General features: G+C 58.0%; 54 protein-coding genes and 1 other annotated feature (2 of these 55 running past the window's edge). Of the genes, 35 read left to right on the top strand and 19 right to left on the bottom strand.

The features are described from left to right. The 3 genes in view from ENTCL_RS18585 to ENTCL_RS18575 are tightly spaced (each overlapping or abutting the next) and all read left to right on the top strand, a layout consistent with a single transcriptional unit that may run on beyond the window. Positions 1-163, top strand: the 3' end of a protein-coding gene (locus tag ENTCL_RS18585; RefSeq protein ID WP_013367686.1) for an ABC transporter permease. It extends 668 nt beyond the left edge of the window; 163 of the gene's 831 nt are visible here — the last part of the coding sequence; its start codon lies beyond the left edge, outside the window; its stop codon occupies positions 161-163. Beyond that, positions 160-1782, top strand: coding sequence for an ABC transporter ATP-binding protein (locus ENTCL_RS18580; RefSeq protein WP_013367685.1), 1623 nt, complete (start codon positions 160-162; stop codon positions 1780-1782). The genes ENTCL_RS18585 and ENTCL_RS18580 overlap by 4 nt, the downstream gene beginning before the upstream one ends. Further along, positions 1779-3800, top strand: a complete 2022-nt coding sequence (locus tag ENTCL_RS18575; protein WP_013367684.1) for a CocE/NonD family hydrolase — start codon at positions 1779-1781, stop codon at positions 3798-3800. The genes ENTCL_RS18580 and ENTCL_RS18575 overlap by 4 nt, the downstream gene beginning before the upstream one ends. A gap of 62 nt (positions 3801-3862) precedes the next feature. Here the strand turns inward: ENTCL_RS18575 and arcA are convergent, their stop codons facing one another. Continuing rightward, complete coding sequence (gene arcA / locus ENTCL_RS18570; RefSeq protein WP_013367683.1) at positions 3863-4579, bottom strand: two-component system response regulator ArcA; 717 nt, start codon at positions 4577-4579, stop codon at positions 3863-3865. A 95-nt stretch (positions 4580-4674) separates the two neighbouring features. Between arcA and yjjY the strand changes: the two genes are divergently transcribed. The 7 genes from yjjY (at position 4675) to ENTCL_RS18545 (ending at position 11442) form a co-directional block, all read left to right on the top strand. Continuing rightward, complete coding sequence (gene yjjY / locus ENTCL_RS23805; RefSeq protein ID WP_001541509.1) at positions 4675-4815, top strand: YjjY family protein; 141 nt, start codon at positions 4675-4677, stop codon at positions 4813-4815. A 399-nt stretch (positions 4816-5214) separates the two neighbouring features. Continuing rightward, positions 5215-5901 carry a tRNA/rRNA methyltransferase gene (locus ENTCL_RS18565; protein ID WP_013367682.1) on the top strand — a complete coding sequence of 229 codons (687 nt, stop codon included), beginning with the start codon at positions 5215-5217 and terminating at the stop codon, positions 5899-5901. Positions 5902-6110: 209 nt separating this feature from the next. After that, positions 6111-6179 (top strand): thr operon leader peptide, encoded by a 69-nt coding sequence (gene thrL / locus ENTCL_RS23800; RefSeq protein ID WP_157865609.1) that lies wholly within the window; start codon positions 6111-6113, stop codon positions 6177-6179. Next, positions 6118-6235: a sequence feature (Thr leader region), on the top strand. (Overlaps the previous gene by 62 nt.) A 25-nt stretch (positions 6236-6260) precedes the next feature. Next, complete coding sequence (gene thrA, locus ENTCL_RS18560; protein ID WP_013367681.1) at positions 6261-8723, top strand: bifunctional aspartate kinase/homoserine dehydrogenase I; 2463 nt, start codon at positions 6261-6263, stop codon at positions 8721-8723. A gap of 1 nt (position 8724) precedes the next feature. Continuing rightward, positions 8725-9654, top strand: a complete 930-nt coding sequence (gene thrB, locus ENTCL_RS18555; protein WP_013367680.1) for a homoserine kinase — start codon at positions 8725-8727, stop codon at positions 9652-9654. Positions 9655-9657: 3 nt separating this feature from the next. After that, positions 9658-10944, top strand: a complete 1287-nt coding sequence (thrC, locus tag ENTCL_RS18550; protein ID WP_013367679.1) for a threonine synthase — start codon at positions 9658-9660, stop codon at positions 10942-10944. Between the two features lie 195 nt (positions 10945-11139). Then, on the top strand, positions 11140-11442 hold the full coding sequence (locus ENTCL_RS18545; RefSeq protein WP_013367678.1) for a DUF2502 domain-containing protein: 303 nt from the start codon (positions 11140-11142) through the stop codon (positions 11440-11442). A 41-nt stretch (positions 11443-11483) separates the two neighbouring features. Here ENTCL_RS18545 and yaaA read toward each other — a convergent pair whose 3' ends face one another. Continuing rightward, on the bottom strand, positions 11484-12257 hold the full coding sequence (gene yaaA / locus ENTCL_RS18540; RefSeq protein ID WP_013367677.1) for a peroxide stress protein YaaA: 774 nt from the start codon (positions 12255-12257) through the stop codon (positions 11484-11486). A 66-nt stretch (positions 12258-12323) separates the two neighbouring features. Next, positions 12324-13751: an alanine/glycine:cation symporter family protein gene (locus ENTCL_RS18535; protein ID WP_013367676.1), complete on the bottom strand. Its 1428-nt coding sequence runs from the start codon at positions 13749-13751 to the stop codon at positions 12324-12326. 202 nt (positions 13752-13953) lie between these two features. On the opposite strand from ENTCL_RS18535, the gene tal reads away from it, so the two are divergent. From tal to ENTCL_RS18520, 3 genes are all read left to right on the top strand, one after another. Then, positions 13954-14907: a transaldolase gene (gene tal / locus ENTCL_RS18530; RefSeq protein ID WP_013367675.1), complete on the top strand. Its 954-nt coding sequence runs from the start codon at positions 13954-13956 to the stop codon at positions 14905-14907. 109 nt (positions 14908-15016) lie between these two features. Further along, positions 15017-15604: a molybdopterin adenylyltransferase gene (gene mog, locus ENTCL_RS18525; RefSeq protein WP_013367674.1), complete on the top strand. Its 588-nt coding sequence runs from the start codon at positions 15017-15019 to the stop codon at positions 15602-15604. A gap of 112 nt (positions 15605-15716) precedes the next feature. After that, positions 15717-17015, top strand: coding sequence for an MFS transporter (locus ENTCL_RS18520; protein WP_013367673.1), 1299 nt, complete (start codon positions 15717-15719; stop codon positions 17013-17015). 71 nt (positions 17016-17086) lie between these two features. On the opposite strand, the gene satP is transcribed toward ENTCL_RS18520, so the two are convergent. Beyond that, positions 17087-17653, bottom strand: a complete 567-nt coding sequence (satP, locus tag ENTCL_RS18515) for an acetate uptake transporter (RefSeq protein ID WP_013367672.1) — start codon at positions 17651-17653, stop codon at positions 17087-17089. 355 nt (positions 17654-18008) lie between these two features. Between satP and dnaK the strand changes: the two genes are divergently transcribed. From dnaK to nhaR, 4 genes are all read left to right on the top strand, one after another. Further along, positions 18009-19925, top strand: a complete 1917-nt coding sequence (gene dnaK / locus ENTCL_RS18510; protein ID WP_013367670.1) for a molecular chaperone DnaK — start codon at positions 18009-18011, stop codon at positions 19923-19925. Positions 19926-20014: 89 nt separating this feature from the next. Then, the gene (gene dnaJ / locus ENTCL_RS18505; protein ID WP_013367669.1) at positions 20015-21157 is read left to right on the top strand and encodes a molecular chaperone DnaJ; all 1143 of its coding nucleotides are present in this window, start codon (positions 20015-20017) and stop codon (positions 21155-21157) included. Positions 21158-21330: 173 nt separating this feature from the next. Further along, positions 21331-22506: a Na+/H+ antiporter NhaA gene (nhaA, locus tag ENTCL_RS18500; protein WP_013367668.1), complete on the top strand. Its 1176-nt coding sequence runs from the start codon at positions 21331-21333 to the stop codon at positions 22504-22506. Positions 22507-22566: 60 nt separating this feature from the next. Then, entirely contained in the window at positions 22567-23466 is a 900-nt protein-coding gene (nhaR, locus tag ENTCL_RS18495; protein WP_013367667.1) for a transcriptional activator NhaR, read from the top strand. 68 nt (positions 23467-23534) lie between these two features. On the opposite strand, the gene rpsT is transcribed toward nhaR, so the two are convergent. After that, the gene (rpsT, locus tag ENTCL_RS18490) at positions 23535-23798 is read right to left on the bottom strand and encodes a 30S ribosomal protein S20 (protein ID WP_044612007.1); all 264 of its coding nucleotides are present in this window, start codon (positions 23796-23798) and stop codon (positions 23535-23537) included. 328 nt (positions 23799-24126) lie between these two features. Here rpsT and ribF point away from each other — a divergent pair, with 328 nt between their 5' ends. The 8 genes from ribF (at position 24127) to ENTCL_RS18445 (ending at position 32366) form a co-directional block, all read left to right on the top strand. Beyond that, positions 24127-25065 (top strand): bifunctional riboflavin kinase/FAD synthetase, encoded by a 939-nt coding sequence (gene ribF, locus ENTCL_RS18480; RefSeq protein ID WP_013367665.1) that lies wholly within the window; start codon positions 24127-24129, stop codon positions 25063-25065. A gap of 43 nt (positions 25066-25108) precedes the next feature. Beyond that, positions 25109-27925 carry an isoleucine--tRNA ligase gene (gene ileS / locus ENTCL_RS18475; protein WP_013367664.1) on the top strand — a complete coding sequence of 939 codons (2817 nt, stop codon included), beginning with the start codon at positions 25109-25111 and terminating at the stop codon, positions 27923-27925. Next, on the top strand, positions 27925-28425 hold the full coding sequence (gene lspA, locus ENTCL_RS18470; protein WP_013367663.1) for a signal peptidase II: 501 nt from the start codon (positions 27925-27927) through the stop codon (positions 28423-28425). The genes ileS and lspA overlap by 1 nt, the downstream gene beginning before the upstream one ends. A gap of 117 nt (positions 28426-28542) precedes the next feature. Then, entirely contained in the window at positions 28543-28992 is a 450-nt protein-coding gene (gene fkpB / locus ENTCL_RS18465) for an FKBP-type peptidyl-prolyl cis-trans isomerase (protein ID WP_013367662.1), read from the top strand. A gap of 1 nt (position 28993) precedes the next feature. Next, positions 28994-29944 (top strand): 4-hydroxy-3-methylbut-2-enyl diphosphate reductase, encoded by a 951-nt coding sequence (gene ispH, locus ENTCL_RS18460; RefSeq protein WP_013367661.1) that lies wholly within the window; start codon positions 28994-28996, stop codon positions 29942-29944. A 66-nt stretch (positions 29945-30010) separates the two neighbouring features. Beyond that, positions 30011-30925, top strand: coding sequence for a ribonucleoside hydrolase RihC (gene rihC / locus ENTCL_RS18455; protein ID WP_013367660.1), 915 nt, complete (start codon positions 30011-30013; stop codon positions 30923-30925). A 102-nt stretch (positions 30926-31027) separates the two neighbouring features. After that, entirely contained in the window at positions 31028-31591 is a 564-nt protein-coding gene (locus ENTCL_RS18450; RefSeq protein ID WP_013367659.1) for a glucose-6-phosphate isomerase family protein, read from the top strand. Further along, on the top strand, positions 31584-32366 hold the full coding sequence (locus ENTCL_RS18445) for a glucose-6-phosphate isomerase family protein (RefSeq protein WP_013367658.1): 783 nt from the start codon (positions 31584-31586) through the stop codon (positions 32364-32366). Before ENTCL_RS18450 ends, ENTCL_RS18445 begins: the two co-directional genes overlap by 8 nt. A gap of 42 nt (positions 32367-32408) precedes the next feature. Here ENTCL_RS18445 and ENTCL_RS18440 read toward each other — a convergent pair whose 3' ends face one another. Genes ENTCL_RS18440 through ENTCL_RS18420 form a run of 5 tightly spaced genes read right to left on the bottom strand, consistent with a single transcriptional unit; the run spans position 32409 to position 36719 of the window. Next, a complete protein-coding gene (locus ENTCL_RS18440; protein WP_013367657.1) occupies positions 32409-33227 on the bottom strand; it encodes a PTS system mannose/fructose/sorbose family transporter subunit IID in 819 nt (272 codons plus the stop codon). Continuing rightward, positions 33227-34024: a PTS mannose/fructose/sorbose/N-acetylgalactosamine transporter subunit IIC gene (locus tag ENTCL_RS18435; RefSeq protein ID WP_013367656.1), complete on the bottom strand. Its 798-nt coding sequence runs from the start codon at positions 34022-34024 to the stop codon at positions 33227-33229. Before ENTCL_RS18435 ends, ENTCL_RS18440 begins: the two co-directional genes overlap by 1 nt. A gap of 10 nt (positions 34025-34034) precedes the next feature. Next, complete coding sequence (locus ENTCL_RS18430) at positions 34035-34529, bottom strand: PTS sugar transporter subunit IIB (RefSeq protein ID WP_013367655.1); 495 nt, start codon at positions 34527-34529, stop codon at positions 34035-34037. A 10-nt stretch (positions 34530-34539) separates the two neighbouring features. Further along, positions 34540-34968, bottom strand: coding sequence for a PTS sugar transporter subunit IIA (locus tag ENTCL_RS18425; RefSeq protein ID WP_013367654.1), 429 nt, complete (start codon positions 34966-34968; stop codon positions 34540-34542). Positions 34969-34970: 2 nt separating this feature from the next. Further along, a complete protein-coding gene (locus ENTCL_RS18420; protein ID WP_013367653.1) occupies positions 34971-36719 on the bottom strand; it encodes a class I mannose-6-phosphate isomerase in 1749 nt (582 codons plus the stop codon). Positions 36720-36908: 189 nt separating this feature from the next. On the opposite strand from ENTCL_RS18420, the gene ENTCL_RS18415 reads away from it, so the two are divergent. The 4 genes from ENTCL_RS18415 to carB all read left to right on the top strand — a co-directional run bounded on the left by ENTCL_RS18415 (position 36909) and on the right by carB (position 43718). Next, positions 36909-37916, top strand: a complete 1008-nt coding sequence (locus ENTCL_RS18415; protein WP_013367652.1) for a LacI family DNA-binding transcriptional regulator — start codon at positions 36909-36911, stop codon at positions 37914-37916. Between the two features lie 133 nt (positions 37917-38049). Further along, on the top strand, positions 38050-38871 hold the full coding sequence (gene dapB, locus ENTCL_RS18410) for a 4-hydroxy-tetrahydrodipicolinate reductase (protein WP_013367651.1): 822 nt from the start codon (positions 38050-38052) through the stop codon (positions 38869-38871). A gap of 455 nt (positions 38872-39326) precedes the next feature. After that, the gene (carA, locus tag ENTCL_RS18405; RefSeq protein ID WP_013367650.1) at positions 39327-40475 is read left to right on the top strand and encodes a glutamine-hydrolyzing carbamoyl-phosphate synthase small subunit; all 1149 of its coding nucleotides are present in this window, start codon (positions 39327-39329) and stop codon (positions 40473-40475) included. Between the two features lie 18 nt (positions 40476-40493). Then, entirely contained in the window at positions 40494-43718 is a 3225-nt protein-coding gene (gene carB / locus ENTCL_RS18400; protein WP_013367649.1) for a carbamoyl-phosphate synthase large subunit, read from the top strand. Positions 43719-43758: 40 nt separating this feature from the next. Here the strand turns inward: carB and ENTCL_RS18395 are convergent, their stop codons facing one another. The 3 genes from ENTCL_RS18395 to idnO are packed head-to-tail and all read right to left on the bottom strand — an operon-like array spanning position 43759 to position 45531. Beyond that, a complete protein-coding gene (locus tag ENTCL_RS18395; RefSeq protein ID WP_013367648.1) occupies positions 43759-44226 on the bottom strand; it encodes a NanQ anomerase/TabA/YiaL family protein in 468 nt (155 codons plus the stop codon). After that, entirely contained in the window at positions 44223-44753 is a 531-nt protein-coding gene (locus ENTCL_RS18390) for a gluconokinase (RefSeq protein ID WP_013367647.1), read from the bottom strand. The genes ENTCL_RS18395 and ENTCL_RS18390 overlap by 4 nt, the downstream gene beginning before the upstream one ends. A gap of 13 nt (positions 44754-44766) precedes the next feature. After that, complete coding sequence (gene idnO / locus ENTCL_RS18385; RefSeq protein WP_013367646.1) at positions 44767-45531, bottom strand: gluconate 5-dehydrogenase; 765 nt, start codon at positions 45529-45531, stop codon at positions 44767-44769. A gap of 244 nt (positions 45532-45775) precedes the next feature. Between idnO and ENTCL_RS18380 the strand changes: the two genes are divergently transcribed. From ENTCL_RS18380 to folA, 6 genes are all read left to right on the top strand, one after another. Continuing rightward, positions 45776-46768, top strand: coding sequence for a LacI family DNA-binding transcriptional regulator (locus ENTCL_RS18380; RefSeq protein ID WP_013367645.1), 993 nt, complete (start codon positions 45776-45778; stop codon positions 46766-46768). 133 nt (positions 46769-46901) lie between these two features. After that, the gene (locus ENTCL_RS18375; RefSeq protein WP_013367644.1) at positions 46902-47849 is read left to right on the top strand and encodes a 2-hydroxyacid dehydrogenase; all 948 of its coding nucleotides are present in this window, start codon (positions 46902-46904) and stop codon (positions 47847-47849) included. Positions 47850-47922: 73 nt separating this feature from the next. Continuing rightward, complete coding sequence (locus ENTCL_RS18370; RefSeq protein WP_013367643.1) at positions 47923-49227, top strand: MFS transporter; 1305 nt, start codon at positions 47923-47925, stop codon at positions 49225-49227. Between the two features lie 95 nt (positions 49228-49322). Continuing rightward, positions 49323-49853, top strand: coding sequence for a glutathione-regulated potassium-efflux system oxidoreductase KefF (kefF, locus tag ENTCL_RS18365; RefSeq protein ID WP_013367642.1), 531 nt, complete (start codon positions 49323-49325; stop codon positions 49851-49853). After that, the gene (gene kefC / locus ENTCL_RS18360) at positions 49846-51711 is read left to right on the top strand and encodes a glutathione-regulated potassium-efflux system protein KefC (protein WP_013367641.1); all 1866 of its coding nucleotides are present in this window, start codon (positions 49846-49848) and stop codon (positions 51709-51711) included. The genes kefF and kefC overlap by 8 nt, the downstream gene beginning before the upstream one ends. Before the next feature lie 114 nt (positions 51712-51825). Beyond that, on the top strand, positions 51826-52305 hold the full coding sequence (gene folA / locus ENTCL_RS18355) for a type 3 dihydrofolate reductase (RefSeq protein ID WP_013367640.1): 480 nt from the start codon (positions 51826-51828) through the stop codon (positions 52303-52305). Positions 52306-52362: 57 nt separating this feature from the next. Here the strand turns inward: folA and apaH are convergent, their stop codons facing one another. The 6 genes in view from apaH to lptD are tightly spaced (at most 54 nt apart) and all read right to left on the bottom strand, a layout consistent with a single transcriptional unit that may run on beyond the window. Further along, a complete protein-coding gene (gene apaH / locus ENTCL_RS18350) occupies positions 52363-53211 on the bottom strand; it encodes a bis(5'-nucleosyl)-tetraphosphatase (symmetrical) ApaH (protein ID WP_013367639.1) in 849 nt (282 codons plus the stop codon). A gap of 4 nt (positions 53212-53215) precedes the next feature. Continuing rightward, positions 53216-53593, bottom strand: a complete 378-nt coding sequence (gene apaG, locus ENTCL_RS18345) for a Co2+/Mg2+ efflux protein ApaG (RefSeq protein WP_013367638.1) — start codon at positions 53591-53593, stop codon at positions 53216-53218. A 3-nt stretch (positions 53594-53596) separates the two neighbouring features. Then, entirely contained in the window at positions 53597-54418 is an 822-nt protein-coding gene (gene rsmA, locus ENTCL_RS18340; protein WP_013367637.1) for a 16S rRNA (adenine(1518)-N(6)/adenine(1519)-N(6))-dimethyltransferase RsmA, read from the bottom strand. Next, positions 54415-55404 carry a 4-hydroxythreonine-4-phosphate dehydrogenase PdxA gene (gene pdxA, locus ENTCL_RS18335; RefSeq protein ID WP_013367636.1) on the bottom strand — a complete coding sequence of 330 codons (990 nt, stop codon included), beginning with the start codon at positions 55402-55404 and terminating at the stop codon, positions 54415-54417. The genes rsmA and pdxA overlap by 4 nt, the downstream gene beginning before the upstream one ends. Continuing rightward, a complete protein-coding gene (surA, locus tag ENTCL_RS18330; protein ID WP_013367635.1) occupies positions 55404-56690 on the bottom strand; it encodes a peptidylprolyl isomerase SurA in 1287 nt (428 codons plus the stop codon). Before surA ends, pdxA begins: the two co-directional genes overlap by 1 nt. Before the next feature lie 54 nt (positions 56691-56744). Then, positions 56745-57007, bottom strand: the end of a protein-coding gene (gene lptD / locus ENTCL_RS18325) for an LPS assembly protein LptD (protein WP_013367634.1). 2140 nt of this gene lie beyond the right edge of the window; 263 of the gene's 2403 nt are visible here — the last part of the coding sequence; its start codon lies off the right edge, out of view; it ends in the stop codon at positions 56745-56747.

Raw genomic sequence — 57007 nt, 5'->3', positions numbered from 1 at the left:
GGACTGGGGCAGCATGGTGCGCGACAACGCGCAGGCCATCAACTTCGGCCAGTTGGCGCCGCTCTATCCCGCCGCCGCCATCGCGCTGCTGACGATAGGCGTCAATCTGGTGGTCGACTGGCTGCTGGCGCGTAATAACCTTTCGCTGGGGGAAGAGGGATGACACAACCGATTCTGCAGATGCGTGATTTACGTATCGACACTGAACAAGGGCTGCCGCTGGTCAAGGGGATCTCCTTTGACCTGATGCCCGGCGAAGTGCTGGGGCTTATCGGCGAATCAGGGGCGGGGAAATCCACCATCGGTCTTGCCGCGCTGGGTTATGCGCGGCCAGGCTGCCGCATTGCGGGCGGCGAGGTGCGTATTGCCGGTCAGGACATCGTGCCGCTTTCCAGCAAGGCAAAGCGCGAGTTTCGCGGCAAACGGGTGGCCTACGTCGCCCAGAGCGCGGCGGCGGCGTTTAATCCGGCGCTGACCATCGGCGCGCAGGTCTGCGAAGGGCCGCTGCGCCACGGACTGATGAAGGAAAGCGAAGCGCGGGCGTGGGCGGTGACGCTGTTCCGGGCGCTGGATCTCCCGCAGCCGGAGACGATTGGCCAGCGTTACCCGCACCAGCTCTCCGGCGGCCAGCTGCAGCGCGCGATGGCGGCGATGGCGATGTCCTGCAAACCCGATGTTCTGGTCCTGGACGAGCCGACCACCGCGCTGGACGTGACGACGCAAATCGAAGTGCTGGTGATGCTGCGCAAACTGGTCAGGGAATTTAATACTGCCGCGCTGTATATCACCCATGACCTGGCCGTTGTGGCGCAAATCGCCGATCGCATCATGGTGCTGCGCCAGGGGATCGAGGTTGAAAGCGGCCTGACCGCCGATATCCTGCAGCACCCGCAGGAGAGCTACACGCAGCGGCTGGTGTCGGAACGGGAGCATGCGCTGACGGCGGTGCATGCGGAAAACAGGCCGGAAGGCCAATTACTGGCTATCGACCGCCTGTCCACCGGCTACAGCGGTAAAACCGTGGTCCACGACGTGTCGTTGCGGATCGCTAAAGGAGAGACGCTGGCGATTATCGGCGAGTCCGGTAGCGGAAAGAGCACCCTGGCTCGCGCCCTGTGCGGCCTGCTGGCGGACACCCGGGGTACGGTGACCTTCGCCTCGCAGACGCTGGCGAACCGCTACCAGCAGCGTGATAAAGAGACCCTGCGGCGCATTCAGATGATCTACCAGCTGCCGGACGTCGCGCTTAATCCCCGGCAGACCGTGCTTGAGGCCATCGGGCGTCCCCTGGCGTTCTACTTTGGCCTCAATAAGCAGCAGGTGCGCGAACGCGTGGTGGAGCTGCTGAAGCTGACCGAGCTGCCGGACTACCTGATTGACCGCTATCCTGGCTCGCTGTCCGGCGGGCAGAAGCAGCGCATCTGCATCGCCCGGGCGCTGGCGGCGCAACCGGACCTGATCATTTGCGATGAGGCGACGTCGGCGCTCGATCCGCTGGTGGCGGAAGAGGTGCTGAAACTGCTGCGTCGCCTGCAGGAGCAGCTCGGGCTTTCCTATCTGTTCATTACCCACGACCTTAGCACCGTGAAGCGCATCGCCCAGCAGGTGGCGGTGATGTATCAGGGCAACGTGGTGGCGCAGGGGCCGACCGGGCAGGTATTCAGCGCGCCTATGCACAGCTATACCGAAAAACTGCTGACATCCGTTCCGGAAATGCGCCCGTCCTGGCTGGACGAGGTGCTGGGTCAGCGCCAGCTAAATGCGATAGCAGGAGCCTCATGAAAACTCTCATAACGCAATTCCCCCACAGCGTCAGCGTGACCGAGCACCTGTGGATCACCCTGAGCGATGGCACCCGTTTAGCCGCGCGGATGTGGCTGCCGTTATCGGCGTCGCAGCAGCCGGTTCCGGCCATACTGGAGTACATTCCCTACCGTAAACGCGACGGCACGCGCACGCGCGATGAGCCGATGCACGGCTATTTTGCCGGTCATGGGTATGCCGTGCTGCGCGTGGATATGCGCGGCAGCGGCGATTCCGATGGCCTGCTGGCCGATGAGTACCTGCTGCAGGAGCAGGATGATGCGCTGGAGGTAATTGACTGGATCAGTCGTCAGGCGTGGTGCAGCGGCGCGGTCGGAATGATGGGCAAGTCCTGGGGCGGGTTTAACGGGCTGCAGGTCGCCGCGCGGCGTCCCCCGGCGCTGAAAGCGATTATCACCGTCTGTTCGACGGACGACCGCTACAACGACGATATTCACTATAAAGGCGGCTGCCTGCTCAACGACAACCTGTGGTGGGGCGGCATTATGCTGGCCTACCAGAGCCGTCCGCAGGACCCGCAGCTGGTGGGCGAAGGCTGGTATAAGGACTGGCTGGCGCGGCTGGAAAACATGCCCTTTTTCCCGGAGCTGTGGATGGAGCATCCGTTAAAAGACGCCTACTGGAAGCACGGTTCGGTAGGGGAGGAGTGGCAGGCCATTACCTGCCCGGTAATGGCGGTCGGCGGCTGGGCAGACTCCTACAGCAACGCCATCTTCCGGCTGATGGATAATCTTGAGGTACCTCGCCGGGCGATCGTCGGCCCCTGGGCGCATATCTACCCGCAGGACGGCACGCCGGAGCCGGCGATTGGCTTTTTGCAGGAGGCGGTCAGCTGGTGGGATCGCTGGCTTAAGCAGCAGGATAACGACGCAATGCGCGGCCCGCGGCTGCAGGTCTGGCTTAACGACAGCCAGCGGCCTGACTCCCGGCGGCCGCAGGCGGTGGGGGAGTGGATGGCTGTCGATGGCGATACGGACGACGTCACAACGCCCGGCCACTGGTATCTGCATCCCGGAAGGCTGGCGGCCGCGCCGTTATCCCATAACGCCCGGCAGTCCATCTGCAGCCCGCAAAACCACGGCCTGTTTGCCGGGGAATGGATGGGGGCGGGGGTTCTGGGGGAAAGCCCCGGCGATCAGCGTATGGACGACGGAATGGCCGAAAGCTTTGACAGCGCGCCGCTGGAGGAGAGCCTGAGCATTTACGGCTTCCCGCAGTTTCGCGTCACGCTCGCGAGCGATAAGCCGGCGGCGATGCTGTACGTACGCCTGTCCGATGTGGCGCCGGATGGCGCTTCTACGCGCGTCAGCCACGGCTGGGTGAACCTCAGCCATCTGCACGGGCAGGAGCAGCACGTGCCGCTGACGCCGGGGGAACCGGTCAGCGTCGCGGTGCAGCTTGACGGTATCGCCTGGCGCTTTGCCGCGGGGCACCGCCTGCGCGTCTCGCTGGCCACCACCTTCTGGCCGATGGTCTGGCCGATGGCAGAGGCCGCCACCCTCGATGTGGATCTGGCGAGCGCGACTTTGCAGCTGCCGGTGTGCCGCCAGGTGCAGCCCTCAGCCGGGCCGAACCCGCAGCCGGAAAGCGCCGCCAATACGCCGCTTACGGTGCTGTCGCCGGGGCGGGTCGATCGCGAGCTGCATTACGATGTGGTGAACGATAGCTGGCAGAGTATTACCAACGGCGTTGGCGGCGTGTTCGGCGAAGGCGTGTACCGCTTTGACGATATCGATACTACCGTCGACCACAGCCTGCGCCGCCAGCTGACCGTTCATAATCAGGACCCGCTGTCGGCCCACTATCTGCTGAGGCAAAGCATGAAAATAGGCCGCGAGGGCTGGTGGACGGAAACGGACATTGTGCTGGAGATGCGCAGCGACCTGACGCATTTTATCGTCAGCGGCGAGATGACGGTACAGCATAACGGCGAGACCGTATTCACCCGCGACTGGTCGCGCCGTATCGCTCGTTAGCACCAGGGCATAAAAAAAGGGCTGACGCATGTCAGCCCTTTTTCGTTAAGCGCGTTAAGCGATTATTCCTGCAGATCGCCGCAGAAACGGTAACCTTCGCCGTGGATCGTGGCGATGATTTCCGGGGTATCCGGCGTAGATTCGAAGTGCTTACGAATACGGCGGATAGTCACGTCAACGGTACGGTCATGCGGCTTCAGCTCGCGACCGGTCATTTTCTTCAGCAGTTCCGCGCGGGACTGGATCTTGCCCGGGTTTTCGCAGAAGTGCAGCATGGCGCGGAATTCACTACGCGGCAGCTTGTACTGCTCGCCGTTCGGGCTGATCAGAGAGCGGCTGTTGATGTCCAGCTCCCAGCCGTTGAACTTGTAGCTTTCAACGCTGCGGCGTTCTTCGCTCACGGTGCCCAGATTCATGGTGCGGGAGAGCAGGTTGCGCGCACGAATCGTCAGTTCACGTGGGTTGAACGGCTTGGTAATATAGTCATCTGCACCGATTTCCAGACCGAGGATTTTGTCTACCTCGTTGTCACGGCCGGTAAGGAACATCAGGGCGACGTTTGCCTGCTCGCGCAGTTCGCGCGCCAGCAGAAGGCCGTTTTTCCCTGGCAGATTGATATCCATAATCACCAGATTGATATCATTTTCTGAAAGGATCTGATGCATTTCCGCGCCATCGGTCGCTTCGAAAACATCGTAGCCTTCTGCTTCGAAAATACTTTTTAACGTGTTGCGTGTTACCAACTCGTCTTCAACGATAAGAATGTGCGGGGTCTGCATGTTTGCTACCTAAATTGCCAACTAAATCGAAACAGGAAGTACAAAAGTCCCTGACCTGCCTGATGCATGTCGTAAATTAACATCACCGGCGTAACATGACTAAAGTACGTAATTGCGTTCTTGATGCACTTTCCATCAACGTCAACAACATCATTAGCTTGGTCGTGGGTACTTTCCCTCTGGACCCGACAGTGTCAAAAACGGCTGTCATCCTAACCATTTTAACAGCAACATAACAGGCTAAGTGACGTCTGACACCCAATAAAACTACGCTTCGTTGACATATATCAAGTTCAATTGTAGCACGTTAACAGTCTTGTGAAATCATTGCATCTAAATGCTATCGATTGTCACAATTTTTCAACAACTCAACTAGTTGCGAAGATTAACTGATAAATGCGATGAATCCAATGGATGCGCATTGCTCTTTTTTGAAATACCATTTAAGAACATAAGGATATATCAGTTCTGTTAACATATCGCCTCGGTGGATTCTTAGGGAATAGTTTAATCCTTTTTATATGTTAAGAAATGCCATTTCACTGTTTTTTGTTGCAATTAAGTAAATTCGCGCCGCGCAATATGTTGAAGTGCATCACATTGTTGCCGTTTGAATGCTAAAAAGAGAAGATTACATGCGCTTATCAATCGTGCTGGTTTCGCCAGCAAGAGCCGAAAATATCGGCGCTGCCGCCCGGGCCATGAAGACCATGGGCTTTACCGAAATGCGAATTGTCGACAGCGTCGCGCACCGCGAACCCGGCGCGCAGCGGGTGGCCCACGGCGCCGGCGATATCCTCGAAAACATCACCACCTGGGCTACTCTGGCCGAGGCGCTGCACGATGTTGATTTTACGATAGCCACCACCGCCCGCAGCCGCGCGCGCTTTCACTACTACGCCACGCCGCAGGAGCTGGTGCCGCTGCTGGAGGAAAAATCGCAGTGGCTGCAGCACGCCGCGCTGGTGTTTGGCCGTGAAGATTCAGGCTTAACCAATGATGAACTGGCGCTGGCCGACGTGCTGACCGGCGTTCCGATGGTGGCCGACTACCCGTCGCTGAACCTCGGTCAGGCGGTGATGGTTTACTGCTACCAGCTCTCTTCCCTGACGCAAAACAGGGCGACCGCCGTCGCCGGGGGCGACGAAAACCAGCTGCAGGCGTTACGTCTGCGCACCCAGGCGCTGCTGGCGCGGTTACAGGTGGCCGATGACCATAAGCTGGCCGACTGGCTGCAGCAGCGGATCGGCCTTTTGGCGCAGCGGGATACCGCCATGCTGCATCGTTTGCTGCACGATATCGAAAAAAAACTCTCAGCGTAAAATGCTGCCATAAATTTTATTTATGGGGTGATACTCTGCATTAGCGGGCCTGAATTGGGGTATCTGGTCAAAAATGAGGACGGCGTTAGCCGGAATCGGGGTGGTTACGGAATGTGACCAATGTAAAAATTCGTTGACTTACCCCGGCAGATACTTTAACCAATATAGGGAACAGCACAGACAGATAAATAACAGAGCACACAACATCCATGATTCGCATCAGCATGATTACCACTATTACAACCATCACCATTACCACAGGTATCGGTGCGGGCTGACGCGTACAGGAAAAAAAGAAAAAAGCCCGCACCTGAACAGTGCGGGCTTTTTTTTCGACCAAAAATCAAGGGGTAAGAACCATGCGAGTCTTGAAGTTCGGCGGTACATCAGTGGCAAATGCAGAGCGCTTTCTGCGTGTTGCCGATATTCTGGAGAGCAACGCCAGGCAGGGGCAGGTCGCCACCGTGCTTTCTGCCCCGGCCAAAATCACCAACCACCTGGTCGCGATGATCGAAAAAACCATCGGCGGTCAGGAAGCTCTTGTGAATATTGCCGACGCCGAGCGTATTTTCGCTGAACTGCTTCAGGGGCTTGCCGATGCCCAGCCGGGTTTTCCTCTCGCGCAGCTGAAGGCGGTCGTCGCTCAGGAATTCGCGCAGATTAAGCATGTTCTGCACGGCATTAGCCTGTTAGGCCAGTGCCCGGATGCCGTCAACGCGGCGTTCATCTGCCGGGGTGAAAAGCTGTCTATCGCCATCATGGCCGGCCTGCTGGAGGCCCGCGGCCACAAAGTCACCGTCATCGACCCGGTCGAAAAGCTGCTGGCGGTGGGGCATTACCTGGAATCGACGGTCGATATCGCCGAATCAACCCGCCGTATCGTCGCCAGCCACATCCCGTCTGACCACATGGTGCTGATGGCCGGGTTTACCGCCGGTAACGACAAAGGCGAACTGGTGGTGCTGGGGCGCAATGGCTCCGACTATTCCGCCGCGGTGCTGGCCGCCTGCCTGCGCGCCGACTGCTGCGAGATCTGGACCGACGTTGACGGCGTGTATACCTGCGACCCGCGCCAGGTGCCCGATGCCCGACTGCTGAAGTCGATGTCCTATCAGGAGGCGATGGAGCTCTCTTACTTCGGCGCGAAGGTGCTGCACCCGCGGACTATCTCGCCGATTGCCCAGTTCCAGATCCCATGTCTTATCAAAAACACCGGCAACCCGCAGGCGCCGGGCACGCTGATCGGCGCCAGCCGCGATGAAGACGGCCTGCCGGTGAAAGGGATCTCCAATCTTAACAACATGGCGATGTTCAACGTCTCCGGCCCCGGTATGAAGGGCATGGTGGGGATGGCGGCGCGCGTGTTCGCCACCATGTCCCGCGCCGGGATTTCGGTGGTGCTGATTACCCAGTCCTCCTCCGAATACAGTATCAGCTTCTGCGTGCCGCAAAGCGACAGCCCGCGGGCGAAGAAGGTGATGGAAGATGAGTTTTACCTCGAACTGAAAGAGGGGCTGCTGGAGCCGCTGTCTATCATGGAGCGGCTGGCCATTATCTCCGTGGTCGGCGACGGTATGCGCACCCTGCGCGGCATCTCGGCCAAGTTCTTTGCCGCGCTGGCGCGCGCCAATATCAACATTGTGGCGATTGCCCAGGGCTCCTCTGAGCGCTCCATTTCCGTAGTGGTGAACAACGACGACGCGACCACCGGCGTACGCGTGGTGCATCAGATGTTGTTCAATACCGACCAGGTGATTGAGGTGTTTGTCATCGGCGTGGGCGGCGTGGGCGGCGCGCTGCTGGAACAGCTCAAGCGCCAGCAGGGCTGGCTTAAGAACAAGCATATCGACCTGCGGGTATGCGGCGTCGCGAACTCCCGGGCGCTGCTGACCAACGTACACGGTCTGAATCTGGAAAACTGGCGCGGCGAGCTCGAAGAGGCGAAAGAACCGTTCAACCTTGGCCGACTGATTCGTCTGGTGAAAGAGTATCATCTGCTGAACCCGGTGATCGTGGACTGCACCTCAAGCCAGGCCGTGGCCGATCAGTACGCGGATTTCCTGCGTGAAGGTTTCCACGTGGTGACGCCGAATAAAAAGGCGAACACCTCGTCGATGAATTACTATCACGAACTGCGTCAGGCGGCCGCAGGCTCCCGCCGCAAGTTTTTGTACGACACCAACGTCGGGGCGGGGCTGCCGGTTATCGAGAACCTGCAGAACCTGCTCAGCGCAGGGGATGAGCTGCAGCGCTTCTCCGGCATTCTCTCCGGTTCGCTGTCGTTTATTTTCGGCAAGCTGGATGAAGGGATGAGCCTGTCGGAAGCGACGACGCTGGCGCGGGAAATGGGCTACACCGAGCCCGATCCGCGCGATGACCTGTCCGGTATGGATGTGGCGCGCAAGCTGCTGATCCTGGTGCGTGAGACGGGCCGCCAGCTTGAGCTCAGCGACATTGTGGTGGAATCCGTACTGCCGGAGGACTTTGACGCCTCCGGCGACGCCGACAGCTTTATGGCGCGTTTGCCGCAGCTCAACGACGCCTTTGCCGCGCGGGTGGCGAAAGCCCGCGATGAGGGCAACGTGCTGCGCTACGTCGGTAATATCGAGGACGACGGCGTATGCCGGGTGAAGATAGCCGAAGTGGACAGCAACGATCCGCTGTATAAGGTGAAGAACGGCGAGAACGCGCTGGCTTTCTATAGTCATTATTATCAGCCGCTGCCGCTGGTGCTGCGCGGATACGGCGCAGGCAACGACGTAACGGCGGCCGGGGTGTTTGCCGATCTGCTGCGTACCCTGTCATGGAAGTTAGGAGTCTAAGATGGTTAAAGTGTATGCCCCGGCCTCCAGCGCCAACATGAGCGTTGGTTTTGATGTGCTGGGCGCGGCGGTAGCGCCGGTGGACGGGACGCTGCTTGGCGATAACGTCAGCGTTGAGGCGGCGGACGTTTTCAGCCTGAAAAACGTTGGCCGTTTTGCCAGTAAGCTGCCGTCCGATCCGCGAGAAAATATCGCCTGGCAGTGCTGGGAGCGCTATTGTCAGGAAATTGGCAAAACCGTGCCTGTCGCCATGACGCTGGAAAAGAACATGCCGATTGGCTCCGGCCTCGGCTCCAGCGCCTGTTCCGTTGTCGCCGCGCTGGTGGCGATGAACGAACACTGCGGCAAGCCGCTGAACGAACACCGGATGCTGGCGCTGATGGGCGAGCTGGAAGGGCGGATTTCCGGCAGCATTCATTACGATAACGTCGCGCCCTGCTATCTGGGCGGGATGCAGCTGATGATTGAAGAAAACGGCATTATCAGCCAGCAGGTGCCAGGCTTTGATGAGTGGCTGTGGGTGCTGGCCTATCCGGGGATCAAGGTGTCAACCGCCGAAGCGCGGGCTATTCTGCCGGCACAGTATCGTCGTCAGGACTGCATTGCGCACGGTCGTCATCTTGCCGGATTTATCCATGCCTGCTACAGCCGCCAGCCGGCGCTTGCCGCTACGCTGATGAAAGACGTTATCGCCGAACCTTACCGTACTAAACTGCTGCCGGGCTTTAGCGAAGCGCGCCAGGCGGTGGCGGAAATCGGCGCGGTGGCGAGCGGTATTTCCGGCTCCGGTCCGACGATGTTCGCCCTGTGCGACAACCCGGATACCGCCCGACGAGCCGCAGACTGGCTCAGTAAACACTATCTGCAAAATCAGGAAGGCTTTGTTCATATTTGCCGGCTGGATACGGCGGGCGCACGCGTAGTGGGATAATTGATGAAACTGTATAACTTAAAAGATCACAACGAGCAGGTCAGCTTCGCGCGGGCCGTCACCCAGGGCTTAGGCAAGCGTCAGGGGCTGTTTTTCCCGCACGATCTGCCGGAGTTCAGCCTGACCGAAGTCGACGAAATGCTGCAGCAGGATTTCGTCAGCCGCAGCGCGAAGATCCTTTCCGCATTTATCGGCGATGAGATCCCGGCGGCCGAGCTGGAGGCCCGCGTCCGGGCGGCGTTTGCTTTCCCGGCGCCGGTAAGCCAGGTGCAGGCCGATGTCGGCTGCCTTGAGCTGTTCCACGGGCCGACGCTGGCGTTTAAAGACTTCGGCGGCCGCTTCATGGCGCAGATGCTGACCCACATCAGCGGGGACAAGCCGGTCACAATCCTGACGGCGACGTCAGGGGATACCGGGGCGGCCGTCGCGCATGCTTTCTACGGCCTGAAGAATGTCCGCGTGGTTATCCTCTATCCGCGCGGCAAAATCAGTCCGCTGCAGGAGAAGCTGTTCTGTACCCTGGGCGGCAATATTGAGACCGTCGCGATCGACGGCGATTTCGACGCCTGCCAGGCGCTGGTGAAGCAGGCTTTCGACGATGAAGAGCTGAAGCAGACGCTGGGGCTGAACTCCGCGAACTCGATCAATATCAGCCGCCTGCTGGCGCAGATCTGCTACTACTTTGAAGCCGTGGCGCAGCTGCCGCGAGAGGCGCGCAATCAGCTGGTGATCTCGGTGCCCAGCGGCAACTTCGGCGATCTGACGGCGGGGCTGCTTGCCCGGTCGCTGGGGCTGCCGGTGAAGCGTTTTATCGCCGCGACGAACGTCAACGACACCGTACCGCGCTTCCTGCAGGAAGGCGAGTGGAAGCCGAAAGCCACGCAGGCCACGCTGTCAAACGCGATGGATGTCAGCCAGCCGAACAACTGGCCGCGGGTGGAGGAGCTGTTCCGCCGTAAAGTGTGGCGCCTGAAGGACCTCGGCTACGCGTCGGTGGACGATGAGACCACCAAAGCGACCATGCGCGAGCTGCAGGCGCTGGGCTACACCTCTGAACCGCATGCGGCGGTGGCGTATCGCGCGCTGCGCGACGCGCTGCAGCCCGGCGAGTACGGGCTGTTCCTCGGCACCGCGCATCCGGCGAAGTTCAAAGAGAGCGTGGAGGCTATTCTTGGCCAGACGCTGTCGCTGCCAAAAGAGCTGGCCGAACGCGCCGATCTGCCGCTGCTGTCGCACAACCTGCTGGCTGATTTCGCCGCGCTGCGTCAGTTTATGATGCGCAACGCGTAATTTCTCTGTTTCCTCCGGTCGACGGGCCGGGGGAAATGGGGAGAAATTATGTCGCGTTTCGACAGAAAAGATGCAGGAATAATCAATAAATGCGGTAGCCGCAAGATTAGGATTGCGGAGAATAACGGAGCGTGATTCTGGCGAGTAATCTTCTTATATCGACCCATATTGGGCAATGATGATAAGGAGTCTCCTATGTCTGCACTGAAACCCGTTCTCCTCGCACTTTCAATGATGCTGGTGGCGCCGGTAATGGTGCATGCTTCTGAAATTACCCTGATCCCGGCCGTGAAGCTGCAAATTGGCGATCAAGACCACGACGGCAACTACTGGGATGGGGACCACTGGCGCGATCGCGACTGGTGGGAGCATCACTATGAGTGGCGTGACAACCACTGGCATGAGCATGAGGATAAGCACTGGAAGCATCACCACGGCGATCATGACGATCGTGGCGAGTATCACGATCGCCACGGCGATGGCGACTCCCAGCACTGACAGTACTTCTCGCCCTCTCCCGCCCGGGGGAGGGCAACCGCCTACTGCGCGTGGCGTTTAAACACCAGTTCGTCTTTTACCGATGCCTCTTTATCAAAGAAATAGCCTTCGCTGTTAAACCCGGTTAGCTGCTCCGGCGTCGTCAGGCGATTTTCAATGATATAGCGGCTCATCAGCCCCCGCGCCTTTTTGGCGTAGAAGCTAATGACCTTGAATTTGCCGTTTTTCTCGTCGAGGAAGACCGGCTTGATGATGCGGCCCTGCAGCTTCTTCGGCTTCACCGATTTGAAGTATTCATCGGACGCCAGGTTGACGATGATATCGTCGCCCTGCGCCTTCAGCGCTTCGTTCAGCTTGTCGGTAATGACGTCGCCCCAGAAGTGGTACAGATCTTTGCCTTTGGCATTCTCCAGGCGAATGCCCATCTCAAGGCGGTAGGGCTGCATTAAGTCCAGCGGGCGCAGCACGCCGTACAACCCGGAAAGCATCCGCAGATGCGTCTGGGCGAAATCAAAATCCGCATCGCTGAACTCTTCGGCCTGCAGCCCGGTGTAGACGTCGCCTTTAAACGCGAGGATCGCCTGACGCGCGTTTTGCGGGGTGAAGTCCGGCTGCCATTCGTGGAAACGGGTGGCGTTCAGGCTCGCCAGCTTGTCGCTGATGCTCATCAGGGTGGCTATCTGCGGCGTCGACAGCTTACGCGCTTCGGTAATCAGCTGCTGGGAGTAGTCCAGCAGCTCCGGGTGCGTATAGCGGGTGGTGGCCAGCGGGCTTTGGTAGTCCAGCGTTTTTGCAGGTGAAATCAGAATCAGCATATCCAGTCCTTGCGGGAATTTTTCCCCGACTTTACCAAAAAACGACCGCGAAGGGAGCGATAGCTGCTATTGGCGAGCGTCATCATCCCAGCTTCCCGGCGCCAGCTGCTGCTCAATCTCCGGATAGCGCGCAGGATTGAACACCGGTTTCACCCCCAGCTTTCGCTGCCGCAGATAGTCGCCGGCGATGATCTTAACCACCGGCGAAAGCAGGAGGATTGCCGTCAGGTTGGTGATGGCCATCAGCGCCATAATAATGTCCGCCAGCTGCCAGACCACCGGCAGGCTCATCAGCGTGCCCGCCATCACCATCAGCAGCGTAACGACGCGCAGCAGCCAGACGTTGCGCGGCGTGTTGAGGCGCAGGTAAATCAGGTTATTCTCAGCATAGATATAGTTCGCCACAATAGAGGTGAAGGCGAACAGCAGGACGATACCGGCGACGAACGGCGAACCCCAGCTGCCGGCAAAATGCGTCATCGCCTGTTGCACCAGTTGAATGCCGTTGGCGGGGTGTTCAGTGCTGTATCCGGCAAGCAGCACCACCATGGCCGTCGCCGTACAGACGATCATGGTATCCGTGAGGACGCCTATCATCTGCACAATGCCCTGCGCCGCAGGATGCGGCGGTGAGGAGACCGCCGTTGCCGCCGCGTTGGGCGTGGAGCCCATCCCCGCTTCGTTAGAGAACATTCCGCGCTGAAAACCGCTGGTCAGCGCCTGGCTGACGGTATACCCCACGGCGCCCGCGGCGGCCTCCTGCCAGCCAAAGGCGCAGCGGACGATTTTGCTGATAACCGCGGGAATTTCGCCAATGTGCCAGACGCTGACGATCAGGCTGACAACTACCCACAGTAGCAGCATGACGGGCACCAGCCACTGCATCAGCCGCGCGACGCCGCGCAGTCCGCGCACGATGACGACCAGCGTGAGCAGCGCCAGCGCCGCGCCGGTGATAGCCTCCGGCAGATGGAAGGCATAGCGCATGGCGTGCGAAATGGAGTTTGCCTGGACGGTGTTGAAGATAAGGCCGTAGGCCAGCAGCAGGAATATCGAAAACACCACCCCCATCCAGCGCATGCCGAGACCGCGGGACATGTACCAGGCCGGGCCGCCGCGAAACTGACCGCTGGCGTCGCGCTCTTTGTACAGCTGCGCCAGCGAGCACTCGGCAAATGAGGTGGCCATACCGATAATCGCCGACACCCACATCCAGAATACGGCGCCCGGACCGCCGACGGTGATCGCCAGCGCGACGCCGGCCAGGTTGCCGCTGCCGACCCGCGCCGCCAGGCTGGTGCACAGCGCCTGGAAGGCGCTCAGTCCGCTGGACTGCGGCGTAATGCTGCTTTTCAGACTTTTGCCAAACTGGCGAAGGTAGCGAAACTGAATGTACCCCGTCCGCCAGGTGAACCATACTCCGGCGCCGAGCAGCAGGTAAATCATTACCGAGCCCCAGAGTATGTCATTGATAAAGGATAAAAATTCAGGCATTAAACGTCTCCATCGGAATGCCATTAGCCCGTGTAAGCGTTACCACTTCCAGACAGTCCATTAACGGGCCCAGAAAATATCCTCTCAGTTTATCATACTCTGCGCTCTCTGGCCGTCTGCGGTTGCGCTGGCACCGGGGCGTGATATCATCGTGGCAGACCGGTTACATCCCCCTAACAGCTGTTTAAAGAGAAACACTATCATGACGGATAAATTGACCTCCCTGCGTCAGTACACAACCGTAGTGGCTGACACCGGAGACATCGCAGCAATGAAGCTGTATCAGCCTCAGGATGCGACAACCAACCCTTCACTGATCCTTGGTGCCGCCCAGATTCCTGAATACCGTAAGCTGATTGATGACGCTATCGTCTGGGCGCGTGGCCAGAGCAGCTCCCGCGCTCAGCAGGTGGTTGACGCTACCGATAAGCTGGCGGTGAACATTGGTCTGGAAATCCTCAAGCTGATCCCGGGCCGTATTTCTACCGAAGTTGACGCGCGTCTGTCCTACGACACCGAAGGCTCTATCGCCAAAGCGAAGCGCCTGATCAAGCTGTACAACGATGCAGGTATCGGCAACGATCGCATCCTTATCAAGCTGGCCTCCACCTGGCAGGGCATCCGCGCTGCCGAGCAGCTGGAAAAAGAAGGCATCAACTGTAACCTGACGCTGCTGTTCTCCTTCGCCCAGGCGCGCGCCTGTGCGGAAGCGGGCGTATTCCTGATTTCTCCGTTTGTTGGCCGTATCCTCGACTGGTACAAAACCAACACCGACAAGAAAGAATACGCGCCAGCGGAAGATCCGGGCGTGGTTTCCGTTTCTGAAATCTACAGCTATTACAAAGAGCACGGCTACGAGACCGTCGTCATGGGCGCAAGCTTCCGTAACGTCGGCGAAATTCTCGAGCTGGCAGGCTGCGATCGTCTGACTATCGCCCCGGCGCTGCTCAAAGAGCTATCTGAAGCGCAGGGCGCCATTGAGCGTAAGCTGGTTTACACCGGTGAAGTGAAAGCGCGCCCGGAACGCATCACCGAATCCCAGTTCCTGTGGCAGCACAACCAGGATCCGATGGCGGTAGACAAGCTGGCGGAAGGTATCCGCAAGTTTGCCATCGACCAGGAAAAACTGGAAAAAATGATCGGCGATCTGCTGTAATCATTTGGCGTGGCCGGGCTTCCGGTCACGCTACTCCCTTCGAAAACTGTCTGTCGCTCCTTTCGCAGTGTATCATTCTGTTTAAACGCATCTCTTAAACGGAATTCATATGAACACATTACGTATCGGCTTAGTGTCCATTTCTGACCGCGCATCCAGTGGTGTTTATCAGGATAAAGGGATCCCGGCGCTTGAGGCCTGGCTGACGCGCGCGCTGACGACGCCATTTGTCCTCGAGACCCGCCTGATCCCAGACGAGCAGCCGGTTATTGAGCAGACCCTGTGCGAGCTGGTGGATGAAATGAGCTGTCATCTGGTGCTGACGACCGGCGGCACCGGGCCCGCGCGTCGTGACGTGACGCCGGATGCGACGCTGGCCGTTGCCGATCGCGAGATGCCGGGGTTTGGCGAGCAGATGCGCCAGATAAGCCTGCATTTTGTGCCGACGGCGATTTTGTCCCGCCAGGTGGGCGTTATTCGTAAACAGGCGCTGATCCTTAACCTGCCCGGGCAGCCGAAATCTATCCAGGAAACGCTGGAGGGGGTTAAGGACGCGGAGGGGAACGTGGTGGTTCACGGCATCTTTGCAAGTGTACCTTATTGTGTACAGCTGCTGGACGGGCCATACCTTGAAACCGACCCGCAGGTGGTAGCAGCTTTTCGCCCGAAAAGCGCCCGTCGCGAAACAATCTCCTAAAGATGATAGATCTGTGACATAACCTGTTTTGCCGGTGGTTTGTGGCGTGATTTACGGTATGGTAATTTTTTCTTTACGATACGTGTAAACCAAACAAAACAAGCGACCCGTTATGTCACACTCTTCCCGACCTCTGAACCGACAGGATTATAAAACGCTGACGCTCGCGGCATTAGGCGGCGCGCTGGAGTTTTATGATTTCATCATCTTCGTCTTCTTCGCGGCGGTAGTCGGCGATCTTTTCTTCCCGGCGGATATTCCGGAATGGCTGCGCCAGGTGCAGACGTTCGGCATCTTCGCGGCAGGCTACCTGGCGCGCCCGCTTGGCGGCATCATCATGGCTCACTTTGGCGATCTCGTGGGCCGTAAGAAGATGTTTACCCTGAGCATCTTATTGATGGCGGTGCCGACGCTGGCGATGGGCCTGCTGCCGGTGTATGCCTCTGTCGGCCTCGCGGCGCCGCTGCTGCTGCTGATGATGCGTATCCTCCAGGGGGCGGCCATCGGCGGCGAAGTGCCGGGCGCCTGGGTTTTCGTGGCGGAGCATGTGCCTACGCGACGGACAGGCGTAGCCTGCGGCACGCTGACGGCGGGGCTGACGGTGGGCATTCTGCTCGGCTCGGTGGTGGCGACGCTTATCAATACCAGCCTGACGCCGCAGGCGATTCACGACGGCGGCTGGCGCATTCCGTTCCTGCTGGGCGGCGCGTTTGGCCTGCTGGCGATGTACCTGCGCCGCTGGCTGCAGGAAACGCCGGTTTTCCTCGAAATGCAGCAGCGCAAAGCGCTGGCGCAGGAGCTGCCGGTGAAAGCGGTAGTGCTTAAGCATCAGCGGGCGGTAGCGGTGTCGATGCTGCTGACCTGGCTGCTGTCCGCGGGCATTGTGGTGGTGATTCTGATGTCGCCGGTATGGCTGCAAAAACAGTACGGTTTAGCGCCGGCGCTGACGCTGCAGGCCAACAGCGTCGCGACCGTTATGCTGTGTTTGGGCTGTCTGATTGCCGGGGTGGCGGCGGACAAATACGGCGCCAGCCGGACGTTTATCGTCGGTAGCCTGCTGCTGGCGGCCTCAAGCTGGGCGTTCTACCATCTGGCCGGTTCGCACCCTGAATACCTGTTCCTCTTGTACGGCCTGGTCGGGCTGTGCGTCGGCGTCGTGGGCGCAGTGCCGTACGTGATGGTGCGGGCGTTTCCGGCGGCGGTTCGCTTTACCGGCATCTCCTTCTCTTATAACGTCTCCTATGCCATTTTCGGCGGCCTGACGCCGATTGCGGTGACGCTGCTGATGAACGTATCGCCGATGGCGCCCGCGTGGTACGTCGCGGCCCTGTCGCTGGTCGGGCTGTCGCTGGGGCTGTGGCTGCGTAAATCACAGGGGCTGTTGACGACGCAGGAGAAAATTACGGCGTGATGCCAGGGAGGCGGGCGGCAGGGAAGAGGCTGAAAATTCGTGCCCGCAGGCGGGCACGAAACAAAAAGCGCTTAGTGTTTTTCACCAATCGGCAGCACGGTGCGGCCAAACTGCTCGTTCAGCACTTCACCCATCGCCAGGTAAATAGCGCTGGCGCCGCAAACCAGACCGATCCAGCCTGCAACGTGGACGATGCCTTCGTTATCCGCCAGGTGGCCAATCGCCAGCAGGGCGAACAGAACGGTCAGGCTCAGGAAGACGAACTGCAGCGCGCGGTTGCCCTTCAGCGTGCCGAAGAACATAAACAGCGTGAATACGCCCCACAGGCCCAGGTAGACGCCCAGGAAGTGCGCGTTTGCCGCATCTGCCAGACCCATTTTCGGCATCAGCAGGATAGCGACCAGCGTCAGCCAGAAAGAACCGTAAGAGGTAAAGGCGGTTAAACCGAAGGTATTGCCTTTCTTGTATTCCAGCAGGCCTGCGAAGATCTGCGCGATACCGCCGTAGAAAATACCCATCGCCAGGATAATGCCATCAAGCGGGAACAGCCCGATGTTATGCAGGTTCAGCAGAATAGTTGTCATGCCGAAGCCCATTAAGCCCAGCGGAGCCGGATTAGCCAACGTAGTGTTGCCCATAATTCCTCAAAATCATCATTTAAAGGGTGAAATATGTTTCCCACAGCCGCTTAGAAATGGCGGGGCGCGGCATCATAATCGTGACAAATAAGGCTGTCTATGATCAAAGCAGGGGGAATAGACATTTTTTATGCATCAGCCTGGCTTGACGCGACGGGGGATTTAGATGCTTACCGTAAAAAGAGCAAAAAATTTTTTGCGTTGCCCCTTGATGGGCGGTATTGCGACCCCATCTTGTAACCAACCGCAGTGGTGAGCCTGGAAAAAAACGATTCAGGGAGCTTGAAACCGCACGTTTCGTCCTTATTACAGGTTCACAACCACATGATGACGAATTTTTAGTGGAGACGTTTAGATGGGTAAAATTATTGGTATCGACCTGGGTACTACCAACTCTTGTGTAGCGATTATGGATGGCACTACTGCACGTGTGCTGGAGAACGCCGAGGGCGATCGCACCACGCCTTCTATCATTGCTTATACCCAGGATGGTGAAACTCTGGTTGGTCAGCCGGCTAAACGTCAGGCAGTGACAAACCCGCAAAACACGCTGTTTGCGATCAAACGCCTGATTGGCCGCCGCTTCCAGGACGAAGAAGTTCAGCGCGATGTTTCCATCATGCCGTACAAAATCATCGGCGCCGACAACGGCGACGCATGGCTTGATGTGAAAGGTCAGAAAATGGCACCGCCGCAGATCTCTGCTGAAGTGCTGAAAAAAATGAAGAAAACCGCAGAAGATTACCTGGGTGAGCCGGTCACTGAAGCCGTTATCACCGTACCGGCATACTTCAACGATGCGCAGCGTCAGGCAACCAAAGACGCGGGTCGTATCGCGGGTCTGGAAGTCAAACGTATCATCAACGAACCGACCGCTGCTGCGCTGGCTTACGGCCTGGATAAAGAAGTCGGCAACCGTACTATCGCGGTTTACGACCTCGGCGGCGGTACTTTCGATATCTCTATTATCGAAATCGACGAAGTTGACGGCGAAAAAACCTTTGAAGTTCTGGCGACCAACGGTGATACCCACCTGGGCGGCGAAGACTTCGATACGCGCCTGATCAACTACCTCGTTGACGAATTCAAGAAAGATCAGGGCATCGACCTGCGCAACGATCCGCTGGCGATGCAGCGCCTGAAAGAAGCCGCTGAGAAAGCGAAGATCGAGCTGTCTTCCGCTCAGCAGACCGACGTGAACCTGCCGTACATCACCGCAGACGCCACCGGTCCGAAACACATGAACATTAAAGTGACTCGCGCGAAACTGGAAAGCCTGGTTGAAGACCTGGTGAACCGTTCTATCGAGCCGCTGAAGGTCGCGCTGCAGGATGCAGGCCTGTCCGTGTCTGATATCAACGACGTTATCCTCGTCGGCGGTCAGACCCGTATGCCGATGGTGCAGAAGAAAGTGGCTGAGTTCTTTGGCAAAGAGCCGCGTAAAGACGTTAACCCGGACGAAGCGGTCGCTATCGGCGCTGCGGTTCAGGGCGGCGTACTGACCGGTGACGTTAAAGACGTTCTGCTGCTCGACGTAACCCCGCTGTCGCTGGGTATCGAAACCATGGGCGGCGTAATGACGGCGCTGATCAACAAAAACACCACCATCCCGACCAAGCACAGCCAGGTGTTCTCTACCGCTGAAGACAATCAGTCTGCGGTAACCATCCACGTGCTGCAGGGTGAGCGTAAACGTGCGTCTGATAACAAATCTCTGGGTCAGTTCAACCTGGATGGTATCAACCCGGCGCCGCGCGGTATGCCGCAGATCGAAGTTACTTTTGACATCGATGCCGACGGTATCCTGCACGTCTCCGCGAAAGACAAAAACAGCGGTAAAGAGCAGAAGATCACCATCAAAGCTTCTTCAGGTCTGAACGAAGAAGAGATCCAGAAAATGGTGCGCGAAGCGGAAGCGAACGCTGAGTCTGACCGTAAGTTCGAAGAGCTGGTGCAGACCCGCAACCAGGGCGACCATCTGCTGCACAGCACTCGTAAGCAGGTTGAAGAAGCAGGCGACAAACTGCCGGCTGAAGACAAAACCGCTATCGAGTCTGCACTGACCGCGCTGGAAACTTCTCTGAAAGGCGAAGACAAAGCGGATATCGAAGCGAAAATGCAGGCGCTGGCGCAGGCTTCCCAGAAACTGCTGGAAATTGCTCAACAGCAGCACGCCCAGCAGCAGGCGGGTGGCGCTGATGCTTCCGCGAACAACGCGAAAGACGACGATGTTGTCGACGCGGAGTTCGAAGAAGTAAAAGATAAAAAATAATCGCCCTGATGCAGGGTAATTAGACTGGCACGGGCGTCGGGGTTTTTACCTCTACGCCCGTGCTCGCATGTTAAGGGCTATTAAAAGAAATGGCGAAGAAAGACTATTACGAGATTTTGGGCGTTTCCAAAACAGCGGAAGAGCGTGAAATCAAAAAGGCTTACAAGCGCCTGGCGATGAAGTTTCACCCGGACCGCAATCAGGGTGACAAAGAGGCTGAAGCCAAGTTTAAAGAGATCAAGGAAGCCTATGAGATCCTGACCGATGCGCAAAAGCGCGCGGCCTACGATCAGTACGGCCACGCCGCGTTTGAACAGGGCGGTATGGGCGGCGGCGGATTTGGCGGTGGCTTCAACGGCGGCGCGGACTTCAGCGATATCTTTGGCGACGTGTTCGGCGATATCTTCGGCGGTGGGCGCGGACGTCAGCGCGCGGCGCGCGGCGCCGATTTGCGCTATAACATGGATCTTACCCTGGAAGAGGCCGTTCGTGGCGTCACCAAAGAGATCCGCATTCCGACGCTGGAAGAGTGCGACGTTTGCCACGGCAGCGGCGCGAAATCCGGAACCCAGCCGCAGACCTGTCCGACCTGTCACGGTTCCGGTCAGGTGCAGATGCGCCAGGGCTTTTTTGCCGTGCAGCAGACCTGTCCGCACTGTCAGGGCCGCGGTACGCTGATTAAAGATCCGTGCAACAAGTGTCATGGCCACGGTCGCGTTGAGAAGACCAAAACGCTGTCGGTTAAAATCCCGGCGGGCGTGGATACCGGCGATCGCATTCGTCTGGCTGGCGAAGGCGAAGCGGGCGAGCACGGCGCGCCGGCAGGCGATCTGTACGTTCAGGTGCAGGTGAAGCAGCACGCTATCTTCGAGCGTGAAGGTAATAACCTGTACTGCGAAGTGCCGATCAACTTTGCGATGGCGGCGCTGGGCGGCGAAATCGAAGTGCCGACCCTCGACGGTCGCGTGAATCTGAAGGTGCCTGGCGAGACCCAGACCGGCAAGCTGTTCCGCATGCGCGGCAAAGGGGTGAAATCCGTCCGCGGCGGCGCGCAGGGCGACCTGCTGTGCCGCGTGGTGGTGGAAACGCCGGTCGGCCTCAACGACAAGCAGAAACATTTGCTGAAAGAGCTGCAGGAAAGTTTTGGCGGCCCGACGGGGGAGAAAAACAGCCCGCGTTCGAAAAGCTTTTTCGACGGTGTGAAAAAATTCTTTGATGATTTGACCCGTTAAAAGGGTGCTTATCCGCCGTAATCGCAAAAGCCCGGGCTCGTCCCGGGTTTTTTTTCGCGTTCGGAATGATTCGTTAAAATCGAGTGTTAATGGCTAAATAACCTTGTTTTAACGAGTCTTCATTAGGGTTAATATGAATTAATCGAATAATAAGACGAATAGAGAGAGTAAAAGTGAAACATCTGCAACGCTTCTTTAGCAGCGACGCTTCCGGAGGCATCGTCCTCATCATCGCCGCGGCGCTGGCGATGCTGCTGGCAAACTCAGGGCTGACCAGCCAGCTGTATCAGGCGTTCCTTTCTACGCCGGTGCAGCTCAAGGTCGGGCCGCTTGAGATCAACAAGAACATGCTGCTGTGGATTAACGATGCGCTGATGGCGGTGTTTTTCCTGCTGATTGGTCTTGAGGTCAAACGCGAGATGGTGCTGGGTTCGCTGGCGTCCCGTCAGCAGGCTGCCTTTCCGGTGATCGCCGCCATCGGCGGGATGGTCGTGCCGGCGCTTATTTATCTGGCGTTCAACTACCAGGATCCGGTGACGCGTCAGGGCTGGGCGATTCCGGCCGCGACCGATATCGCCTTCGCTCTCGGAGTGCTGGCGCTGTTGGGCAATCGCGTGCCGTTGACGCTGAAGATCTTCCTGATGGCGCTGGCTATTATCGACGATCTGGGCGCCATTATTATCATTGCGCTGTTTTACACCAGCGACCTGTCGGTCCTGTCGCTGGGCGTGGCGGGTGTGGCGATTGCCGCGCTGGCTCTGCTGAACCTGTGCAATGTGCGCCGGACTGGGGTGTATATCCTGGTGGGCGCCATACTGTGGACCGCAGTGCTGAAGTCGGGCGTCCACGCGACGCTGGCGGGCGTTATCGTCGGCTTCTTTATTCCGCTGAAAGAAAAAGAGGGGCGTTCCCCGGCCGGGGAGCTTGAGCACGTGCTGCATCCGTGGGTGGCGTTTTTGATTCTGCCGCTGTTCGCCTTCGCCAATGCGGGCGTGTCGCTGCAGGGCGTTACGCTGGAAAGCCTGACGTCGCTGCTGCCGCTGGGCATTATCGCCGGGCTGTTTATCGGAAAGCCGTTAGGTATTGGCCTGTTCTGCTGGCTGGCGGTACGGCTGAAGCTGGCGACGCTTCCCAGAGATACCACCGGTAAGCAGATTTTTGCCGTCAGCGTGCTCTGCGGCATCGGGTTCACCATGTCGATTTTTATCTCGACGCTGGCGTTTGGCAACCTGGATCCGCAGCTCATTACCTGGGCGAAACTGGGGATTTTGATAGGCTCGCTTCTGGCGGCGGTTACCGGGTATAGTTTACTCCGAACGCGGGGTAGCGGTTCCGCTCAGGCCGAATAACAGGATACGAATGGTCGCCGACGGGCGGCCATTTTTGCAAAGACTCAGGGAGAGAAGTGCATGTCGCATATTAATTACAATCACCTGTATTACTTCTGGCACGTCTATAAAGAAGGTTCGGTCGTGGGTGCCGCAGAAGCGCTGTACCTGACGCCGCAGACGATTACCGGGCAAATTAAGGCGCTGGAAGAGCGCCTGCAGGGGAAGCTCTTTAAGCGCAAAGGGCGAGGGCTTGAGCCGAGCGAGCTAGGCGAGCTGGTGTTCCGCTACGCCGATAAGATGTTCACCCTGAGCCAGGAAATGCTCGATATCATCAACTATCGCAAAGAGTCCAACCTGCTGTTTGACGTCGGGGTTGCGGATGCGCTGTCAAAACGCCTGGTGAGCGGTGTGCTCGATGCGGCCGTCGTTGAGGATGAGCAAATCCATCTGCGCTGCTTTGAGTCAACGCACGAGATGCTGCTTGAGCAGCTCAGCCAGCATAAGCTCGATATGATTATTTCCGACTGTCCGATCGACTCCACGCAGCAGGAAGGGCTGTTTTCGGTCAAAATCGGCGAGTGCAGCGTCAGTTTCTGGTGTATGGCGCCGCTGCCGCAAAAGCCGTTTCCCGCCTGTCTGGAGGAGCGCCGTCTGCTGATTCCCGGCCGCCGCTCAATGCTGGGTCGCAAGCTGCTTAACTGGATTAACTCGCAGGGGCTGCAGGTCGAAATTCTGGGGGAGTTTGACGATGCCGCGCTGATGAAAGCCTTCGGCGCCGCGCATAACGCGATTTTTGTCGCGCCGACGCTGTATGCGCACGACTTCTATGCGGATGACCACATCGTCGAGATTGGCCGGGTGGAAAACGTGATGGAAGAGTATCACGCGATTTTCGCCGAGCGGATGATTCAGCATCCGGCGGTGCAGCGCATCTGCAACCGCGACTACTCCGCGCTGTTTACCCTGCCGTTAGGCTAAAGGCAAACGGCAGGCATAAAAAAACCCGCAGAAGCGGGTTTTTTCACAAAGCGACAACAGGCGGGCGATTAGGCCAGTTTGTTGATCTGTGCAGTCAGGTTAGCTTTATGACGTGCAGCTTTGTTTTTGTGGATCAGACCTTTAGAAGCCTGACGGTCCACGATTGGTTGCATTTCGTTAAATGCTTTCAGTGCAGCAGCTTTGTCGCCAGCTTCGATAGCTGCGTATACTTTCTTGATGAAAGTACGCATCATAGAGCGACGGCTAGCGTTGTGCTTGCGAGCCTTTTCAGACTGAACGGCGCGCTTCTTAGCTGATTTGATATTAGCCAAGGTCCAACTCCCAAATATGTTCTATATGGACAATTCAAAGGCCGAGGAATATGCCCTTTTAGCCTTCTTTTGTCAATGGATTTGTGCAAATAAGCGCCGTTAATTTGACGACGCTACGTTACGTAGTGATGGCGCAAGATTCTATCAGCAAGCGCGCACCGAATACAGCTTTTCCGCTACAAAAATCGCAGCAAACGGCCAGTTTTCTTGCTCTGGCCGCCGAGGTGGATGAAATCCTTGCATCTTTCGTCTTAGAGGTGCAATCGCCGGTTAACGTCGCCCCCTGTACAAGGTATACTCTGACGATTTTCACTGTTTTGAGCCAGACATGAAGCTGATACGCGGCATACATAATCTTGGTCAGGCGCCGCACGGGTGCGTATTGACCATTGGTAATTTCGACGGCGTGCATCGTGGGCATCAGGCATTGCTGCAGCGTTTGCGTGCGGAAGGCCGCGAGCGAGGTTTACCGGTTGTGGTCATGATTTTTGAGCCGCAGCCGCTTGAGCTTTTTGCCGTGGATAAGGCGCCGGCCAGGCTGACGCGCCTGCGCGAAAAGCTGCGCTATCTGGCCGAGAGCGGCGTCGATTACGTCCTGTGCGTCCGCTTCGACCGTCGCTTCGCGGCATTAACGGCGCAGGCGTTTATCGGCGAGCTGTTGGTGAAGCGTCTCGGCGTGCGGTATCTGGCCGTCGGCGATGATTTCCGCTTTGGCGCTGGTCGCGAAGGGGATTTCTTGTTATTACAGAAAGCGGGCGCCGAGTTTAGCTTTGACGTCACCAGTACGCAAACCTTCTGCGAAGGCGGATTGCGCATTAGCAGCACCGCGGTTCGCCAGGCGCTGGCGAATGACGATCTCGGGCTTGCGCAAACGCTGCTGGGGCACCCGTTCACGATTTCAGGGCGCGTAGTTCACGGTGATGAACTCGGGCGCACCATAGGTTTCCCGACGGCGAATTTACCGCTGCGTCGTCAGGTTTCCCCGGTCAAAGGGGTCTACGCGGTAGAAGTAACAGGGCTGGGCGACACGCCTTTACCCGGCGTTGCCAACATCGGTACCCGTCCGACGGTGGCGGGCGTGCGCCAGCAGCTGGAAGTGCATTTACTGGATGTTGTAATGGACCTCTACGGTCGCCATATAGATGTGATACTGCGTAAAAAGATACGCAACGAGCAGCGATTTGCCTCGCTGGATGAACTGAAAGCGCAAATCGCGCGTGATGAGTTAACAGCCCGCGAATTTTTTGGGCTAGCAAAACCGGCCTGAGGCCGGTTATGTAATCAAACCGAAATACGGAACCGAGAATCTGATGAGTGACTATAAATCAACCCTGAATTTGCCGGAAACAGGGTTCCCGATGCGCGGCGATCTCGCCAAGCGCGAACCGGGAATGCTGGCGCGTTGGACCGATGATGACCTGTACGGCATCATTCGTGCAGCCAAAAAAGGCAAGAAAACGTTCATTCTGCATGATGGCCCTCCATATGCGAATGGCAGCATTCATATTGGTCACTCTGTAAACAAAATTCTCAAAGACATTATCGTGAAGTCCAAAGGACTCGCGGGATATGACTCGCCTTACGTTCCGGGCTGGGACTGCCACGGTCTGCCGATCGAGCTGAAAGTTGAGCAAGAGTTTGGCAAGCCGGGCGAGAAGTTCACCGCTGCGGAATTCCGCGCGAAATGCCGCGAATACGCCGCCACTCAGGTTGACGGTCAGCGCGCTGACTTCATCCGTCTGGGCGTGCTGGGCGACTGGTCGCACCCGTACCTGACCATGGACTTCAAAACCGAAGCCAACATCATCCGCGCGCTGGGTAAAATCATCGGCAACGGCCACCTGCATAAAGGCGCCAAACCGGTGCACTGGTGCGTGGACTGCCGTTCTGCGCTGGCGGAAGCGGAAGTTGAGTATTACGACAAAACGTCTCCGTCCATCGACGTGGCGTTCCATGCGGTAGATCAGGATGCGGTCAAAGCCAAATTTGGCGTCTCGTCCGTAAACGGCCCAGTATCACTGGTTATCTGGACCACCACCCCGTGGACCCTGCCTGCCAACCGCGCGATCTCCCTGTCCGGCGAGTTTGACTACGCGCTGGTGCAGGTGGAAGGTCAGGCGCTGATCCTGGCGAAAGACCTGGTTGAAAGCGTGCTGAAACGCGCGAATATCACCGACTACACCGTGCTGGGCACCGTGAAAGGCGACGCGCTGGAGCTGATGCGCTTCAAACATCCGTTCCTGGACTTCGACGTTCCGGCCATTCTGGGCGAACACGTTACCCTGGACGCCGGTACCGGCGCGGTGCATACCGCCGGCGGTCACGGCCCTGACGACTACAGCATCAGCCTGAAATACGGTCTGGAAATCGCCAACCCGGTCGGCCCGGACGGTTCCTACCTGCCAGGCACCTACCCGGCGCTGGACGGTATCAACGTCTTTAAAGCGAACGACATCATCGTCGACATGCTGCGCACCAGCGGCGCGCTGCTGCACGTCGAAAAAATGCAGCACAGCTATCCATGCTGCTGGCGTCACAAGTCGCCGATCATCTTCCGTGCGACCCCGCAGTGGTTCGTCAGCATGGATCAGAAAGGCCTGCGCGAGCAGTCCCTGAAAGAGATCAAAGGCGTGCAGTGGATCCCGGACTGGGGCCAGGCGCGTATCGAATCCATGGTGGCGAACCGTCCTGACTGGTGTATCTCCCGTCAGCGTACCTGGGGCGTGCCGATGTCTCTGTTCGTGCACAAAGAGACGCAGGAGCTGCACCCGAACACCCTGGAACTGATGGAAGAAGTGGCGAAGCGCGTTGAAGTTGACGGCATTCAGGCGTGGTGGGATCTCGATTCCCGCGACATCCTGGGCGCTGACGCGGACAGCTACGAGAAAGTGCCGGATACCCTGGACGTGTGGTTCGACTCCGGGTCTACCCACTCTTCCGTTGTTGATGTGCGTCCGGAGTTTGCCGGTCACGCCGCCGACATGTATCTGGAAGGGTCTGACCAACACCGCGGCTGGTTCATGTCATCTCTGATGATTTCCACCGCGATGAAGGGCAAAGCGCCGTATCGCCAGGTGCTGACCCACGGCTTCACCGTGGACGGTCAGGGCCGTAAGATGTCCAAATCTATCGGCAACACCGTTTCTCCGCAGGACGTGATGAACAAACTGGGCGCGGACATTCTGCGTCTGTGGGTGGCGTCTACCGACTACACCGGCGAAATGGCGGTGTCTGACGAGATCCTCAAACGTGCTGCCGACAGCTATCGTCGTATCCGCAACACCGCGCGCTTCCTGCTGGCGAACCTGAACGGTTTTGATCCAGTGAAAGACATGGTGAAACCGGAAGAGATGGTCGTTCTGGATCGCTGGGCGGTAGGCTGTGCGAAAGCGGCGCAGGAAGATATCCTGAAAGCCTATGAGTCTTACGACTTCCACGAAGTGGTGCAGCGCCTGATGCGCTTCTGCTCCATCGAAATGGGCTCGTTCTACCTCGACATCATCAAAGACCGCCAGTACACCGCAAAAGCGGAAAGCGTGGCACGTCGTAGCTGCCAGACTGCGCTGTTCCACATCGCAGAAGCGCTGGTGCGCTGGATGGCGCCGATCATGTCCTTCACCGCAGATGAAATCTGGGGCTACCTGCCGGGCGACCGTGAGCAGTATGTCTTCACTGGCGAGTGGTACGAAGGTTTGTTCGATCTCTCCGGCACCGAAGCGATGAACGATGCCTACTGGGACGAGCTGCTGAAAGTGCGCGGCGAAGTGAACAAAGTTATCGAGCAGGCGCGTGCAGACAAAAAAGTCGGCGGTTCTCTGGAAGCGGCGGTCACCCTGTACGCAGAACCCGAGCTGGCGGCGAAGCTGACGGCGCTGGGCGACGAATTGCGATTTGTCCTGTTGACCTCCGGGGCGACAGTTGCCGATTATGCAGCCGCAACGGCAGACGCTCAGCAGAGCGAGCTGCTGAAAGGGCTGAAGGTTGCGTTGAGTAAAGCCGAAGGCGAGAAGTGCCCGCGCTGCTGGCATTACACGACCGACGTCGGCCAGGTGGCGGAACACGCGGAAATCTGCGGACGCTGTGTCAGCAACATCGCCGGTGACGGCGAACAACGTAAATTTGCCTGATGAGTAAATCTGTGTGTTCAACAGGGCTGCGCTGGCTGTGGGTCGTCGTCGCCGTATTGATTATCGATCTGGGCAGCAAGTACCTGATCCTCCAGAATTTCATGCTGGGGGATACGGTAGGGCTGTTTCCGTCGCTTAATCTGCACTATGCGCGTAACTACGGCGCGGCGTTTAGCTTCCTCGCCGACAGCGGCGGCTGGCAGCGCTGGTTCTTTGCGGGCATTGCTATCGGTATCTGCGTCATCTTAACGGTGATGATGTATCGCGCGAAGGCGTCGCAGAAGCTCAATAACATCGCCTATGCTTTGATCATCGGCGGCGCGCTGGGCAACCTGTTCGATCGCCTGTGGCACGGCTTTGTGGTCGATATGATCGACTTCTACGTCGGCGACTGGCACTTTGCCACCTTCAACCTTGCCGATACGGCGATTTGTATCGGCGCGGCGCTGATCGTGCTGGAAGGTTTCTTGCCTAAACCTACAGCGAAAGAACAGGCTTAATTGTAAATGCCGGGTGGCGCTACGCTTACCCGGCCTACAGAATTTGTGGCCTCCCGTAGGCCCGGTAAGCGTAGCGCCACCGGGCAACAGGTGACCCAAAACAAGCGAGCAATTTGCATGTCTACATCTGTACAGAGCAACAGCGCCGTTCTGGTGCATTTTACGCTGAAACTTGATGACGGCTCCCTGGCCGAGTCGACTCGCAACAACGGCAAACCGGCGCTGTTTCGCCTCGGCGATGGCTCTCTGTCTGAAGGGCTTGAGCAGCATCTGCTGGGGCTGACGGCTGGCGAAAAACGCGTTTTCTCGCTGGAGCCTGACGCCGCGTTCGGCGTGCCGAGCCCGGATCTCATCCAGTACTTTTCCCGTCGTGAATTTATGGACGCTGGCGAGCCGGAAATCGGCGCGATTATGCTCTTTACCGCTATGGATGGCAGCGAAATGCCGGGCGTGATCCGCGAAATCAACGGCGACTCCATCACCGTTGATTTCAACCATCCGCTGGCAGGTCATACCGTTCATTTTGATATTGACGTGCTGGAAGTTGATCCGGCACTGGAGGCATAACATGCAGATCCTGTTGGCTAACCCGCGCGGCTTTTGCGCTGGCGTTGACCGCGCTATCAGCATTGTTGAAAACGCGCTGGCTATCTACGGCGCGCCGATTTACGTCCGCCATGAGGTGGTGCACAACCGCTACGTGGTGGACAGCCTGCGCGAGCGCGGGGCGATTTTCATTGAGCAGCTCAGCGAAGTACCGGACGGCGCGATCCTGATATTTTCCGCGCACGGCGTATCCCAGGCGGTGCGTAACGAAGCCAAAGGCCGCGATCTCACCGTGTTCGATGCGACCTGCCCGCTGGTCACCAAAGTGCATATGGAGGTTGCCCGCGCCAGCCGTCGTGGCGAGGAGTCGATTCTGATTGGCCATGCCGGTCACCCGGAAGTCGAAGGCACGATGGGTCAGTACAGCAACCCGCAAGGGGGCATGTATCTGGTGGAGTCGCCGGACGACGTCTGGCGGCTTAACGTCAAAAACGAAGCCAAACTGTCGTTTATGACCCAGACCACGCTCTCGGTGGACGATACCTCCGACGTCATCGACGCGCTGCGCAAGCGCTTCCCGCAGATCGTCGGGCCGCGTAAAGACGATATCTGCTATGCCACCACCAACCGTCAGGAAGCGGTGCGCGCGCTGGCGGAGCAGGCGGACGTCGTGCTGGTCGTCGGCTCCAAAAATTCGTCGAACTCCAACCGCCTGGCCGAACTGGCGCAGCGGATGGGGAAAGCGGCGTTTTTGATTGATGACGCAACGGATATCCAGGAAGCCTGGGTGAAAGAGGCGAAGTGCGTCGGCGTGACCGCTGGCGCGTCCGCGCCGGATATTCTGGTGCAGAACGTGATTGTTCGTCTGCAGGCCTTAGGGGGCGGTGACGCCGTGCCGCTGGAAGGACGCGAAGAAAATATCGTCTTCGAAGTGCCGAAAGAGCTGCGAATGGATGTTCGTGAAGTCGAATAAGTTATTCATTTCACTGTTATGAGAAGATGCCAGACTGCCCGTCTGGCATTTTTTTATGGAGGAAATATGCGCTTACCGATCGTTCTTGATACTGACCCTGGCATTGATGATGCGGCGGCGATCGCCGCGGCGCTGTTTGCCCCCGAGCTGGATGTACAGTTAATCACCACCGTCGCCGGTAACGTTTCGGTCGAGAAAACGACCCGTAACGCGCTGCAGCTGCTTCATTTCTGGCAGGCTGATGTGCCGCTGGCGCAGGGCGCCGCCGCGCCGATGCTGCGCCCGCTGCGTGACGCGGCGAACGTTCACGGCGAGTCGGGCATGGAGGGGTATGACTTTGTCGAGCATAACCGCCAGCCGCTGGCGAAGCCGGCGTTTATTGCCATTCGCGATGCTGTGATGAGCGCGCCGGAGCCGCTGACGCTGGTGGCGATTGGCCCGCTGACCAATATCGCGCTGCTGTTGACCCACTACCCGGAATGCATCTTTAACATCCGTCGTCTGGTCATCATGGGCGGTTCCGCTGGTCGGGGCAACTTCACGCCGAATGCGGAGTTCAACATTGCGATTGACCCGGAAGCCGCCGCGCGTGTGTTTCAGAGCGGCATTGATATCGTGATGTGCGGGCTGGACGTTACCAACCAGGCGGTGCTGACGCCCGACTATCTGGAGCAGCTTCCGCAGCTTAACGAAACCGGAAAAATGCTGCATTCCCTGTTCAGCCACTACCGCAGCGGCAGCATGAGCAGCGGGCTGCGGATGCACGACCTCTGCGCCATCGCCTGGCTGGTTCGCCCGGAGCTGTTCGCGCTAAGCCCGTGCTTTGTCGCGGTCGAGACCCAGGGCACCTGGACCGCAGGCGCCACTGTGGTGGATATCGAAGGCCGTCTTGGGCAGCACGCCAACGCCCAGGTTGCGCTGGGACTGGATGTTGACGGCTTCCGCCGCTGGGTATCGGAGGTACTGGCGCTGGCACCCTGACGGCGGAGTGTGATTAACCTTGCAAAGTTATTACCCTCCCGCAAGGTTAATCGATTAATCTGCTATGCTTACGGTGTTGTTCTCCTCGGGCCGGAGATAAACATGAACTCTCAGATAATCCAGCCACCTCTGGTGGCATGGGCGAATGGCGCTTTCAGCCATGCGCCGGTAATTCGTAAAACGACGCGCATTCAGGATCTGACTGCCGTTTTTGCCGACGGTCAGGCCTGGCGCAGCTGCGATCCTCAGCTCCCGGTGTATACCGTTGAAATGCTTGAGACGCCTGCCGGAGAGGGGGAGCTCTGGACGGGGGTGACGCATCTGAACCCCGGAAAAGTGGGCAACGAATTTTTCATGACCCGCGGGCATTTTCACGCCCGCCGCGAGCAGGGTGAAGTCTACTTTGGCCTGCGCGGGCAAGGGCTGCTGCTGCTGCAGGACGAACACGGAAAAGCGCGGCTGGAAACGGTCTGCGCAGGGTCGGTGCATATTATTCCCGGGTTTACCGCGCACCGGCTTATCAACACCGGCAGCGAGATCCTCTCCGCGCTGGCCGTCTGGCCGACCATCGCCGGGCATGACTATGCGGCGCTGCAGGGCGGGTTTGCGCTGCGGGTGCAGGAAGAAAACCAGCAGATCTGCGTCTGCGAGGTGCAAAATGGGTGAGAAATCTCAGCCTTACGGGCTCGATATGACCATCCATCATCAGCCGCTCGGCTTTAGCTATGGCGATGAGGTCACGGGGCCGATGCCGGAAATCCGCCATCTCGATCAAATCCGCGCATCGCTTCGCGACCCACACTGCGACGGGCCGGACGAGGTCTACGCCATTGCGATGGACGTCGCGCGCATGCAGGATCGCGAAGAGCTGCAAAAGCGGATGCTGCTGTTCGGCGTGGTGACCTATGCGGCAGGGAAGCTTGGCGATGAGCCGATTCGCAGTCAGGGACATGTGCATCGCATCAGCCAGCACAGCGGCTGGTCGCCGCCGGAGCTGTATGAAATCTGGCAGGGGAAGGCCATTATCTATATGCAGGAGTACGTGGAGGACGACCCCGGACGCTGTTTTGCGGTGATGGCAGGCCCTGGCGATAAGGTTCTGGTACCGCCGGGCTGGGGGCACGCCACCATTTCCGCAAGCCCTGACGAACCGCTGACCTTTGGCGCCTGGTGCGACCGCGAATACGGCTTTGAGTACGATGCCGTTCGCGCGCGTAAGGGGCTTGCCTGGTATCCACTGATGCAGGATAACCACGTGATATGGCAGCATAACCCGCACTATGCGCCAGGGCGTTTACAGGCGATCACGCCGCGTCCGTATACCGAGTTTGGTATTACCTCCGCGCCGGTGTATCAGCAGTTTATCGACGATCCGGCGCGTTTTCAGTTCATCTCCCGGCCTGATAAAGCCGCCGGGCTGTGGCAGAACTTCCATCCATAAAAAAACCGGGGCAGTCGCCCCGGTTTATCGCTTCACATAATCTTACCCCGCAAACAGCCCGCTCGCCACGCCGAGGGCGGCAAGCGCCAGTAGCAGGACCATGGCTTTCACCGGCGATACGCCGCGCTTCGCCATCAGATACCAGGTGCCCAGCACCACGATAAGCGGCAGAAGCTGCGGGAAAATGCCGTCCAGCATCTGCTGGACGTGGATATTGACCCCGTCTTTGGTGATGAATTCAAGGCCGGTGCCAAGCTTCACGTAGCTTGCCGCCACGCCGCCCATCACAAACACCCCCAGCAGCGACAGCGCCTCGCGCAGGCGGGTAGATTTACTGCTGACCAGCATCTCTACCGAACCTGAGCCCATCTGATAGCCCTTCAGAAACAAAAACCAGGAGCCAGGGATGATGATCGCAAGCCAGGCGATGATGTAAAACAGCGGCCCCAGCACGCTGCCGCCCGCCGCCAGCGCCATCCCGATGCTGAGCAAAATCGGGATCAGCATGCCCGGGATCATCGAATCGCCGATCCCGGCGATCGGTCCCATCAGGCCGACTTTCAGGGTGTTAATGGTTTCACCGTCGATGGGATCGCCGTTGGCTTTTTTCTCTTCCAGCCCCAGCGCCATGCCGTTGACGATAGCGCCAATCTGCGGTTCTGTATTGTAGAACGACGCATGGCGGCGCAGCATTTCGGTACGCTGGGCGGCATCCGGGTAGAGCTTACGGGCGACGGGCAGCATGCTCAGGCAAAACCCGAACGACTCGAGGCGTTCAAAGCTCATCGATGACAGGTTATGCATCATCCACGCCCGCCAGCAGCGGCGCAGATCTTTTCGGGTCAGTTTACGCTCTTCCATCAGAATTCATCCTCATCATCGGCCGCCGGTCTGGCTGCCGCAGGCTGCGGCGCTTCCGGCTTGTAGTTGTAATGAATCAGCGCCAGCAGCGCGCCCACGATAACCAGCGCCACCATGTTCAGCTTCAGAAAAACAATGCATATGAAGCCGACGAGAAAGTAGATAAGCATGGTGTAGTTCTTGATTATCTGCTTAAGCAGGATGGCGATACCGACGGCGGGTAAAATGCCGCCCAGCACGTTCATGGTTGAGAGCACCACCTTCGGCAGGCTGTCCATAAAGCCGCTGATGTACTGGGCCCCGAAGTAGACGGCGATAAACGTCGGGACAAAACGCAGGACAAAGTTGGTGGCCTGCGGCCAGATAGCGCTGTTGAGATAGATACCGCGCTCGTCGCCGCGCTCCAGCGCGTTATCGGCGCGATGGTTCCAGAATGAGTTCAGCACCATCATGGCGTTGAACAAAATGGTACCTGCAATCCCGATGGTGGCCGCCAGCGCCACGGCGACTTCCGGCCCTTTGCCCGACAAAATGCCCAGCGCAATCGCCGGATAAGCCACGAAGTTGAGGTCAGCCGGCATTGAGCCGCCCGGCGTGACCATCGCGATATACACCGCCTGCACCGCGACGCCTATCATGATGCCCGTCGTCACATCGCCGAGGATAAACCCGACCAGCATGCCGGATACTAACGGGCGGGTAATCAGATACCAGCCGCCCGTCAGGCCAAACAGCCAGGGACTGCTGAGCGCGCCCAGATAGCAGAGCACGCCAATTAATGTCGCTTCGATAATCATTGCCCGCTCCTTATTTCAGCTTTTGCCGGGCGTCCTGCCAGCTGTAATAGCTGGCGTCGGGAACCAGGCGAAACTCAACGTGGTGGCCGTGCGCGCTCAGGTAGTCGAATGCCGCAATCTCTTGCGCGTTTACCGACTGATTGGGGCCGATGGTGGTGGTGTCGGCGCGCGCGCTCATCGGGCCGACGTTGATTTTGCCGTTGCCATTTTTCAGGCTGATACCGGCCTCCTCAAGGCGCTGCAGCGTGACCGGCGATTTGCCGATGACGAAATAGCGTTTCTCGCTGGCGATCACTTTGGGCAGCTTTTCGATGGCGGTGGCGGTATCGAACAGCCAGACTTTGGTATCGGATACCGCGCCTTTCATCACCGATGAAAGCAGCGGGTCGGCCGCGACGGCGTCATCGATAGCGACAATCCCGTCGCAGGGCAGCTCTTTGGCCCAGCGTGTGATGAGCTGCCCATGAATCACGCGGTCGTCGATGCGGACAAAAGAAATACTCATAGCAAGCTCCTTAAAAATCGTCAGATTGCGCCGCGGCGCCCGGGCTCGCCACGACCAGCGTCGGCAGGGTGAGCTCAAGCAGATGCCGGGCGGCGGCGTTAACATCGTCAAAATGCTGAATATCGTCGGTTTGCAGCAGCATCGGGAAGCTCATGCCGCCGATGACCGCGACCGGCGGAACGACATCCGGCGAAAAGGCATACTGGCAGGCGACGTTCCACGGCGTCCCGCTTTGCATATCGCACAGCACCAGCACCCCGTCGGCGCCCGCGCTGGCGGCCTCCAGCGTTTGGGCAAACTCGCGTTTAAAACCGTCAATACCGGCGTCGCCGCGCAGAGTGACGGCGCGCAGGTGCGCCATCTCGCCGTAGACCATGGCCGCGCTGTCCAGCATGGCGCTGGCCATGGGGCCATGGGAGGCCACTATCACATTAATCATTGTTACCCCCTGACCCAGGCTTTGACGGTGGCAAAACGCTGGCCGATGCTATTGCCGACAGGCGTTATCCGGTATTCCCCGACCGAGGCCGGAATAATAAAGGTTTCAGCATAGTGCACGGTGAAGGGAGCAAACGCGCCGCTGGGGCTCTCCACTAGGGCTTCCGCGCCTTCGACCAGGTTCAGCACGTTGACGCCGCCCTGGGTATGGTGGGTCACCGGGCCGCTAAACCAGTGGCGGCGCGTTTCAATAAACTCCCGCTCGTGCAGGCCGGTACGCTCTTCCTGCCAGCCGTCTCCTTCGCCGAGCGGCTCAATACGGTTCACCAGATGCTGATGCACCCATTGGGTGTCGCGCTGCCAGTCGATCACCTGTTCGCCGTGCGTCAGATGTACCGGGCGCGGCAGCCCGTCGAGCCCCAGCCGTCCCCAGTCCCACAGCTTGAAGGTAAAAATATACGGCGTGGCGCTTATCTCCAGCACCATGGTGCCTGAACCCGAGCAGTGCACTGTGCCCGCCGGAATCAGGAAGTGATCGTGCTTGCGCGCCGGGATCTGGTTCACGAAGCGTCGATCGTCAAAGTCCTTCTCGCCGCGGGCCGCCTGATGGAGGTCGTCAATCATCGCGGCAGGGTCGGTGCCGGTTTTGGTGCCGAGATACACCACCGCGTCCGGCTCTGCGTCCAGGATGTAGTAGCTCTCATCTTGGGTATAGTGCATACCGAACTGCTGCTGAATATATTCCGTTAGCGGGTGGACCTGGAAACTCAGGTTCTGGCCGCCCATGGTGTCGAGAAAATCGAAGCGGATCGGGAATTCCGCGCCGAAACGGGCGTGAACCTTTTCGCCCAGCAGCTCTTGCGGATGCAGCAGCACCAGGTCCAGAGAGGGGATCTCGATCCGCACGTCGCCAAACCGCATCAGCAGGCTGTTTTCCTCGGGCACGCAGTCAAAACACCATGCATAGTTAGGCTTCGAGGGATCGAGATCGAATCGTTGCTTCATCCACTGGCCGCCCCAGACGCCGGGGTCGAAGAAGGGCACCACGCGGAAGGGGCGATGGCTGGTTTCCTTCAGACCCGCGCGCAAAGCCTCGCCGCTGACCATCGACGGCGCGTCGGCGAGAGTGGTATCGAGCAGAAAATGGGTACGCTTGAGCAGCGGCGTTTTATGACGGTCAAATACCCGCCACTCGATAAAAAAGGCGCGTTTGTAGCGGCGCAGTATATCTTCATGCTGGTTTTCCACGCCCCAGTTGCCGAGCTCGCCGCTGCGCATCCGCTGTTGGATCTCCCAGCGTGGCAGGTCGGCGTAGACCAGCACGTCGCCCGGGTGCACCAGCGAGGCGCCGGGACCATACACCACGACCAGCCCTTCGGCGGCGTCCGCCACCTGCTGGCGCAGCGCCGCCAGACGGTCAGCGTCAAAAAATTCGCTTAACTGGTGGCAGGAGAGGACGCCGAAGACGCGATCGTCGGTCAGGTTGCGGGCCAGCAGCGTATGCAGGGCCTGCTCATCCTGTCGGGCGCTCTCGACGTTGACCAGCACGCTGGCGTTAAGCGCGGGCAGCAACTGGTGTTCCAGCTCGCTCAGGCGTACGCCCGGATAGCAGTCGATGACCAGTACGGTTTTGGCGGCGGCGGAACGTCGGGTGTTCAGCGCAGTAACAATGGCCTGCCAGCCTTGCCAGGCCTGATGTTCGTAGCCCTTCACGGATACTTCAGGGTATTTATCGTAGGTTGTCAGTTTCATTCTTTCTCTCCGTAATCGCTATACTAAGATTAATCGATTAACCGATACTGAAAAGAGTGGTTAACGCGATTAACCTGGCAAAAAGCGCAATAAAATGTCTTTTACGCCACGCGATGTGAAGTTCCTCACAGGGAAAAATGCAAAATGTCGGTTATTCGATTAATCTGTGAGGGAGCAACAGGAGGAAACATGACGACAGTGACGCTGGCACAGGTTGCCGAGAAGGCGGGCGTATCGACGGCAACGGTGTCGATGGTGCTGCGCAACCGTGGGCGCATCTCACCGGCGACCCGTGAACGGGTGCTAAAAGCGCTGGATGAGTCCGGTTATGTCTATAACCAGACGGCGGCGAATTTGCGCAACCGCAGCAGCAACCAGGTCGGCCTGCTGCTGCATGATATTACCAACCCCTTTTACGGGGAGATGACCGCAGGCCTCAGCCATGAAATGGAGCGTCACGAGATGCTGCTGTTTCTGGCCAATAGCGAAGAGTCAGAAGAGCGTCAGCAAAAGTTTGTCGACTCGCTGCTGCGCAATAACGCCTGCGGCATGGTGCTGTGTGCGGCGCGGGAAACCCCGCAGGCGTTTTTCGACGGCCTGAAGCGGCGCAATATTCCGGCCATTATGGTCGTGCGGCCGTTGACCGACCCGGACTTTGACTTCGTCGGCACCGACAACTTCCTCGGCACGCAGATGGCGACATCGCACCTGCTGAAGCTGGGGCACCGGAACATCGCGTTTATCGGCGGCAGCCAGAATTCCGGTACCCGTTCCCAGCGTATCGGCGGTTTTACCAGCCGCCTTCTGGAGCACGGGCTGTCGCCGAATCCGCAGTGGATTGTCACCTCTCAGGCCAGCCAAAGCGACGGCGCGCGGGTGTCCGAAGCGCTGTTCAGGCAGTTTCCGCAGATTACCGCCGCGGTGTGCTACCAGGATATCGTCGCGCTGGGCGTGATGCAGACCCTGCGCAAACTCGGCAGGGAGGTGGGGCGTGACTTCGCCCTCGTCGGCTTTGACGATATTACCGAGGCGGCGCTGGTGCAGCCTGCGTTAACGACGGTTTCGGTTGCGGCAAAAGAGATAGGACGTAAGGCGGGCGAACTGCTTTATAGTCGTATTCAGGGCAACGATGAGCCGCCGAAACGGATCATTCTGCCGCCAGCGCTGGTGGTCAGAGAATCATGCGGTTTTCGCTGATCGTTATGTCTTTTGCTGATAGAAATCCCTGTTTCACGTTAAATTCTAATTATCGGTGTTTTTGAGTGGCGGCCTCTGGCGGGGCTGGTTACTCTGAAAACGATTTACAAATAGTTAACTTAAGAGAATAGATATGCATGATGCACAAATCCGCGTGGCGATAGCGGGCGCGGGAGGCCGTATGGGGCGTCAGTTAATTCAGGCCGCGACGCAGCTGGATGGCGTTCGGCTGGGCGCCGCGCTGGAGCGCGAAGGCTCTTCCCTGCTGGGGTGCGATGCGGGTGAGCTCGCCGGCATCGGCCACACCGGCGTTACGGTACAAAGCAGCCTGGAAGCGGTGAAAGCGGATTTTGACGTTTTCATCGATTTCACCCGCCCTGAAGGGACGCTGGCGCACCTGGCGTTCTGCCGGGCGAACGGTAAGGGCATGGTTATTGGCACCACCGGTTTTGACGATGCCGGCAAACAGGCTATTCAGAGCGCGGCGCAGGAGATTGCAATCGTCTTCGCCGCCAACTTCAGCGTAGGGGTCAACGTGATGCTGAAGCTGCTGGAGAAGGCCGCCAAAGTCATGGGAAGCTACACCGATATCGAAATTATCGAAGCGCACCATCGTCACAAAGTGGATGCGCCGTCAGGCACTGCGCTGGCGATGGGCGAGGCGATTGCCGGCGCGCTGGATAAAGATCTGAAAAGCTGCGCCGTATACAGCCGTGAAGGCCACACCGGCGAGCGCGTACCGGGCACCATCGGTTTCGCTACCGTGCGGGCGGGCGACATCGTCGGTGAGCATACCGCGATGTTCGCCGATATCGGCGAGCGCGTGGAGATCACCCATAAAGCCTCCAGCCGTATGACGTTCGCTAACGGTGCTGTTCGTTCCGCACTGTGGTTAAAAGGCAAGAAAAATGGTCTTTTTGATATGCGAGATGTGCTCGATCTCAACAGTTTGTAAGAGTTATTACCCATCGTGATGTGGTTTTTGCAGTCATAATATGTTGATTGCATAGGGCAATATTTTATTGCCCTTTAATTTTATCATTTTTAATTCAATTTTTTTATGAGGTTTCTGTTTTTGAATGTTTACTCCTCGTTTTGTGTTGTTGGAATGTAAATTTTGACCATCTGGTCCACTTTTTTATCCTTTTCCGCTTCGCTTTACATTATTCTGGCTGCGCAAGCGGTTGTTATCCTCATCCTGGCTGCTATTTTTGCCTGTTATACAGGGCTTAATTCTTCAGTGGCGCAAAATAACAATAAAAATACCGTCTTTAAGTTGACTTTTTACCTCTGAATCTCCAGAATGCCGCCGTTTGCCAAAAATCCGCTGGCAACACATTTGCATTGATTCATGACGTGGTTGTGCATTAATATGCAAATAAAGTGAGTGAATATTCTCTGGAGGGTGTTTTGATTAAGTCAGCGCTATTGGTTCTGGAAGACGGAACCCAGTTTCACGGTCGGGCCATAGGGGCAACAGGTTCGGCGGTTGGGGAAGTCGTTTTCAATACTTCAATGACCGGTTATCAAGAAATCCTCACTGATCCTTCCTATTCCCGCCAAATCGTCACTCTTACTTATCCTCATATCGGTAATGTCGGCACCAACGCCGCTGATGAAGAATCCTCCCAGGTACATGCGCAAGGCCTCGTCATTCGTGACCTGCCGCTTATCGCCAGCAACTTCCGCAATACCGAAGACCTCTCTTCTTACCTCAAACGCCATAACATCGTGGCGATTGCCGATATCGATACCCGTAAGCTGACGCGCCTGCTGCGTGAGAAGGGCGCCCAGAACGGCTGCATCATTGCCGGCGATAACCTGGACGCAGCGCTGGCGCTGGAAAAAGCGAAAGCCTTCCCGGGCCTGAACGGTATGGATCTGGCAAAAGAAGTGACCACCGCCGAAACCTATAGCTGGACGCAGGGGAGCTGGACGCTGGCGGGCGATCTGCCGGAAGCGAAGAAAGAGGACGAACTGCCGTTCCACGTGGTGGCCTACGATTTCGGCGCCAAGCGCAATATCCTGCGTATGCTGGTGGACCGCGGCTGCCGCCTGACGGTGGTTCCGGCGAAGACCTCCGCTGAAGACGTGCTGAAGATGAACCCGGACGGTATCTTCCTCTCCAACGGCCCGGGCGACCCGGCGCCGTGCGATTACGCGATCGACGCGATTCAGACATTCCTTGAAACCGATATCCCGGTTTTTGGCATCTGCCTCGGCCATCAGCTGCTGGCGCTGGCGAGCGGCGCGAACACCGTCAAGATGAAGTTCGGCCACCACGGCGGCAACCACCCGGTGAAAGATATCGACAACAACACGGTGATGATTACGGCGCAGAACCACGGCTTCGCGGTCGATGAGGCCTCCATGCCGGCTAACCTGCGCGTGACGCACAAATCACTGTTCGATGGCACCCTGCAGGGTATTCATCGCACCGATAAGCCCGCCTTCAGCTTCCAGGGACACCCGGAAGCCAGCCCAGGCCCGCACGATGCCGCACCGCTGTTCGATCACTTCATCGAACTTATCGAGCAATACCGTAAGACCGCTAAATAATCAGGAGCTGAGAAGATAATGCCAAAACGTACAGACATAAAAAGCATCCTGATCCTCGGCGCTGGCCCGATTGTTATCGGCCAGGCCTGTGAATTCGACTACTCTGGCGCCCAGGCGTGTAAAGCCCTGCGTGAAGAGGGCTACCGCGTCATCCTGGTGAACTCGAACCCGGCGACCATTATGACCGACCCGGAAATGGCCGATGCGACCTACATCGAGCCGATTCACTGGGAAGTGGTGCGTAAAATCATCGAAAAAGAGCGCCCGGACGCAGTACTGCCGACCATGGGCGGCCAGACGGCGCTGAACTGCGCGCTGGAGCTGGAGCGTCAGGGCGTGCTGGCCGAGTTCGGCGTGACCATGATTGGCGCCACCGCCGACGCGATTGATAAAGCCGAAGACCGTCGCCGTTTCGACGTGGCGATGAAGAAAATCGGCCTCGACACTGCGCGTTCCGGTATCGCGCACAACATGGAAGAAGCGCTGGCGGTTGCCGCTGACGTGGGATATCCGTGCATCATCCGTCCGTCCTTCACCATGGGCGGCACCGGCGGCGGTATCGCCTACAACCGCGAAGAGTTCGAAGAGATTTGCGAGCGCGGTCTGGATCTCTCTCCCACCAAAGAGCTGCTGATTGATGAATCGCTGATCGGCTGGAAAGAGTACGAGATGGAAGTGGTGCGTGATAAAAACGACAACTGCATCATCGTCTGCTCTATCGAAAACTTTGACGCGATGGGGATCCACACCGGCGACTCCATCACCGTGGCGCCTGCCCAGACGCTGACCGACAAAGAGTATCAAATCATGCGTAACGCCTCGATGGCGGTACTGCGTGAAATCGGCGTCGAAACCGGCGGTTCTAACGTTCAGTTCTCAGTAAACCCGAAAACCGGCCGTCTGATTGTTATCGAAATGAACCCGCGCGTGTCCCGTTCTTCGGCGCTGGCCTCGAAAGCCACCGGCTTCCCGATTGCCAAAGTGGCGGCGAAGCTGGCGGTGGGTTACACCCTCGACGAGCTGATGAACGACATCACCGGCGGCCGCACTCCGGCCTCCTTCGAGCCGTCTATCGACTATGTCGTTACCAAAATTCCTCGCTTTAACTTCGAGAAGTTCGCGGGCGCCAACGACCGTCTGACCACCCAGATGAAATCGGTCGGCGAAGTGATGGCGATTGGCCGTACCCAGCAGGAATCCCTGCAGAAAGCGCTGCGCGGCCTGGAAGTGGGCGCCACCGGCTTTGACCCGAAGGTAAGCCTGGATGACCCGGAAGCGCTGACCAAAATCCGCCGCGAGCTGAAAGACGCGGGCGCCGAGCGTATCTGGTACATCGCCGATGCCTTCCGCGCGGGCCTGTCCGTCGACGGCGTGTTCAACCTGACCAACATCGACCGCTGGTTCCTGGTACAGATTGAAGAGCTGGTGCGTCTGGAAGATAAAGTGGCGGAGCTGGGCATCAACGGCCTGGACGCTGACTTCCTGCGCGTACTGAAGCGTAAAGGCTTCGCCGATGCGCGTCTGGCGAAACTGGCGGGCGTACGTGAAGCGGAAATCCGCAAGCTGCGCGACCAGTTCAACCTGCACCCGGTTTACAAGCGCGTGGATACCTGCGCCGCAGAATTTGCGACCGACACCGCTTACATGTACTCCACCTATGAAGACGAGTGCGAAGCGAACCCGTCCGTTGACCGCGACAAAATTATGGTGCTGGGCGGCGGTCCAAATCGTATCGGCCAGGGCATCGAGTTCGACTACTGCTGCGTACACGCCTCGCTGGCGCTGCGCGAAGACGGTTACGAGACCATTATGGTCAACTGTAACCCGGAAACCGTGTCTACCGACTATGACACCTCCGACCGCCTCTACTTCGAGCCGGTCACGCTGGAAGACGTGCTGGAAATCGTACGTATCGAGAAGCCAAAAGGCGTCATCGTGCAGTACGGCGGCCAGACTCCGCTGAAGCTGGCGCGTGCGCTGGAAGCCGCTGGCGTACCGGTTATCGGCACCAGCCCGGATGCGATTGACCGTGCGGAAGACCGCGAGCGTTTCCAGCAGGCGGTTGACCGTCTGAAGCTGAAACAGCCGGCGAACGCCACCGTGACCGCGATTGAACAGGCCGTAGAGAAGGCAAAAGACATTGGCTACCCGCTGGTGGTGCGTCCCTCCTACGTTCTCGGCGGCCGCGCGATGGAAATTGTGTATGACGAAGCCGACCTGCGTCGCTACTTCCAGACCGCGGTCAGCGTCTCTAACGACGCGCCGGTGCTGCTCGACCGCTTCCTGGACGATGCGGTAGAAGTGGACGTCGACGCCATCTGCGACGGCGAAATGGTGCTGATTGGCGGCATCATGGAGCACATCGAGCAGGCGGGCGTTCACTCCGGCGACTCCGCCTGTTCTCTGCCGGCCTACACCCTGAGCCAGGAAATTCAGAACGTGATGCGCCAGCAGGTGCAGAAGCTGGCCTTCGAGCTGCAGGTGCGTGGTCTGATGAACGTCCAGTTCGCGGTGAAAGACAACGAAGTCTACCTGATTGAAGTGAACCCGCGTGCGGCGCGTACCGTCCCGTTTGTCTCCAAAGCCACCGGCGTTCCGCTGGCGAAAGTGGCGGCGCGCGTGATGGCGGGCCAGACGCTGGCTCAGCAGGGCGTGACCAAAGAAATCATCCCGCCGTACTACTCGGTGAAAGAAGTGGTGCTGCCGTTCAACAAATTCCCGGGCGTTGACCCCCTGTTAGGGCCAGAAATGCGCTCTACCGGGGAAGTGATGGGCGTGGGCCGCACCTTTGCAGAAGCCTTCGCGAAAGCGCAGCTCGGCAGCAGCTCTACCATGAAAAAACAGGGGCGTGCGCTGCTCTCCGTTCGCGAAGGCGACAAAGAGCGTGTGGTCGACCTGGCGGCGAAGCTGTTGAAGCAGGGCTTCGAGCTGGATGCGACCCACGGTACGGCGATTGTGCTGGGCGAAGCGGGCATCAACCCGCGCCTGGTGAACAAGGTGCATGAAGGTCGTCCGCACATTCAGGACCGTATCAAGAATGGCGAATACACCTACATCATCAACACCACCGCTGGCCGCCAGGCGATTGAAGACTCCAAGCTGATTCGCCGCAGCGCGCTGCAGTACAAAGTGCACTACGACACCACCCTGAACGGCGGTTTCGCAACAGCCATGGCGCTGAATGCGGATGCCACCGAGAAGGTGATTTCGGTACAGGAAATGCACGCGCAAATTACGAAGTAAGCCTCTTCACGCAGGCCCGGTTCCGGGCCTGCGTTATTATCTAGAGCAGGTCGTTATTGATTTTGACGACAATCTTGCGCAGCGGTGCGCCAGCATCAAGGGTGCTCATCGGACGGTGTAACTCGCCAGGGAACAGGATAGCCAGCTCAAAGGGATGAAGGTGGATCAGCGTTTCGCTGCTGATGTGTTCGCAAAAACCAATGTCGTGAGCCGCGTTAAACGGCCCATCCGGCGCGATGGTCAGCCCCTTATTTCCTGCGCCAATAACTTCCTCTCCCACCAAAACGATATGAATATCAATATATTGACGATGATACTCCGGGCGCTGTTCGGTCAGAGGGCGCGTTTCGCCTTCGACGACGGTAAAAAAGAGATTATCGCCATCAACGGTATATTTACCGCAAGGCAGGCTGAGCGGCTCCTGGGCGATAACCGCCTGTAACGCGGTACGGATAACCGGCGGATAGAGTGCATTTTTAGCGGCTGTGGCCAGGGTATCGATAATCATGCCAGCACCTCCCTGGAGTGCGCTTGTTCGAGTAACGTTAAGGCGTTCGCCACGATCTGCGCCACCGTCGGGGCGATATCAATAGCGACTATATCGGTTTCGCTGCTGTCGGGGGCTTCCAGCGCGGCAAACTGGCTGCGCAGTAACGCCTCTGGCATAAAATGCCCTTTACGCTGCTGCATTCGGGCCAGAATGCAGTCGTAATCTCCCGTCAGCCACAGAAAGCGAACCTGGTTGCTTCCTTTGCGCAGCTGGTCGCGATAGCGTTTTTTGAGCGCCGAACAGACCAGCACGCCGGATTCATTCTTCTGCTCAAGGCTAAAAATGACGTCGGCGATACGCTCCAGCCACGGCTGGCGATCGTTATCATCAAGCGGCTGGCTGGCGGCCATTTTGACAATATTCTGCCGGGGGTGAAGGTCATCGCCATCGATGAATTTAGCCCCTATCTGCTGCGCGATGGCGTGTCCGACCGTTGTTTTCCCGGTGCCCGATACGCCCATCAGGATGATACATTGCCCTGTCATAGCGCCTCCTGAGTCACACTGCCACCAACATGCCGCCATCCACGAACAACAGATGCCCGTTGACGAAGTTGGACGCACTGGAAGAGAGAAACACCGCCGCGCCGACCAGCTCCTGCGGGTCGCCCCAGCGCGCCGCCGGCGTGCGTTTGCACAGCCAGTCGGTAAAGGCTTTATCGTCGACCAGCGTCTGCGTCATTGCCGTTTTGAAGTAGCCTGGCGCGATACCGTTAACCTGAATGTTATGGCGCGCCAGCTCAACGCACATTCCGCGCGTCAGCATTTTGACAGCGCCTTTGGCGGCGGCATAAGGGGTGATAGTGTCGCGGCCCAGCTCGCTTTGCATGGAGCAAATGTTGACGATTTTACCCTGCTGGCGGGTGATCATCCGTTTGGCAACGGCCTGCGACACTAAAAATACCGCCGTCTGATTCACGGAAATAACGTCATTCCATTCCTGAACCGGGAATTCGGTAAAAGGATGGCGGCGCTGAATACCGGCGTTATTAAATAATACGTCGATGGCGCCTGTTTCGTTTTCAATCTGGCTAATTGCATTTTCTACGCTGTCAGCATCCGTGACATTAAATACGGCAGGATAGGCCGTCGCGCCTTCATCGCGTAATTTCATGACCGCATCGTGCGCCCGGGTTTCAGAAATATCATTAATGATAATTTCCGCGCCATATTGCGCCAGACCCTGAGCCATCACAAAACCAATGCCCTGACCTGCGCCTGTAATTAAAATGCGTTTACCTTGTAAGCTGAAAAGATCTTTCATCTTGATATCCTGATTAACGGCTGAAAACGGAAAACGTTGTGGGCTCTATCTCACGGATTTTCGGCTGGTGAAACTGTGATGAGGATCACTTCAAATCGTGTTACGAAAAGGGGTTACGTTAAACGTGAGACGGGGCGGTAAATCCCGCGCCAGCAGAGGGGGATAGCGGCGTCGCGCGATTCTCTTTTCCTGCGCTGGCAGGCATAATGGCCTGATGTGGTAGCGGTTATTGGCGGGTTAACTGATGAAGGCACAACGTATTACGCTTAATGATATTGCTGAGCTGGCTGGCGTAACGAAGATGACCGTTAGCCGCTATTTACGCACGCCGGATAAAGTGAAACCCGAAACCGCTGAGCGTATTGCCAGCGTGATTGCCGAAATTGGCTACGAGCCTGACCCGGATAACCCCGCCATGAGCAGTACCGTGGTGCCGCGCATTGGTGTACTCATTCCTTCTTTTCATAATCAAATATTTGCCGATCTGTTAGCCGGTATTGAGTCGGTCACGGCTGCCCACGGCTATCAGACGCTGGTGGTGAACTACGACTACGACCGCCTGCGTGAAGAGGAGCAGATTGCGGCAGTGCTGGCGTTTAATGTCAAAGGCCTGCTGCTGACCGAATCGGTGCATACCCTGCGGGCAGAAAAGTACCTCAACGCCGCGAAAATCCCCGTTGCGGAAGTGATGGGCCTGTCGGACAACCCCGGGCGTATTAACGTGGGTTTTGACAATTTCAAAGCCGGCCTGGATATGACCAACATGCTGCTGGCAAGCGGAAAACGGCACATCGTCTATTTTGGTTCGATGTCGGACGTCCGTGATGAGCAGCGCTATGCGGGGTATTGTCAGGCGATGGAAGCGGCAGGCCTGACGGTAGGGCGCATCGCTCCCAACAAGGTTTCGTCCGTCTCCATCGGTACGGGCATGATGACGCTGGGGCGCCAGATGTACGCCGATATGGACGGCATTCTGTGTACCAACGACGACCTCGCCGTTGGCGTGTTACAGGAGTGTCTGGCTTCAGGTATTCGCGTTCCGCAGACGCTGGCGATCGCCGGTTTTCACGGGCTGGAGATAGGCCAGGTTGTCTCCCCGCGCCTGGCAAGCGTACTGACGCCACGCGCTGAAATGGGCAAGGTCGCCACTGAAATCCTGATCAAGAAAATCAAAGGGCTACCCACTATCGAGAAGGTCGACCTGCACTACCGCCTGTCGATGGGCGAAACCATCTGATTTGTCTTACCGATCACGGAGGCTGTAACAGCGCTTTTTAACACGATTCAGCGTGACGAAGATCGCAAAAAAACCTCCTGAAAACCCGTTTGATAGTGGCCACAGTCGTCATGAACTTCAAACAGGTGATCCCATGAATACACTTTCCCGCGCCGTCCTTCTGGTGGCTCCCGTTATAGACAGCCTGCAAGCCCGGCTTGCCGCTGACTTCCCGCTGTTTCGCCTGTATGAACAGGATGATCCCATCGCGTTTCTGCGTGAACAGGGTGAGAACATTGCCGCGGTGGTCACGCGGGGTGACGTGGGGGTACAGAACAGCGTGCTGGAGCTGCTGCCGCATGTGGGGCTGGTGGCTATCTTTGGCGTGGGGACCGATGCGGTGGATCTGGACTATGCGCGCTCCCGCCAGATTGCCGTCTCGATAACCTCTGGCGTGTTAACCAATGATGTGGCCGATCTGGCTATGGGGCTGCTGCTCTGCGGGGCGCGCCAGCTGTGTCAGGGGGATCGTTTCGTGAGGGAAGGGCGCTGGCTTAACGGTGGCCTGCCGCTGGCAACCCAGGTGAGCGGCAAACGGATTGGTCTGCTGGGGATGGGCAATATCGGCCAGGCCATTGCCCGCCGCGCCGCGGGTTTTGATATGCAGGTGCTGTACCACGACCGTAAGCCTGTTGAGGGGCTTGGGTATCAGTGGTGCGCGGACCTGCATACCCTGGCGCATCAGAGCGACTTCCTGGTGATCGCCGCATCCGGTGGCGAGGCCAATCGGGGGATTATAGACGCATCCGTATTTAAAGCGATGCCGGCTCACGCATGGCTCATCAACATTGCCCGTGGTTCGCTGGTGGATCAACAGGCGCTTATTCTGGCGTTACAAAACGGCGTTATCGCCGGGGCGGGTCTGGATGTTTTTGACGATGAGCCGCATGTTCCGGCTGAACTGGTAGCGCTTGAGAATGTGGTGTTGCAACCGCACGTCGCCAGCGCCACCCATGAAACCCGCAAAAAAATGAGTGACGTGGTCTATGCCAACGTTGCGGCTTATTTTGCAGGTGCAAAATTACCTGGCGCGATTAATTAATACTTCACGTTTTATCTCTGTACCTGGTTCTCATGTAATGACAACAATAACCTCTGCATAGAGAGTACGAAATATGAACGCTAACATTCCCAGCACCCGTTGGTTGCGTATTATTACGCCGGTATTAATTGCCTGTATTATTTCTTTTATGGATCGGGTTAATATTAGTTTTGCATTACCCGGTGGGATGACGGCCGATTTAGGTATTACCAGCCAGATGGCCGGTGTTGCCAGCGGTATATTTTTTATTGGTTATTTATTTCTGCAAATACCAGGTGGCCGTATTGCGGTAAATGGCAGCGGTAAACGCTTTATTGCCTGGTCTCTGGTGGCATGGGCGGTCGTGTCCGTGGCTACCGGGTTTGTCACCCATGAATATCAGCTGCTGGTACTGCGTTTTATTCTTGGCGTTTCCGAAGGCGGGATGCTGCCCGTCGTACTGACGATGGTCAGCAACTGGTTCCCTGAAAAAGAGCTTGGGCGCGCCAATGCGTTTGTGATGATGTTTGCGCCGCTGGGCGGGATGCTGACCGCCCCCGTTTCGGGCGCCATCATTGCTGCGCTCGACTGGCGCTGGCTGTTTATCATCGAAGGTCTGCTGTCGCTGGTGGTGCTGGCGGTGTGGTGGTTTATGATTAGCGATCGCCCGGAAGAAGCGCGCTGGTTGCCCCAGGCTGAACGGGACTATCTGGTGAACACCCTCGCCGCTGAACGGGCGGCAAAATTGGCCGAAGCGCCAGTGAGCAATGCGCCGGTGAAGGATGTATTTCGTAATCCCGGGCTGATGAAACTGGTTGTTCTTAATTTCTTCTACCAGACAGGCGATTACGGTTATACGCTTTGGCTGCCGACCATCCTGAAGGGACTTACGGGCGGGAACATGGCGAGCGTGGGATTCCTGGCGATTCTGCCCTTCGTTGCCACGCTTGCAGGGATTTATGTTATTTCACTGTCCTGCGAGCGCAGTGGAAAACGTCGTCTGTGGGTTCGTTTCTCGCTGTATTGTTTCGCTGCCGCGCTGATCGCATCCGTTGTACTGCGTGAGCATGTGGTAGCGGCCTACATCGCGTTGGTTATCTGTGGCTTCTTCCTGAAAGCGGCTACCAGTCCCTTCTGGTCGATGCCGGGGCGAATTGCGGCGCCCGAAGTCGCCGGGAGCGCCCGAGGTGTGATTAATGGTTTAGGAAATCTCGGTGGTTTCTGCGGCCCATATTTGGTTGGCGTAATGATTTACCTTTATGGTCAAAATGTTGCGGTTTGCGCGCTGGCGGGATCGCTGTTGATTGCCGGAACCATGACCTTCCTGCTGCCGAAAAAATGCGACCTTGATGCAAACGTAGCGAATGAAGCCGTTGGTAAAGAGCCGCGCAGTGCCTAAGTGATGGATACATAAATAACAGTTATCATTGTAACCGGAACAGTTAACTGTCTACACTCTTGCTGATTGCAATATGCGTAAAGACAGGCCAATCAATGATTCTGATAATTTATGCGCATCCTTATCCGCAGCATTCACATGCGAATAAACGGATGCTTGAGCAGGTCAGGGACATGGACGGGGTCGAAATCCGCTCCCTTTATCACCTTTATCCCGATTTTAATATCGATATTACCGCCGAGCAGGAGGCGCTGACCCGCGCGGACCTGGTTATCTGGCAGCATCCCATGCAGTGGTACAGCGTACCGCCGCTGCTCAAGCTGTGGATAGACAAAGTGCTGTCCCACGGCTGGGCTTACGGCCACAACGGGAAAGCGCTGCACGGTAAAAGCCTGATGTGGGCGGTCACCACCGGCGGCGGCGAAGACCATTTCGCTATCGGCAACTGGCCGGGCTTTGAGGTGCTGGCGCAGCCACTACAGGCCACCGCGCTCTACTGCGGCCTGCAGTGGCTGCCGCCTTTTTCGATGCACTGCACCTTCATCTGCGATGATGAAACGCTGCAGGCGCAGGCCCGGCACTATAAACAACGTCTGCTTGACTGGCAGGAGGCGCATCATGGATAGCCATACGCTGATTCAGGCGCTGATTTACCTCGGCTCCGCGGCGCTTATCGTCCCCATTGCGGTACGCCTTGGGCTAGGTTCGGTGCTCGGCTATCTGATTGCGGGCTGCATTATCGGCCCCTGGGGGCTGCGGCTGGTCACCGACGCCGAATCTATTCTGCACTTTGCGGAAATCGGCGTGGTGCTGATGCTGTTCGTGATTGGGCTGGAGCTTGACCCGCAGCGGCTGTGGAAACTGCGCGTGTCGGTCTTTGGCGGCGGAGCGCTGCAGATGGTGGCCTGCGGCGTGCTGATTGGCGGCTTCTGCATGCTGCTGGGGCTGGACTGGAAGGTGGCGGAGCTGATTGGCCTGACGCTGGCGCTGTCCTCGACGGCGATCGCCATGCAGGCGATGAATGAGCGTAACCTGACGGTATCCCAGATGGGGCGCAGCGCGTTTGCCGTGCTGCTGTTCCAGGATATCGCGGCGATCCCGCTGGTGGCGATGATCCCGCTGCTGGCGGCAAGCGGAGCCTCCACCACGTTCGGCGTGTTCCTGCTTTCCGCGCTGAAGGTGGCGGGCGCGCTGGTGCTGGTGGTGCTGCTTGGGCGCTACGTGACCCGACCGGTGCTGCGCTTTGTGGCGCGCTCCGGGCTGCGGGAGGTGTTCAGCGCCGTGGCGCTGTTTCTGGTCTTCGGCTTTGGGCTGTTGCTGGAAGAGGTCGGCCTGTCGATGGCGATGGGGGCGTTTCTGGCCGGTGTGCTGCTGGCGAGCTCCGAGTATCGCCACGCGCTGGAAAGCGATATTGAGCCGTTCAAGGGGCTGCTGCTGGGGCTCTTTTTTATCGGCGTCGGCATGTCGGTGGACTTTGGCACCCTGGTTTCGCATCCGCTGCGGATTGTCGTGCTGCTGTTCGGCTTCCTGGTCATAAAAACCCTGATGCTGTGGCTAATTGCCCGGCCGCTGGGTGTACCTAAGGCCCAGCGTCGCTGGTTCGCCGTACTGCTGGGGCAGGGCAGTGAGTTTGCCTTTGTGGTTTTTGGCGCCGCGCAGATGGCGAACGTGCTCGACCCGGAGTGGGCGAAAGCATTAACTCTGGCGGTCGCGCTGTCGATGGCGGCGACGCCGCTGCTGCTGGTGGTGCTGTCCCGGCTGGAGAAAACCGGGCGCGAGCAGGAGCGGGAGGCCGATGAGATTGATGAAGAGCAGCCGCGGGTGATCATTGCCGGTTTTGGCCGCTTCGGCCAGATAACCGGGCGACTGCTGCTTTCCAGCGGCGTCAAAATGGTTATCCTCGATCACGATCCTGACCATGTCGATACGCTGCGGAAGTTTGATATGAAGGTGTTTTACGGCGATGCGACGCGGGTCGACCTGCTGGAGTCGGCCGGTGCGGCGAACGCCGAGGTGCTGATCAACGCCATTGACGATCCGAAAGCGAACCTTGAGCTGACGGAGCTTGCGAAAGCGCATTTCCCGAATCTGCGGATCATCGCCCGGGCGCGGGATGTCGATCATTACATCCAGCTGCGCCAGGCGGGGATCGACGCGCCGGAGCGTGAAACCTTCGAAGGCGCGCTGAAGTCCGGGCGCATGGCGCTGGAAGCGCTGGGGCTGGGTGCGTACGAAGCGCGCGAGCGCGCCGACCTGTTCCGCCGCTTTAACCTGAGAATGGTGGAAGAGATGGTGGACATCGCCGAAGAAGATGATGCTTCCTTCGCTGCGGCGTTTAAGCGCACCAGCGCGATGCTAACCGATATCATCAATGAGGACCGCAGTAATCTGTCGCTTATCCAGCGTCACGGCTGGCAGGGAACCGACGAAGGGAAACATACCGGAAATCCTGCGGATGAGCCGGAAAGTAAACCGTCGGCATAACGAGGGCTTAGCTGCAAATTGAAAAATTTTCGCTTTCTTTACTCTGCCGCCAGTCGACGAAAGATTATGCTTTCCGTATAGTGGCGGCAATTTTTTGCATCCGGGAAATTTTCAATGATCAGTCTGATTGCGGCGTTAGCGGTGGATCGCGTTATCGGCATGGAAAACGCCATGCCCTGGAACCTGCCTGCCGATCTCGCCTGGTTCAAGCGCAATACCGTAAACAAACCGGTGGTGATGGGGCGTCTGACCTGGGAATCCATTGGCCGCCCGCTGCCGGGACGTAAAAACATCGTTATCAGCAGTAAGCCTGGTACGGACGATCGCGTCGAGTGGGCGAAATCCGTCGAGGAGGCGATCGCCGCCTGTGGCGGTGCGGAAGAGATTATGGTCATCGGCGGCGGCCGCGTATACGAGCAGTTCCTGCCGAAAGCGCATAAGCTCTATCTGACCCATATCGATGCCGAAGTGGAAGGGGATACGCATTTTCCTGACTACGATCCGGACGAGTGGGAATCGGTGTTCAGCGAATTCCACGACGCGGATGCGCAGAACTCGCACAGCTACTGTTTCGAGATCCTCGAACGTCGTTAAGGTTTCCCGCAGCCTACCCCTTTCCTGATGCGAGAGGGGTAAGCGGGAGAGGCGTGTTTACGAGGCTACCGCTTCGCTTTCGCCGTCACTGAGGCGACGGTTAGACGGCTGTACGAAGTACGCTTTATCCTCCCAGCGCAGGCAGGTCAACTCCCCGCCCCAGCAGCAGCCGGTATCAAGAGCATAGATCCCTTCCGGCGTGCCTTTGCCCTCAAGCGATGCCCAATGACCAAACGCGATGCTGTACTCCTGCGTGACGGGGCCCGGGATCGCAAACCACGGTTTTAGCGGCGCGGGCGCATCCTCCGGCGACTCTTTGGCGTACATGTCCAGCTGCCCGTTAGGGAAGCAGAAGCGCATACGGGTAAAGGCGTTGGTGATGAACCGCAGCCGCGCCAGGCCGGACAGTTCCTTCGACCAGTGGTTGGGCAAGTCGCCGTACATCGCATCGAGGAAGAAAGGGTAGGAGTCGCTGCTGAGCACGGCTTCAACGTCGCGCGCGCACAGTCTGGCGGTGTCGAGATCCCACTGCGGGGTGATCCCGGCATGGGTCATGATGAGTTTTTTCTCTTCGTCTATCTGCATCATGGGCTGGCGGCGCAGCCAGTTCAGCAGCTCATCGGCATCCGGGGCCTCAAGCAGCGACGTCAGCCGGTCTTTTGGCTTGTTGCGGCTGATCCCGGCGAAAACCGCCAGCAGGTGGAGGTCGTGATTGCCAAGCACAATCCGTACGCTATCGCCCAGCGATTTGACGTAGCGAAGCACGTCCAGCGATGCCGGGCCGCGCGCGACGAGATCGCCCGTCAGCCAGAGCATGTCCTTCCCAGGGGTAAACGCCACCTGCTGTAGCAGGGCGATCAGTTCATCGTAGCAACCATGAACGTCGCCAATAAGATATGTACTCATCGAATCAATGAATTATTGCTGGCACTGCCAGACGGAAAACGGGGATATCGATGGCGAAGGTGTTGCCCTCGGCGTCGATCATTTCATAGTGGCCCTGCATGGTGCCAAGCGGCGTTTCCAGCACGGCGCCGCTGGTGTACTGATATTCGTTGCCGGGGGCGATATGGGGCTGTACGCCGACCACGCCTTCCCCCTGAACTTCAGTTTCCCGGCCGTGGCCGTTGGTGATTAGCCAGTAGCGTCCGAGCAGCTGAACCGGCGTTCGCCCCAGGTTGCGGATAGTGACGGTGTAGGCGAAGACGTAACGTTCCTCATCGGGTGAGGACTGTGACTCAATGTAGACGCTTTGCACCTGTACGCAAACACGGGGCGAATCTAACATGCTTTAGCTCTCCTTTGAGGGCGCATTTTCCGTCAGCCAGTTTGCCATCTGGCAGTACTGGGCGACAGAGATGTTTTCCGCACGCACGGCGGGGTCGATGCCCAGCCCGGTCAGTACGTCGACGGTAAACAGGTTGCCAAGGCTGTTGCGGATGGTCTTCCGGCGCTGGTTAAACGCTTCGGTGGTGATACGGCTCAGCACGCGAATATCCTTCACCGGATGCGGCGGCGTGCTGTGCGGCACCAGACGCACGACGGCAGAGTCCACTTTTGGCGGCGGGGTGAACGCCGACGGCGGGACTTCGAGCACCGGAATCACCTGGCAGTAATATTGCGCCATGACGCTTAATCGACCATACGCTTTACTGTTCGGTCCTGCAACCAGACGGTTCACCACCTCTTTTTGCAGCATAAAGTGCATGTCGGCAATGGCATCAGTATAGCTAAACAGGTGGAACATCAGCGGGGTGGAGATGTTATACGGCAGGTTGCCGAATACGCGCAGCGGCTGGCCGAGTTTTTCCGCCAGTTCGCCAAAGTTCATGGTCATGGCGTCCTGCTGATAAATCGTCAGCTTTGGACCTAAAAACGGGTGCGTCTGCAGGCGTGCGGCGAGATCGCGATCCAGTTCGATAACGGTCAGTTTATCCAGACGTTCGCCTACCGGCTCGGTCAGCGCGGCGAGGCCCGGGCCGATTTCGACCATGGCCTGACCCTTTTGCGGGTTAATTGCAGAAACGATGCTGTCGATCACAAACCGATCGTTGAGAAAGTTTTGCCCGAAGCGTTTACGGGCTAAGTGGCCCTGATGGACTCGATTATTCATTGAGAGTTAACAATCATTTTGATGGCGAGGTTAAGCGCCGTAATAAAACTGCCGACGTTCGCGCTGCCCCGGCCCGCCAGCTCAAGGGCGGTACCGTGATCAACGGACGTACGGATAAAGGGTAAACCGAGCGTAATGTTCACTGCGCGGCCGAAACCCTGGTATTTTAGCACGGGTAGACCCTGATCGTGGTACATCGCCAGCACCGCGTCAGCGTTATCGAGATACTTGGGCTGAAACAGCGTGTCGGCCGGCAGCGGGCCGCTGAGGTTCATGCCTTTCGCCCGCAGCTCGTCCAGTACCGGAACGATCGTGTCTATCTCTTCCGTCCCCATATGCCCGCCTTCCCCGGCATGCGGGTTCAGCCCGCAGACCAGCACGTGCGGATGGGCAATACCAAATTTATGACGCAGGTCGTCATCGAGGATGGTAATGACCTCCCGGAGCAGCGCTGGGGTAATAGCGTCGCTGATGGCCTTAAGCGGCAGGTGGGTTGTCGCCAGCGCCACGCGCAGCTCTTCCGTTGCCAGCATCATCACTACCTTACTGGCTCCGGAGCGCTCTTCAAAGAACTCGGTATGCCCGGTAAAGGCGATGCCCGCATCGTTGATAATGCTCTTTTGCACGGGGCCGGTGATAAGCGCGGCGAACTCGCCCTGGGTGCAGCCATCGCATGCCCGCGCCAGCGTTTCTACGACATAAGGACCGTTTTGCACGTTCAGGATACCGGGCGTGACGGGAGCGGAAAGCGGAACGGGGAGCAGCGTCAGGGTACCGGCGCGCTGCGCAACGGGGGGACGGTTGGCGTCGTAGGGCTGCAGCGTTAACGGCAAACCGAGCATTGCTGCCCGGCTTGTCAGTAATTCGCTATCGGCGCACACCACCAGTTCGACCGGCCAGTCGCGCTGGGCGAGCTGGATGACCAGGTCGGGGCCAATCCCGGCGGGTTCGCCGGGAGTGATAACGACTCGATGCGAGGCTGTCATTAGTTGCTCAGAATTTTGACATAGGCGCTGGCGCGCTGTTCCTGCATCCAGGTCGCCGCTTCTTCTGAGAACTTACGGTTCATCAGCATGCGATACGCTTTGTCTTTCTGCGCCGCGTCGGTGCGGTCAACATTGCGGGTATCCAGCAGCTGAATCAGGTGCCAGCCGAATGAGGAATGAACCGGCGCGCTGACCTGGCCTTTACTCAGCTTCATCACCGCATCGCGGAATGAAGGATCGTAGATATCCGGCGTTGCCCAGCCAAGGTCGCCGCCCTGGTTAGCTGAACCTGGATCCTGAGACAGCTCTTTTGCCGCTTTCTCAAAGGTGGTTTTACCGCTCTTAATATCCGCAGCGACCTGCTCCAGCTTCGCGCGAGCCTGATCGTCAGACATAATCGGCGACGGCTTCAGCAGGATGTGGCGCGCGTGGACCTCGGTCACGGAGATAGTCTGGCTCTGGCCGCGCAGATCGTTCACTTTGATAACATGGAAGCCTACGCCGGAACGGATTGGGCCAATGATATCGCCTTTCTTCGCCGTGCTCAGCGCCTGAGCGAAGATGGACGGCAGCTCCTGAATACGACCCCAGCCCATCTGGCCGCCTTTCAGGGCCTGCTGATCGGCGGAATAGGTGATCGCCAGCTTGCCAAAATCGGCGCCGCCGCGGGCCTGTTCAACCACGGAGCGCGCCTGGGCTTCCGCTTCGCTCACCTGATCGGAGGTCGGGTTTTCCGGCAGTGGGATCAGGATGTGGCTCAGGTTCAGCTCGGTGCTGGCATCGTTCTGGTTGCCCATCTGTTTTGCCAGCGCGTCGACTTCCTGCGGCAGAACGGTGATACGACGGCGTACTTCGTTGTTGCGCACCTCAGAGATAATCATCTCTTTGCGGATCTGACTACGGTAGGTGTTGTAGTTAAGACCGTCATTGGCCAGACGGCTGCGCATCTGATCCATGGTCATGTTGTTCTGTTTGGCAATGCTGGCAATGGCCTGATCGAGCTGCTCGTCAGATACCTTTACCCCCATTTTCTGCCCCATCTGCAGAATGATTTGATCCATGATCAGTCGTTCAAGGATCTGATGACGCAAGGTGTTATCGTCCGGCAACTGCTGGCCTGCCTGGCCGGCATTCAGTTTTACCGATTGCATTAAACCATCAACGTCGCTTTCCAGTACGACGCCATTGTTTACGACGGCTGCTACTTTATCGACAACCTGAGGGGCGGCGAAACTGGTATTCGCAACCATGGCGATACCGAGAAGCAGCGTTTTCCAGTTCTTCATACTCTTTCCATTTCAATTAACCGCAAGCGCGGGGTACGTTTCAAAACCGTGACATTACATAGAGCTTTGATACGGCAAAATGTTCGAACGCAGCATTTGCTGGGTGCCCAGACCATAGTTAGAGCTCAGACCGCGCAGTTCCACACTGAAGCCGAATGTGTTGTCGTATTTGCTTTCGTTGCTGTTGGTATCCCAGCCGTTGAGCTTACGCTCATAGCCGACGCGGATAGCGTAGCAGCAGGAGCTATATTGCACGCCCAGCATCTGGTCTGCCGATTTGCGGGTGTTGGTATCGAAGTAATACGCACCCACGACGG

The sequence above is a fragment of the [Enterobacter] lignolyticus SCF1 genome, from assembly GCF_000164865.1.
GTDB classification, from domain to species: Bacteria; Pseudomonadota; Gammaproteobacteria; order Enterobacterales; family Enterobacteriaceae; genus Enterobacter_B; species Enterobacter_B lignolyticus.
The sequence above is the reverse complement of the archived record's forward strand: the minus strand, read 5'-3'. Positions and strand labels throughout refer to the sequence as shown.

Excerpts from the sequence above, each read along its gene's own strand:
- ENTCL_RS18580 (WP_013367685.1), top strand. The coding sequence starts at position 160 with ATGACACAACCGATTCTGCAGATGCGTGATTTACGTATCGACACTGAA.
- ENTCL_RS18575 (WP_013367684.1), top strand. The coding sequence starts at position 1,779 with ATGAAAACTCTCATAACGCAATTCCCCCACAGCGTCAGCGTGACCGAG.
- arcA (WP_013367683.1), bottom strand. The coding sequence starts at position 4,579 with ATGCAGACCCCGCACATTCTTATCGTTGAAGACGAGTTGGTAACACGC.
- yjjY (WP_001541509.1), top strand. The coding sequence starts at position 4,675 with ATGACTAAAGTACGTAATTGCGTTCTTGATGCACTTTCCATCAACGTC.
- ENTCL_RS18565 (WP_013367682.1), top strand. The coding sequence starts at position 5,215 with ATGCGCTTATCAATCGTGCTGGTTTCGCCAGCAAGAGCCGAAAATATC.
- thrA (WP_013367681.1), top strand. The coding sequence starts at position 6,261 with ATGCGAGTCTTGAAGTTCGGCGGTACATCAGTGGCAAATGCAGAGCGC.
- thrB (WP_013367680.1), top strand. The coding sequence starts at position 8,725 with ATGGTTAAAGTGTATGCCCCGGCCTCCAGCGCCAACATGAGCGTTGGT.
- thrC (WP_013367679.1), top strand. The coding sequence starts at position 9,658 with ATGAAACTGTATAACTTAAAAGATCACAACGAGCAGGTCAGCTTCGCG.
- ENTCL_RS18545 (WP_013367678.1), top strand. The coding sequence starts at position 11,140 with ATGTCTGCACTGAAACCCGTTCTCCTCGCACTTTCAATGATGCTGGTG.
- yaaA (WP_013367677.1), bottom strand. The coding sequence starts at position 12,257 with ATGCTGATTCTGATTTCACCTGCAAAAACGCTGGACTACCAAAGCCCG.
- ENTCL_RS18535 (WP_013367676.1), bottom strand. The coding sequence starts at position 13,751 with ATGCCTGAATTTTTATCCTTTATCAATGACATACTCTGGGGCTCGGTA.
- tal (WP_013367675.1), top strand. The coding sequence starts at position 13,954 with ATGACGGATAAATTGACCTCCCTGCGTCAGTACACAACCGTAGTGGCT.
- mog (WP_013367674.1), top strand. The coding sequence starts at position 15,017 with ATGAACACATTACGTATCGGCTTAGTGTCCATTTCTGACCGCGCATCC.
- ENTCL_RS18520 (WP_013367673.1), top strand. The coding sequence starts at position 15,717 with ATGTCACACTCTTCCCGACCTCTGAACCGACAGGATTATAAAACGCTG.
- satP (WP_013367672.1), bottom strand. The coding sequence starts at position 17,653 with ATGGGCAACACTACGTTGGCTAATCCGGCTCCGCTGGGCTTAATGGGC.
- dnaK (WP_013367670.1), top strand. The coding sequence starts at position 18,009 with ATGGGTAAAATTATTGGTATCGACCTGGGTACTACCAACTCTTGTGTA.
- dnaJ (WP_013367669.1), top strand. The coding sequence starts at position 20,015 with ATGGCGAAGAAAGACTATTACGAGATTTTGGGCGTTTCCAAAACAGCG.
- nhaR (WP_013367667.1), top strand. The coding sequence starts at position 22,567 with ATGTCGCATATTAATTACAATCACCTGTATTACTTCTGGCACGTCTAT.
- ribF (WP_013367665.1), top strand. The coding sequence starts at position 24,127 with ATGAAGCTGATACGCGGCATACATAATCTTGGTCAGGCGCCGCACGGG.
- ileS (WP_013367664.1), top strand. The coding sequence starts at position 25,109 with ATGAGTGACTATAAATCAACCCTGAATTTGCCGGAAACAGGGTTCCCG.
- lspA (WP_013367663.1), top strand. The coding sequence starts at position 27,925 with ATGAGTAAATCTGTGTGTTCAACAGGGCTGCGCTGGCTGTGGGTCGTC.
- fkpB (WP_013367662.1), top strand. The coding sequence starts at position 28,543 with ATGTCTACATCTGTACAGAGCAACAGCGCCGTTCTGGTGCATTTTACG.
- ispH (WP_013367661.1), top strand. The coding sequence starts at position 28,994 with ATGCAGATCCTGTTGGCTAACCCGCGCGGCTTTTGCGCTGGCGTTGAC.
- rihC (WP_013367660.1), top strand. The coding sequence starts at position 30,011 with ATGCGCTTACCGATCGTTCTTGATACTGACCCTGGCATTGATGATGCG.
- ENTCL_RS18450 (WP_013367659.1), top strand. The coding sequence starts at position 31,028 with ATGAACTCTCAGATAATCCAGCCACCTCTGGTGGCATGGGCGAATGGC.
- ENTCL_RS18445 (WP_013367658.1), top strand. The coding sequence starts at position 31,584 with ATGGGTGAGAAATCTCAGCCTTACGGGCTCGATATGACCATCCATCAT.
- ENTCL_RS18440 (WP_013367657.1), bottom strand. The coding sequence starts at position 33,227 with ATGGAAGAGCGTAAACTGACCCGAAAAGATCTGCGCCGCTGCTGGCGG.
- ENTCL_RS18435 (WP_013367656.1), bottom strand. The coding sequence starts at position 34,024 with ATGATTATCGAAGCGACATTAATTGGCGTGCTCTGCTATCTGGGCGCG.
- ENTCL_RS18430 (WP_013367655.1), bottom strand. The coding sequence starts at position 34,529 with ATGAGTATTTCTTTTGTCCGCATCGACGACCGCGTGATTCATGGGCAG.
- ENTCL_RS18425 (WP_013367654.1), bottom strand. The coding sequence starts at position 34,968 with ATGATTAATGTGATAGTGGCCTCCCATGGCCCCATGGCCAGCGCCATG.
- ENTCL_RS18420 (WP_013367653.1), bottom strand. The coding sequence starts at position 36,719 with ATGAAACTGACAACCTACGATAAATACCCTGAAGTATCCGTGAAGGGC.
- ENTCL_RS18415 (WP_013367652.1), top strand. The coding sequence starts at position 36,909 with ATGACGACAGTGACGCTGGCACAGGTTGCCGAGAAGGCGGGCGTATCG.
- dapB (WP_013367651.1), top strand. The coding sequence starts at position 38,050 with ATGCATGATGCACAAATCCGCGTGGCGATAGCGGGCGCGGGAGGCCGT.
- carB (WP_013367649.1), top strand. The coding sequence starts at position 40,494 with ATGCCAAAACGTACAGACATAAAAAGCATCCTGATCCTCGGCGCTGGC.
- ENTCL_RS18395 (WP_013367648.1), bottom strand. The coding sequence starts at position 44,226 with ATGATTATCGATACCCTGGCCACAGCCGCTAAAAATGCACTCTATCCG.
- ENTCL_RS18390 (WP_013367647.1), bottom strand. The coding sequence starts at position 44,753 with ATGACAGGGCAATGTATCATCCTGATGGGCGTATCGGGCACCGGGAAA.
- idnO (WP_013367646.1), bottom strand. The coding sequence starts at position 45,531 with ATGAAAGATCTTTTCAGCTTACAAGGTAAACGCATTTTAATTACAGGC.
- ENTCL_RS18380 (WP_013367645.1), top strand. The coding sequence starts at position 45,776 with ATGAAGGCACAACGTATTACGCTTAATGATATTGCTGAGCTGGCTGGC.
- ENTCL_RS18375 (WP_013367644.1), top strand. The coding sequence starts at position 46,902 with ATGAATACACTTTCCCGCGCCGTCCTTCTGGTGGCTCCCGTTATAGAC.
- ENTCL_RS18370 (WP_013367643.1), top strand. The coding sequence starts at position 47,923 with ATGAACGCTAACATTCCCAGCACCCGTTGGTTGCGTATTATTACGCCG.
- kefF (WP_013367642.1), top strand. The coding sequence starts at position 49,323 with ATGATTCTGATAATTTATGCGCATCCTTATCCGCAGCATTCACATGCG.
- kefC (WP_013367641.1), top strand. The coding sequence starts at position 49,846 with ATGGATAGCCATACGCTGATTCAGGCGCTGATTTACCTCGGCTCCGCG.
- folA (WP_013367640.1), top strand. The coding sequence starts at position 51,826 with ATGATCAGTCTGATTGCGGCGTTAGCGGTGGATCGCGTTATCGGCATG.
- apaH (WP_013367639.1), bottom strand. The coding sequence starts at position 53,211 with ATGAGTACATATCTTATTGGCGACGTTCATGGTTGCTACGATGAACTG.
- apaG (WP_013367638.1), bottom strand. The coding sequence starts at position 53,593 with ATGTTAGATTCGCCCCGTGTTTGCGTACAGGTGCAAAGCGTCTACATT.
- rsmA (WP_013367637.1), bottom strand. The coding sequence starts at position 54,418 with ATGAATAATCGAGTCCATCAGGGCCACTTAGCCCGTAAACGCTTCGGG.
- pdxA (WP_013367636.1), bottom strand. The coding sequence starts at position 55,404 with ATGACAGCCTCGCATCGAGTCGTTATCACTCCCGGCGAACCCGCCGGG.
- surA (WP_013367635.1), bottom strand. The coding sequence starts at position 56,690 with ATGAAGAACTGGAAAACGCTGCTTCTCGGTATCGCCATGGTTGCGAAT.